Genomic DNA, 56110 nt, shown 5'->3' on the forward strand with positions numbered 1-56110 from the left:
AAATCCCGTCGCCGTACTCGAAGGTGTGGTGGATGCCGTTGAAATGCTGATCCATATCCATCGCCGGCTTGTCGCTCTCCGGCTTGCCGACGATACGCGCCGGTACGCCCGCCGCGGTGGTGTGCGGCGGCACCGGCTGCAGCACCACTGAGCCTGCGCCGATTTTTGCCCCACGCCCGACTTCAATATTGCCGAGGATCTTCGCCCCGGCGCCAATCATTACGCCTTCGCGAATTTTCGGATGACGGTCGCCGCTGGTTTTACCGGTCCCGCCGAGGGTGACCGACTGCAGAATAGAGACGTCATCTTCAATCACCGCCGTTTCGCCGACCACAATGCCGGTGGCATGGTCGAGCATGATCCCGCGGCCGATTTTCGCCGCCGGGTGGATATCCACCTGGAAAGAGACGGAGACCTGATTTTGCAGGAAAATCGCCAGCGCGCGTCGCCCCTGAGTCCACAGCCAGTGGCCGATACGATAGGCCTGCAGGGCATGGAAACCCTTCAGATAGAGCAACGGCGTGGAGTATTTATCCACCGCCGGGTCGCGCGTGCGCACCGCCTGAATATCGCAGGCGGCGGAGGCGATCATTTCCGGATCGGCGGCGTAGGCCTCTTCCACCACTTCGCGAATGGCGATCGCCGGCATAATCGGGGAAGCCAGCTTGTTGGCCAGCATATAGCTCAGCGCGCTGCCGAGATTTTCATGCTTGAGTAGCGTTGCGTGGTAAAAACTGGCGAGCATCGGCTCACAGTCAGCCAAAGCCCGGGCTTCGGCTTTAATATTATTCCAGACGATATCCAGTTCTTCACACGGCATTGCATACTCCAGGCGATATAGTAATGACCTGCCAGTTCTGCGCTGGCAGGGTCATTCAGGTGACAAAGGAAAGCTAATTGCTGCTGCGCTCGTCCTTGCGGGCGCGACCCAATAAGGTCAATGCTGCCTCGCGCGCAATTTTTCCGCAATACAATACCTGATAAATTTCCTCGGTTATTGGCATTTCGACACCTAAACGCTGTGCCAGAACGCGAACTTCCTTGGTATTGCGGTAGCCTTCAACCACCTGGCCAATCTTGTCCTGGGCGCTCTGCACGTCCATACCCTGGCCGAGCATCATGCCGAAGCGACGGNTACGGGACTGGTTGTCGGTGCAGGTGAGCACCAGGTCACCGAGGCCGGCCATGCCCATAAAGGTTTCCGGATCGGCGCCCAGCGCCGCGCCGAGGCGGGACATTTCCACCAGCCCACGGGTAATCAGCGCCGTACGCGCATTGGCGCCGAAGCCGATGCCGTCCGACATACCTGCCCCGATGGCAATGACGTTTTTCACCGCGCCGCCGAGCTGCACGCCGATAAAGTCCGGGTTGATGTAGACGCGGAAGCTTTTGCCGCAGTGCAGTAGGCGCTGAAGGTCTTCCGCAAACTGCGGATCCGTGGCCGCCAGCGAAATCGCCGTCGGCAGGCCGGCGGCCAGCTCTTTGGCGAAGGTTGGCCCCGAGATCACCGCCAGCGGAATATCATCGCCCAGCGCTTCACGCGCCACGTCCTGCAGCAGACGGCCGGTTTCGGCCTCCAGGCCTTTGGTGGCCCACACCAGCCGCGCGTCGGAACGCATCAGCGGTTTAATCTGGCGTAACACCTGACCGAATACATGGCTCGGCACCACGACAAGGATGTCGCGGCTGGCGGCCAGCGCGGTGGCCAGGTCGCTCTCAAGATGCAGCGTATCCGGGAAAGGCACATCGGGAAGGAACGCGGCGTTGCAGCGATCGTGTTGCAGCGTCGCGATATGTTTCGGGTCATGGCCCCACAGCACAACGTGGTGGCCATTTCTTGCCAGGGTGATGGCAAGAGCGGTGCCGTAAGAGCCGGCACCGATCACAGTCATTGCAGCATTAAGTGCGTTCATCAGGCATCCTGATGTTGTTCAGCACCTTCGCCAGCCTGCTGCTGCAGATAGTTCATGAACAGCGCGTCGAAGTTCACTGGCGCAAGGTTAAGTTGCGGGAAGGTACCGCGGGAAACCAGGCTGGTGATGCACTCGCGCGCGTACGGGAACAGAATGTTCGGGCAGTATGCGCCGAGGCAGTGCGCCATCTGGGTGCCTTCGATGCCGTCGATGGAGAAAATACCGCCCTGCTGTACTTCACAGAGGAACGCGGTTTCTTCGCCCAGCGCAGCGGTCACGGTCACACGCAGCACCACTTCATAAACGCCTTCAGCCAGCTGGGTGGAGGCGGTATCCAGATCAAGTTTAACTTCCGGCTGCCAGTCTTTCTGGAAAACTTGCGGCGCGTTCGGCGCTTCAAAAGAGATATCTTTGGTATAGATACGCTGGATCTGGAAGGTCATTTCGGTGCTGTTTTGTTCTGACATAGTAAAACCCTTTCGTGTTGTCCTTAAATACGCGCTTCCGCCAGGGAAAGCGCGCAAAAATTAGCGCAAGAGGGGATCAAGTCCACCACGTGAATCAAGCGCATACAAGTCGTCACAGCCGCCAATGTGCTGCGCATCAATAAAAATCTGCGGAACCGTCGTCCGTCCGCTGCGCTGGATCATCTCCTCACGCTTCGCGGCATCGCCATCGATCGGCAACTCATGGAACGTTACGCCTTTGCTGTTCAGCAGCGCTTTCGCGCGGATGCAGAACGGGCAGGTCGCTTTGGTGTAGATCTCAATATTGGCCATGACTTCACTCCTGTTGTTACCCTGAGGGTTTTACGCCGCAGCCTGTGTTCCCTTCACGTCAGGCGTGAAGGAGAAAACGCGGCGGCATCACCACGCGAGGTAAGTTATTTGCCGCGTACCAGAGGGAGGTTTTCGCCGCTCCAGCCAGCAATGCCCTCTTTCAGTACAAAGACTTTTTCAAACCCGGCTTTGTTCAGCGCGCTGGCGGGCTCTTGCGCCTGCATGCCGGAACCGTCTACCACAATAATGGGTTGCGATTTGTGTTTTTCCAACTCGCCGACGTTATTGGCTTTGATATCGCTGGGCAGCAGGTTAATAGCGCCGGCAATATGGCCTTTACGGAAATCGTCACGCTGACGCAGGTCGACCACCACCGCATCTTCTTTATTGATAAGACGCGTCGCTTCACCACGGGTGATGACTTTAACTTTCGACATCAGCCCCTTGAAGGTGGTGAACACTACCGCACCCAGCAGCGCGATCCACGCGATGCTCAGGACCGGGTGACGGCCGATGAATTGCATAATTTCTTGCATGGGGGGTTACAACTCCCGACTAAGTGAGAAAAAAACCAGGAAAGGAGTATACCTGTGCCTTGCGGCAATTACAGCCAGTGAGCGCGATGTAATGTATTTTCTGCGGGCGGTGGCGAAAAAAAGCCGCTCTCGCTGACCCGGCGCGGCCCGGCCGCTCCCTTTCTTTGATCTTTCACGGGGATTTAAACGATTCAGCTGTAGTAAAATTACGCAAAATTTCTGTCTTTGAGCATGAGGTTGTCGCAATGTCGGTTTCTAAAAAACCTATGGTACTGGTGATTCTGGATGGCTACGGCTATCGCGAAGACCAACAGGATAACGCCATTTATAGCGCTAAAACGCCGGTAATGGACGCGCTGTGGGCCAAACGTCCACATACCCTGATCGATGCATCCGGCCTCGAAGTCGGCCTGCCGGACCGTCAGATGGGGAACTCCGAAGTAGGCCACGTCAACCTGGGCGCCGGTCGTATCGTCTATCAGGACCTGACCCGTCTCGATGTGGAAATTAAAGAACGCACCTTCTTCGCCAACCCGGTACTGACCGCCGCGGTCGATAAAGCGGTTGCCGCCGGCAAAGCAGTACATATCATGGGCCTGATGTCGCCAGGCGGCGTCCACAGCCACGAAGATCACATCATGGCGATGGTGGAGCTGGCGGCAGAGCGCGGCGCTGAGAAGATCTACCTGCACGCCTTCCTCGACGGCCGTGATACGCCGCCGCGCAGTGCGGAAAAAACGCTGGCGACATTCGAAGCCAAATTTGCCGCGCTGGGCAAAGGTCGCATCGCGTCGCTCATCGGCCGCTATTACGCCATGGACCGCGACAACCGCTGGGATCGCGTGGAACAAGCTTATGATCTGCTGACCCTGGCCAAAGGCGAATTCCAGGCCGATACCGCCGTCGCAGGTCTGCAGGCCGCCTACGCCCGTGACGAAAACGACGAATTCGTGAAAGCGACCGTTATCCGCGCCGCCGGCCAGGCCGATGCCGCGATGGAAGACGGCGACGCGCTGATCTTCATGAACTTCCGTGCCGACCGCGCGCGTGAAATCACCCGCGCCTTCGTCAGCGCCGACTTCGACGGCTTTGCGCGTAAGAAAGTGGTTAATCTCGATTTCGTGATGCTCACCGAATACGCCGCCGACATCAAAGTCGCCTGCGCCTACCCGCCCGCCTCGCTGGCCAATACCTTCGGCGAGTGGATGGCGAAGCACGATAAAACCCAGCTGCGCATCTCCGAAACTGAAAAATACGCTCACGTCACCTTCTTCTTCAACGGCGGCGTAGAAGAGCCGTTTAAAGGCGAAGAGCGGATCCTGATTAACTCGCCGAAAGTGGCGACCTACGATCTGCAGCCGGAAATGAGCTCCGCCGAGCTGACCGAGAAACTGGTCGCCGCCATCAAAGGCGGAAAATACGACACCATCATCTGTAACTACCCTAACGGCGATATGGTTGGCCATACCGGGGTGATGGAAGCAGCCGTAAAAGCGGTTGAAGCGCTGGATCGCTGCATCGACCAGGTGGCTCAGGCGGTGGAATCCGTTGGCGGCCAACTGCTGATCACCGCCGACCACGGCAACGCCGAGCAGATGCGCGACCCGGCCACCGGCCAGGCGCACACCGCCCATACCAATCTGCCGGTTCCGCTGATCTACGTCGGTAATAAAGCGGTCAAAGCGGTCAACGGCGGCAAACTTTCCGACATCGCCCCGACCATGCTGTCGCTGATGGGAATGGAAATCCCGCAAGAGATGACTGGCAAGCCGCTGTTCATCGTGGAATAATCCTTCCCCATGAGGGGAAAGGCGATGTATTCAACTACATGGATCGCAGCGGCAGTTCGATCCGTCCTTTACGCCAGCGCGCTCAGCGCTGGCGTATTGCTGTGCGCGTCATCTGCGCATGCCGACGATCGCGATCAGCTAAAGTCCATCCAGGCCGACATCGCCGCCAGGCAGCGGGCGATTAAGCAACAGCAGCAGCAGCGCGCAAGCCTGCTCGCCCAGCTCAAAGCGCAGGAAGAGGCGATCGCCGCCGCGGCCCGCAAACTGCGCGAAACCCAGGATAGCCTGAACCAGCTCAATAAGCAGATTGACGAGATGAACGCCGCTCTCGCGAAGCTGGAGCGCCAGCGCGCGTCTCAGGAGCGGAACCTCGCCGCGCAGCTCGATGCCGCTTTCCGCCAGGGGCCGCATACCGGCATCCAGATGGTGCTCAGCGGTGAAGAGGGCCAGCGCAATCAGCGGATGCAGGTCTATTTCAGCTATTTCAACCAGGCCCGCCAGGAGACTATCGCGGAACTGAAGAAAACGCGCGAAGAGATGGCGGTGCAAAAGTCGATGCTCGAAGAGAAGCAGAGCCAGCAGCAGACGCTGGTCTACGAGCAAAAAGCTCAGCAGGCGAAGCTGGAGCAGGCGCGTAACGAACGGAAAAAGACCCTTTCCGGACTGGAATCCTCCATTCAGCAAGGTCAGCAACAGTTAAGTGAATTGCGGGCTAACGAATCGCGCCTACGCGGTCGTATCGCCCAGGCGGAGGCTGCCGCCAAAGCCCGAGCCGATCGGGAAGCACGCGATGNGCAGGCGGTGCGCGACCGCCAGCAGGAAGCATCGCGCAAAGGCACCACCTATAAACCAACGGAAAGCGAGCGTTCGCTGATGTCACGCACCGGCGGACTGGGCTCGCCGCGCGGTCAGGCGTTCTGGCCGGTTCGCGGTCCGCTCCTTCATCGATATGGCGAACAGCTGCAAGGTGAACTACGTTGGAAAGGGATGGTTATCGCCGCGTCTGAAGGCACCGAAGTCAGAGCCATTGCCGATGGTCGGGTCATTCTGGCCGACTGGCTGCAGGGCTATGGTCTGGTGGTGGTGGTCGAGCATGGCAAAGGCGACATGAGCCTGTATGGCTATAACCAAAGCGCGCTGGTCAGCGTAGGTACGCAGGTGCGTGCCGGTCAGCCTATCGCGCTCGTAGGCAGCAGCGGCGGTCAGGGCCGTCCGTCGCTCTATTTCGAAATTCGCCGCCAGGGTCAGGCGGTCAATCCACAGCCGTGGTTGGGAAGATAAGTTTTGCTTCAATTTCGCGCAATTGCTCTTGCCGTAGCCGGTTCGCTGGCTCTGGCGGCGCCAGCGTTCGCTGGCAAACTCTCCATCGTTATTGACGATTTTGGCTACCGCCCGCAGACCGAAAATCAGGTGCTGGCGCTGCCGGCAACTATCTCCGTCGCCGTGCTGCCGAACGCGCCGCACGCCCGGGAAATGGCCACGAAAGCGCATAATCTGGGCCATGAAGTGCTCATCCACCTGCCGATGGCGCCGCTCAGCAAACAGCCGCTGGAAAAAGACACCCTGCGTCCCGAAATGAGCAGCGAGGAGATCGAGCGCATCATTCGCGAAGCTTACGGCAAAGTCCCCTACGCCGTCGGGCTGAATAACCATATGGGCAGCGCGATGACCTCCAACCTGTTTGGCATGCAGAAGGTGATGCAGGCCCTGGAGCGCTACAATCTCTATTTTCTCGACAGCGTGACCATCGGCAATACCCAGGCCATGCGCGCCGCGCAGGGCACCGGGGTGAAGGTGATTAAGCGCAAGGTGTTTCTTGACGATACGCAGAATGAAGCCGATATCCGCACCCAGTTCAACCGCGCCATCGCCCTGGCGCGGCGTAACGGTTCGGCGATAGCCATTGGCCATCCGCATCCGACGACGGTGCGGGTGCTGCAGCAGATGGTCTATAATCTGCCGCCGGATATCACGCTGGTGCGCCCGAGCAGCCTGCTCAACGAGCCGCAGGTCGACAATTCGACGCCAAACTACGCTCAGCCGCCCGCGCAACAAACGCAGCAGAAGCCGCGTAATCCGTTCCACGGCGTGAAGTATTGCAAGCCGAAGCGCCCGCTGGAGCCTGTGAACGCCAGCCGCTTCTTCACTATCCTCAGCGATAGCATCAGCCAGAGCGCGCTGGTCCAGTACTATCGCCTCAAATGGCAGGGCTGGGACAATCCCGGCAACTAGACCACTCAGGGGTCCGTTCGCTTTTGCGCGACGGGCGCCTGGTTATCTTCGTGGGCGTACCACGCCTTAAAATATTTCAGAAAGCTGTAAAACGTCGCGTACAGGCCGGTCACCACGCCGACCTTGCCATAGCGCCACGCCCCGCTAAACAGATACCACTTAAAGAAAGCGCCAATGGCGCTGACGATCCCCCGCGTCAGCGAAGGTTTGATCTGCTGGTACTTCACCAGCCGGGTGGTATAGCTGTTCAGCTTATTAAACACTTCATGCAGCGAATAAAAGGTATCGTGGCGAACGAAGCCCGGCAGCCTGACGGAGCTCGCGTGTCCGACCACCTGGTCATCCACCGGCCGATCGTTAAACCGCGCCTGCTGGCGGTTAAAGAGGCGCACCGGATAATCCGGTGAGGAAATGGGGTAGATAGTCCGTACCTGTTTGCCTAGCACAAACCAGTAGCGCGGCAGACGCCAGGCGCAGGTCGGCTCAGGCTCCTCCCCCGCTTTTAGCGCCTGAATGGCCGCCACCACGTCATTATCAAGAATTTCGTCGCTGTCCATGCACAGCACCCAGTCATGGCTGGCCAGTCCGATGGCATAGTTCATCTGCGCGCCGTGGGCTTTATAGGCATGGTGATGGACGGTGAGACCAAACTGCTGGCAAATAGCGACGGTTTCGTCGGTACTGCCGGAGTCGACGACGATACATTCATCGGCCACCTTCAGCAGAGGCGGCAGCACCTCCATCAGCAGGCGCGCAGAGTTACAGGTCAGTAAGCATACGGAGAGTTTAAGCATGATAGTTACAAAGTTAAACTGCGACTAAACACACTGTATAAGCGAATAACCGTAAAATCGATGTAGAAATTGTGCGCTTAATATTAAGCAGGCTAAAAATGTTATCCAAATCTAAATTAAGGCGCCCGCAGGCGCCTTTTTTGCTGATTTTTACGCCAGCATGGGGGGTTAGTCCCAGCTCAAAACCACTTTACCGGACTGGCCGGAGCGCATCGCGTCAAAACCTTTCTGGAAGTCATCAATGCCGAAGCGGTGGGTGATGATCGGTGAGAGATCCAGACCAGACTGGATCAGCGCCGCCATCTTGTACCAGGTTTCGAACATTTCGCGACCATAGATACCTTTGATAAACAGCCCTTTGAAGATGACCTTGGTCCAGTCGATGGACATATCCGACGGCGGGATACCCAGCATCGCGATACGGCCGCCGTGGTTCATGGTATCCAGCATGCTGCGAAACGCCGGCGGCGCGCCGGACATCTCCAGACCCACATCGAAACCTTCGGTCATCCCCAGCTCGGCCATCACGTCATTAAGGTTCTCTTTGGCCACGTTCACCGCGCGGGTAACGCCCATTTTGCGCGCCAGCTCAAGACGGTACTCGTTGACGTCGGTGATCACCACGTTACGCGCGCCGACGTGTTTCGCTACCGCCGCCGCCATCACGCCGATCGGACCGGCGCCGGAAACCAGCACGTCTTCCCCGACCAGATCGAAGGAGAGCGCGGTGTGCACCGCGTTGCCGAACGGGTCGAAGATAGACGCCAGGTCATCAGAGATATTGTCGGGGATTTTAAAGGCGTTAAAGGCCGGGATCACCAGATACTCAGCAAAGCAGCCCGGGCGGTTGACGCCCACGCCGATGGTGTTGCGGCACAGATGGGTGCGGCCCGCGCGGCAGTTACGGCAGTGGCCGCAGGTGATATGCCCTTCGCCGGAGACGCGGTCGCCAATCTTAAAGCCGCGCACTTCCTGACCAATCCCCACCACTTCGCCGACATATTCGTGACCGACCACCATCGGCACCGGAATGGTCTTCTGCGACCACTCATCCCAGTTGTAGATGTGCACGTCGGTCCCGCAAATGGCGGTCTTGCGGATTTTAATCAGCAGATCGTTATGGCCGACTTCCGGTTCCGGTACGTCGGTCATCCAGATGCCTTCTTCCGCTTTCAGTTTGGATAACGCTTTCATCTCATACCCTTATTAGGCGATGACGCCCAGTTGTTTGCCGATGCGGGTAAAGGCTTCCACCGCACGCTCAATTTGTTCAGGGGTATGCGCCGCCGACATCTGGGTGCGAATACGCGCCTGGCCTTTCGGTACCACCGGATAGAAAAAGCCGGTGACATAGATCCCTTCTTTCTGCAGCTCGCGGGCAAAGTTCTGCGCCACCACCGCCTCGCCCAGCATCACCGGAATGATGGCGTGGTCGGCGCCGGCCAGCGTGAAGCCTGCCGCGGTCATTTTTTCGCGGAACAGACGCGCGTTAGCCCACAGGCGATCGCGCAGGTCTGCCCCCTCTTCAACCATCTCCAGCACTTTGATGGAGGCGGCCACGATGGCCGGCGCCAGAGAGTTGGAGAACAGATACGGACGGGAGCGCTGGCGCAGCCACTCAACCACCTCTTTGCGCGCGGCGGTGTAGCCGCCGGAGGCGCCGCCCAGCGCTTTACCCAGCGTGCCGGTGATGATGTCGACGCGCCCCATCACATCGCAGTATTCGTGGGAGCCGCGGCCGTTTTCGCCGACGAAGCCGACGGCGTGGGAGTCATCGACCATCACCAGCGCATCGTATTTATCCGCCAGGTCGCAAACGCCTTGCAGGTTGGCGATCACGCCATCCATCGAGAACACGCCGTCGGTGGCGATCAGCACGTGACGCGCGCCGGCCTCGCGAGCTTCTTTCAGACGCGCCTCCAGCTCTTGCATATCGTTGTTGGCATAGCGGAAGCGATTCGCTTTACACAGACGCACGCCGTCGATGATCGAGGCATGGTTCAGGGCGTCGGAGATAATGGCGTCTTCCGGGCCGAGCAGCGTTTCAAACAGGCCGCCGTTGGCGTCGAAGCAGGAGGAGTAGAGGATCGCATCTTCCATACCGAGGAAATCGGCCAGCTTCTTCTCCAGCTGCTTATGCGTATCCTGGGTGCCGCAGATGAAGCGTACCGAGGCCATCCCGAAACCGTGGCTGTCCATGCCGGATTTCGCCGCGGCAATCAGTTCCGGGTGGTTCGCCAGACCCAGATAGTTATTGGCGCAGAAGTTAATCACGTGGCTGTCGCCGACGGTAATGTCCGCCTGCTGCGCCGAGGTGATGATGCGCTCTTCTTTGAACAACCCTTCGGCCCGAGCGGTCTCCAGATTGCTAGTTAACTGTTTGTAGAAATCACCACGCATTGCAACTCTCCAGATTCGGCAAAATTTGGCACATATTACCCAAAGCTATACGCTGATACGAGATGATGCAGGCCTGAATGAATTATTTGCAGCATAAATCACGTCAGCCCAGCACCTTATTCTGCGAATGGCTGTAGGCTTGCTCATGTGGTGATATGATAAGAGCATTCATGTCCGGATTGTCTCCGGGCTCCCAACTTCAAAGGTACAGTTATGATCATCGTTACCGGCGGCGCAGGCTTTATCGGCAGCAACATCGTTAAAGCGCTGAATGACAAAGGCATCACCGACATTCTGGTTGTCGACAATCTGAAAGACGGCACCAAGTTTGTAAACCTGGTTGACCTGAACATCGCTGACTACATGGATAAAGAAGACTTTCTGATCCAGATTATGGCGGGTGAAGAGTTCGGTGAAATCGAAGCAATCTTCCACGAAGGCGCGTGCTCTTCCACTACCGAGTGGGATGGCAAGTACATGATGGACAACAACTATCAGTACTCCAAAGAGCTGCTGCACTACTGCCTGGAGCGCGAAATCCCGTTCCTGTACGCCTCCTCCGCGGCCACCTATGGCGGACGCACCAGCGACTTCATCGAGTCCCGCGAGTACGAACAGCCGCTGAACGTTTACGGCTACTCCAAATTCCTGTTCGACGAATACGTCCGCCAGATCCTGCCGGAAGCCAATTCGCAGATCGTCGGCTTCCGCTACTTTAACGTCTACGGGCCGCGCGAAGGCCACAAAGGCAGCATGGCGAGCGTCGCTTTCCACCTCAATACCCAGCTGAATAATGGCGAAAGCCCGAAACTGTTCGAAGGCAGCGACGGCTTCAAGCGCGACTTCGTCTACGTGGGCGACGTGGCTGACGTCAACCTGTGGTTCTGGGAAAACGGCGTTTCCGGCATCTTCAACCTCGGCACCGGCCGTGCGGAATCCTTCCAGGCGGTTGCCGATGCGACCCTGGCGTACCACAAAAAAGGCAGCATCGAGTACATCCCGTTCCCGGAAAAACTGAAAGGCCGCTACCAGGCGTTCACACAGGCGGATCTGACTAACCTGCGCAAAGCGGGCTATGACAAACCGTTCAAAACCGTTGCCGAAGGCGTAACGGAATATATGGCCTGGCTAAACCGCGACGCGTAAGAAACAAGCATGAAAATATTGGTGGTAGGCCCGTCTTGGGTGGGCGACATGATGATGTCGCAAAGTCTTTATCGTACGCTCAGGGCGCGCTATCCCCAGGCGATTATCGACGTGATGGCTCCAGCCTGGTGCCGTCCGTTGCTTTCGCGCATGCCGGAAGTGAACGAAGCGATCCCGATGCCGCTGGGTCACGGCGCGCTGGCTATCGGCGAACGCCGTAAGCTCGGCCACAGCCTGCGCGAACGTCGCTACGATCGCGCTTACGTGCTGCCGAACTCGTTTAAATCGGCATTAGTCCCTTTCTTTGCCAATATCCCGCTGCGCACCGGCTGGCGCGGCGAGATGCGCTACGGACTGCTCAACGACGCCCGGGTGCTGGACAAAGACGCCTGGCCGCTGATGGTGGAACGCTACGTGGCGCTGGCCTACGACAACGGCGTGATGCGCTGCGCCAAAGATCTGCCGCAGCCGCTGCTGTGGCCGCAGCTGCAGGTCAACGAAGGGGAAAAGTCGCAGGCCTGCAGCGCTTTTAACCTGTCCTACGATCGGCCGATCGTCGGCTTCTGCCCCGGCGCGGAGTTCGGCCCGGCCAAACGCTGGCCGCACTATCACTATGCTGCGCTGGCGAAAAAGCTTATCGACGATGGCTATCAGATTGCGCTTTTCGGCTCGGCGAAAGATAACGAGGCCGGCAAAGAGATCATCGCCGCCCTCAGCAGCGAGCAGCAGGCCTGGTGCCGTAATCTGGCGGGTGAAACCCAGCTGGAGCAGGCGGTCATTCTGATCGCCGCCTGTAAAGCTGTAGTGACTAACGATTCGGGGCTGATGCACGTCGCCGCGGCGCTGGACCGCCCGCTGGTGGCGCTGTATGGCCCGAGCAGTCCGGACTTTACCCCGCCGCTGTCGCATAAAGCGCGGGTTATCCGTCTGATTACCGGCTACCACAAGGTGCGCAAAGGCGATGCCGCCGAAGGCTATCATCAGAGCCTGATCGACATCACCCCAGAACGCGTCCTGCAAGAGCTAAACGAACTGTTAGCGGAAAAAACCGAGCACGAGGAAGCGTAACGGATGCGGGTATTGATCGTTAAAACCTCCTCCATGGGCGACGTGCTGCACACGCTGCCCGCGCTAACCGATGCCGCGCAGGCTATCCCCGGCATCCGCTTCGACTGGGTGGTTGAAGAGGGTTTCGCGCAGATCCCCTCCTGGCATGAAAGCGTCGAGCGGGTGATCCCGGTGGCGATCCGCCGCTGGCGCAAAGCCTGGTTCTCCGCGCCGATCAAAGCCGAGCGTCAAGCCTTTCGCGAGGCCGTTCAGGCGGTAAAGTATGACGCCATCATCGACGCCCAGGGGCTGGTGAAAAGCGCCGCGCTGGTTACTCGCCTGGCGCACGGCGTCAAGCACGGTATTGACTGGCAAACGGCCCGCGAGCCGCTGGCGAGCCTGTTTTACAACCGCCGCCACCATATCGCGAAACAGCAGCACGCGGTGGAGCGTACCCGTGAGCTGTTCGCCAAAAGCCTTGGCTACGCGAAACCCCAGACCCAGGGGGATTACGCCATTGCGCGCCATTTCCTGCAGCACGAGGCTAGCGCTGCCGCGCCCTATCTGGTGTTTCTGCACGCCACCACCCGCGACGATAAGCACTGGCCGGAAACCCGCTGGCAGGAGCTTCTCGATCTGCTGGCCGACAGCGGCGTCCACATTAAGCTGCCGTGGGGGGCCCCGCACGAAGAGGCGCGGGCGAAGCGGCTGGCGGAAGGCCGGGAGTATGTTGAAGTGCTGCCGCGCATGAGCCTTGAGCAGGTGGCGCAGGTTCTGGCCGGCGCCCGGGCCGTCGTCTCGGTCGATACCGGGCTGAGCCATCTGACCGCCGCGCTGGATAAACCGAACTTTACGCTCTACGGCCCGACCGACCCGGGGCTGATTGGCGGATACGGTAAAAACCAGCATATCGTGCGGCCGGAAAACAGCGCCAGCACCGGCGATATTGCGGCCAGCCGGATTCATCTTCTCCTGCAAAATCAGGGGCTGCTCTGATGGGATCCCTGTTTAAGCAGATCTACCGCTATACGCGCCCTCGCGCGTATCGCCACAATGAAAATCTGTGGCCTTTTACCCGTATTGCGCGTGCGCCAAGCGGCGAAATCAGCGCGTTACGCTATAAAGGGAAAACGGTGCCGCTGGTCAGCCTGAGCGCGCTGAAAAACAGTATGCAGGGCGAAGTCCTGCTGACCGCCACCGGCCCCTCAACCCGCAATATCGATTTTTCCCTGTTGTCGAAAACGATCCCGGTGATGGGCGTCAATGGCGCCTGGCATCTTGCCGACCGGCTGCACTTTTCGCTCTATACCATCGTCGACATGGAATTTTTCGATAAGAAGCCGGACATTATCCGCGCCATTGTCAGCCAGCCGGATATTTTGCTGTTCACCACCATGCACGGGATCGCCAAAATCGTCGATCGCTATGGGGACGCGCTGCGCTGCCGTTTGGCGTTGATTGAGGACGGTTGCTATAAGATTTACCAGCCGAAAGTCGCCAGCGAAGCGATAAAGCGCACTTACCAGCAGAATGCGGCGATGTGCTTTCATCCTCAGCGCCCGGATATCTGTTTTAGCACCGATATTCGCCAGGGCATCTTTGATGCCGGCACGGTGGTCTACTGGGCGCTGCAAATTCTCGCCTGGCTGGGCTTCAATACTATCCTGGTGAGCGGCCTGGATATGACCAACTTTAACCAGCCGCGATTCTACGAAACACAACAAGAAAAATTGCCTTCTTACCTGGCAACAAAAGTGGATACCCTCGTCATGCCCTCCTTTGCGCATGCCGCGCAGGTACTGCAGCAACGCCAGATTCGGGTGATTAATTTTTCCCCAGAAAGCGCTGTGCCGGATACTATCTTCGAAAAGGTTGCGTTTAATGAGTACTTTAAAAGTGAGTAACTTCGCCAGACAGGGTTACTCGATTGTCTTTCCTTTGTTTTTATTTTTCAGCGCGATTTTTTGCATGTCCACCCGGACCAATAATCTGCTGCATTTATCGATCCTGCTGCTATTGCTGTCGCTGGTACGCCAGGAAAACCGCCAGGCGCTGGCCGGGGTGTTACGCGAGCAGTGGCAGACCTGGACGCTGCTGGCGGCTTTCTTTATCTATTACGCCCTCAGTAATGTGTGGGGCCATACGCCGCAGCATATTGACTCGCCGATCACCCACGGCGTGTATCTGACCGGGTATCTGTTGCTGATGACGATGCTGCTCAGGGACGGACGAACCCGCCGACTGGCGATGCTGGCGGTGGTCGGCGGGATCACCGTGCTCTCCCTGTGGACGCTGATTATCGACCATACGCTGGTTCTCACCGAACGAGCGGTCTCCCCCGAGAACCCCGGACCAACGAACGTTATCGACCTTGCCGGTTACTGCGGCATCGGCATTTTAATTTGCGGCATGCTACTGAAAGAAAAAGCCAGCCACTGGCTCTATCTGCCGGTGGTCATCATGCTGGTGATGCTGCTGCTCACCCAAAGCCGCGGGCCGATCATCGCCCTGGTGCTGGCGGTCGGCTGTACGCTGCACCTGCACGTCTTCACCCGCCGCAACCTGCTGATCGCCGCGGCGCTGGCCGTGCTGGTAGCGCTGCTTTTGGTCATGACGCCGGTGGGCGACATGCTGCTCGCCCGTTTCGAGGAGCTGGGCACCCAAAGCGGGCTGCGCCTGAGCATCTGGCACCATACGCTGTCGGAGATGGCCAGCCAGCCGTGGCTGGGACGCGGTTTCAGCTATGAACTGGATTTCATCAACTACAGCGGCGAGCACATCACCACCACCCACAGTGTGTATATGGGCGCCCTGCTGAAAGGCGGCATCGTGGGGTTACTGCTGCTGTTGGCGATCATTGCCTGCGGGCTATGGCAGGCGTGGCGCAAGCGCCATACCGACAGCCGCTACAGTCTGGCGATCCTGTTTTACGCGCTGGTGTTTATGGCCTCGCAGGGGATGTTTATCATCAGCAATCCCCGGGAAACCTGGGTGCTGTTCTGGCTGCCGCTGGGCATTGCGCTCAGCAAAGGGTTGGCGGAAAAACGCTAACAAAAAGGGCCGTCAGCGGCCCTTTTTATATTAACTTTTTAAATTAACTGCGGGCGGCGACCAGCCGGTCGGCCTGCTCTTTAATCACGGGCCACACCGACTCAATCGCCACATCGGCGACATTCGCTTCTTCACAGACTATCTGCTTCGCCTTGTCATAGCCCGGCGCCCAGATGTGATAGCCGGGCAGCCCGGTATTCTTGAGTTTGCGTTTGTTATAGACCGCCACCATCGGCTTATCGAAAGCCCGGGCAATATGCACGATAGAGGTGTCCGGCGTAATGACTAAATCACAGCTGCGGATCACTTCTACGGCGGAGTTGATGGTGCTGTCGGCGATGTACAGCGCCATATCCAGCCCCAGCTGGCGGATTTTTTCACTGCGCCCCACCATCACGATACAGACCCGGTAAGGCAGAGCATGTAGCCGCTCGACCAGGGTCGCCACCTGGTGACGACAGAAGTCTTTATCCTCGGAGGCGGTAAAAGGGTTAATGGCGATACGCAGTTCGACCTCTCCGGCCTGAGAAAGCAAGCGGGCCACTTTCTCCCGCTCATGGCGGCAGCCGGGGAGATGATAGTGATACGGGCGGTCGTCAACGATGCCAAACAGCTTCACCACCTGCTTATAGCGCAGGGAAATATGGCTGTTGCCGTCAAAAAAAGCGATTGAGTGATCGTAAAGTTTATAGGGCTCTTTATTAAAACCAATCACGCTGGTCGCCCGTAAATCGGCGAGTAATTTAAAGCGTTCATAGCTGGTCACGTCATCAAAATCGATAACCGCATCAAAACCCGCCGCCCGCAACGTATTTAAGGACATGCGGGGCCGATATAAATATACTTGCTGAATGAATTCTGAGCCTGCTAATATTTCGCTGCATATTGGTCCGGTTAACACCGAAACCTGATATCCCCGTTCGGCCAGTATTCTGGCGCAACCTGTCGTGACCACCATATCACCGACTTTATCATCCAGACGCAATAGCAGTACGCGGCGCACAGCCGCTGGGTCGAACGCTTTACGCGCCGGCTTATTTCTGTATCGATAGTTAATTAAATTAAATTTAATGCCGCGGAAAAAGGCATTCTTTTTCCGCGTTAATTGTTTAAGGATACGCATACGGTACCTTGAGCTGTGTTAGCGCTGTGTAATTTTCCGCTGGTAATATTCTGCCAACGTCATGCCCTTCACCTGCGGCGCCAGCCAGCTAAAAAAGGCTTCGAGGTCAGCGTATAAACGCTCAATATCCCGTTCATTCTTGAACGTGGGGCTGCCGCCGGGCATATACTCTGAAGAGTGGAGCATATATTCCACGTAGTCATTGCCCTGCGTCAACGTTTGTTCGACGACTTTTTTCATCGTCTCCACATTGCCGCCCATCGGTCGCAGCCAGTGTACGGAGGGGGATCGCACTTTGCCGCGCAGGCGGTCGTAGCCCTGCTTCACGCTGTTCATCCACGCTGAGTGCTTGTACTGGATGCTCATCGGCACTTCCAGCAGCGGCGAGTGACCCTCGCGGCTGATGTCATTTTCATCGAGGAAATAGGCATGCTGCGGAAAGCGGCGATAATCGGTCCCGCCATCGCCCTGCGGCGCCCCCTTGGCGGTCTTCCAGTTCACCCGCGGGGTCACCGAGCAATCCACCTGATACCCGTACTCCACCAGCAGACGCGCATAGCGCTCGTCAAAGGCCCAGCGCCCGGCGCGATGGCTAACCATTTTGGTCTGGAAGGTATCCTCCAGCAGACGCGTCATATAGTCGACCTTCTCACGCATCATAGCGTCGCTGTATTCAATAAGATAAGGCTTATGGCGCCAGTCATCTGCGGTCAGCGGCTCGGTCGGCGGGCTGTTCCACGCATGCAGATGCATGCCGACTTCCGCGGTGCCGCGGGCAATCACGTCTCTGGCGAATTCGATATAAAAGGGGTCGATGGCCATTTCATAGTTGGTCAAATAGACCGGTTTAAAGCCATACTTTTCGCAAAGCTGCTGAAAACGCGGAAGATAACGCGCATTCTCGGTGGTGATGCTGTCATGTTTTTGCCAGAGGTTATCGCCCTCTGTATCAATCGTGATGAGAAATGCGGGATTGTGCACGAAAACGTCCTCAGGCCATACGTATCGGGTCATGGTAGAGCAATACAACGCTTCTCTCAATCTGTCTGATCCCCTAGAATCGGAACCCTTATCCTGGATGAAGAACAGAGTATGACGCCTGAAACCCTCTCCCGCGGCCCGTTGAACCCGGCGCGGATCCTGGTCATTAAGCTGCGCCATCATGGCGACATGCTGCTGATCACGCCGCTTATTCACGCGCTGAAACAGCAGTACCCCGCCGCCAGCGTGGATGTCCTGTTGTATGAAGAGACCCGGGATATGCTCGCAGCCAACCCCGATATCCACCATATTTATGGTCTCGATCGCCGCTGGAAAAAGCAGGGAAAAAGGTATCAGCTGAAGATGCAATGGCAGCTCATTCAGACGCTGCGCCAGCAGCGGTACGATATGGTGCTTAACCTGGCCGACCAGTGGCCGAGCGCGGTTATCAGCAAACTGACCGGCGCCGCGACGCGGATTGGTTTTGATTTTCCGAAGCGCCGCCACCCGGTCTGGCGCTATTGCCACACCGCGCTGGCCTCCACCCAACAGCACAACCAGCTGCATACGGTACAGCAGAATCTCTCTATTCTCGCTCCGCTCGGTCTCCAGTTGAACGATGCGCCGACGCGGATGGGCTACAGCGAAGCAGACTGGGCCGCCAGCCGCGCCCTGCTGCCGGAGGACTTCCGGGAACACTACATCGTCATCCAGCCGACGTCGCGCTGGTTCTTTAAATGCTGGCGCGAAGATCGGATGAGCGCCCTGATCAACGCGCTGTCCGCCGAAGGATACGCGGTGGTGCTCACCTCCGGCCCCGATGCAAGAGAGAAGAAGATGGTGGATACCATCATCGCCGGCTGCCCGCAGGCGCGACTACACTCTTTAGCCGGCCAGTTAACGCTGCGCCAGCTGGCGGCGGTGATCGATCATGCCCGGTTGTTTATCGGCGTCGACTCGGTGCCGATGCATATGGCTGCAGCCCTTGGCACTCCGCTGGTCGCCCTGTTCGGTCCCTCGAAGCTGACCTTCTGGCGTCCGTGGCAGGCGAAAGGCGAGGTGATCTGGGCCGGCGACTTCGGTCCGCTGCCCGATCCGGACGCTATCAACACCAACACCGACGAACGTTATCTTGATTTAATTCCTACCGACGCCGTGATCGCGGCGGCGAAAAAGGTACTGGCATGAGTAAATTCAGGCTGGCTCTGGTGCGGCAGAAGTACCGCCCGGACGGCGGCGCAGAACGGTTTGTCTCCCGCGCGCTGGAAGCCCTCGACAGCAGTCATCTGCAACTGAACGTCATCACCCGCGAATGGCAGGGGCCGGTGAAACCGGACTGGCAGATCCATATCTGTAACCCACGTAAATGGGGGCGCATCAGCCGCGAGCGCGGCTTTGCCAACGCCGCGCGCGCGCTCTGGCAGCGCGAGTCCTTCGACCTGGTGCAGAGCCATGAACGTATTCCCGGCTGCGATCTCTACCGCGCTGGCGATGGCGTTCATCGCCGCTGGCTGCAGCAGCGCTCGCGCATTTTACCGGCCTGGAAAAGCCGCCTGCTGTTCGCCGACCGTTACCACCGCTACGTCATGCAGGCGGAACGCGAGATGTATGAAGACTCACTCCTGCGCGGGGTGATCTGCAACGCCGAGATGATCAAGCGCGAGATTATCGAAGACTTTGGCCTGCCGGCGGAGAAGATCCACGTTATTTACAACGCCATTGACAACCAGCGCTTCCTGCCGCCGGACGAAGACACCTTTGCCGCCTTACGCGCCAAATGGCAGCTACCGCTGCAGGCGACCTGCCTGATCTACGTCGGCTCCGGCTTTGAGCGCAAGGGACTGGCGGCGGCAATCCGCGCCATCGCCCCCACCGATCGCTATCTGCTGGTGGTTGGCAAAGATAAGGATCAGCCGCGCTATCAGGCGCTGGCGAAGAGTCTCGGCTGCGAAGCGCGGGTGCGCTTCTTCGGCATGCAGTCGGAGACGCTGCCCTTCTATCAGATGGCCGATGGTCTGCTGCTGCCCACCCTCTACGATCCGTTCCCCAACGTCATTCTCGAAGCGATGGCCTGCGGTCTGCCGGTGATCACCACCACCGGCTGCGGCGGGGCGGAGTTTATCGTTGACGGCCACAATGGTTACGTCTGCGACGCTCTGGATATCCCGGCGCTACAGCAGGCGGTAATGGCCCTGCCCGCGCGCGCGCTGAGCTCCGCGGAAGGCGGTCACGCCCGCGAGCGCATTATGGCCTGCACCAGCGAGCGACTCTCAACCCAGCTGCTTTCTCTTTATCAGGATCTGGTGAATTAACGATGCGCATCTTATTTGTGATTGACGGTTTACCCGGCGGCGGCGCGGAAAAAGTGGTCCTGACCCTGGCGGCACAGTTCCTGCGCGACGGCGATCGGGTGTCGCTCATTTCGCTGCGCGATGTCTGCGAGTACCCATTGCCCGAGGGGCTCGACTACCAGGTAGTTGCCGATCGCTGCCGTAAACCGTGGCGCAAGCTGACCGAGCTGTCCCGCCGCGCCCGCCAGCTGGATGCCGCAGTCGTGCGGGCCGAACAGCAGGGGCAATTTGACCTTGTGCTCTCCAACCTGCACAAAACCGACCGCATCGTCGCCCGCAGCCGGGCGCTGCGCGAGCGTAACGTCTGGTTCTGTCTGCACGGCGTATTCTCTGCCTCCTATCTCGGGCACCGCACCGGCTTTGACCGCTGGATGAAGCAGCAGAAAATTAAGCGAATTTATCAGGGTCGCAACGTGGTGACGGTTTCCGACGCGGTGGGGCGAGATCTGGTGGAAGAGTTTGCCCTGCGCCCGGCACAGCTGAAAACCATCTACAATCCCTTCGATATCACTGCCCTGCGCGCCGAGGCGGAAGCCGATAGCGAGCGCCCGGACGGTGACTACCTGATTCACGTCGGTCGCTTCCATCCGGGCAAACGCCATGACCGCCTGCTTGAAGCCTATGCGCAGAGCGGCATCGACGCACCGCTGGTGCTGCTAGGCCAGGGAAAACCGGAGCAAGAGCAGCGCCTGCGCCAGCTGGCAAAAACGCTGCACATTGACGATCGGGTGTGGTTCAAAGGCTTTCAGAAAAACCCCTTACCGTGGATCAAAGGCGCACGGATGCTGGTTTTGAGCTCCGATAGCGAAGGATTCGGCAATGTGGTGGTGGAGGCGCTGCTGTTACATACTCCTGTCGCCAGCACCCGCTGCCCCGGCGGCGTCACCGAGATCCTCACCGGCGAACTTGCCCGCGGTCTGGCGGATCTCACCAGTCCGGCGCTGGCTCAGACGATGCAAAGCATTTACCATAACCCGCCGGCCATCGACGATGCCGCGCTGGAAAAATTCAGCGTCGTATCCATTTGTCAGCAGTACCGTCAGCTGCAGCGCACCTGACGCCGTTAGTTAACCAGGATCGAAGATTTATGAGTCAAACGCCTTTATTGAGCATCGTGGCTGCCGTCTACAACGGTGAGAAATTTCTAGCGCAATTCTTTGAGTGCATTGAACAGCAGCAGCTGGACAGCTATGAACTGATCCTGGTGAACGATGGTTCGACAGACAACAGCCTGGCGGTGATCGCCGAATGGCAGGAGCGGCTGCAGAACGTCCAGGTGCTGGAGCAGGAAAACCAGGGCGTCTCGGTCGCGCGCAATACCGGCCTCGCCGCCGCCAGCGGCAAATATCTCGCGTTTCCGGATATCGACGACAAACTCTATCCGGGCATGTATCGCACGCTGCTGGAGATGGCCGAGAAAGAACATCTCGATATCGCCACCTGCAACGGCACCTATGTGTACGAAAAGCGCCGCGAGAGCCACCCGATCTTCCCACTGGATCGCCTGCCCTCGACGGGTGTGCTGCCGGGCCATGTCTGGCTTAAGCAGGCCCTGGACTCGCGGAAGTTTCTGCACGTCACCTGGCTTAATATTTATCGTCACGACTTTATCCGCCAGCATCACTTCCATTTCGAGCCTGGCCTGCGCCATCAGGATATCCCATGGACCACAGAAGCCCTGCTGGCCGCGGAGCGCGTGCAGTACACCAGTCAGCAGTTCTATGATTACTACATTCACTCTGAGTCGGTGTCGCATAAGCCGGACAACGACGACACGCTGATGCGTTCGGCGCGCCACTATATGAAGATTCTGGAGATGCTGGAGGCGATTAACCAGCGCTACCCGGATAAAGTACGCCATATCGCCGCCTGTCGCTGGCAGATCGCCAAAGAAGGCCTGGGGATCATCCATACCTTCGATAGCATGAAAGATGAGTCCAAAAAGCATGTTATTATTAACGAGTTCTTCGACCGCGGTATCTGGCGGTTAATCTGGAAAAACGCCTGTACTTTCCGTTTACGCTGGCGCCTGGGACGCCGTTATCTGCGTATTAAGCGTTATCGCCACGCGGGATAGACCAAAAACCCGCTGTTTCCGCCAAAGAGATAGCTTTACGCGGGCTAAATGCTTAGAATTTGCCCGCCAAAACAGAGAACGGATAAATAGTTTGGAATTGCTTTATACCACCCTACTTTACCTTATTCAGCCGCTGGTGTGGCTGCGGCTGCTGCTGCGCAGTCGTAAGGCTCCTGCCTATCGCAAACGCTGGGCGGAACGCTATGGCTTCTGTCAGAACAAGGTAGAGCCGGATGGCATTCTGCTGCACTCCGTTTCCGTCGGCGAGACCTTAGCCGCCATTCCGCTGGTCCGCGCCCTGCGCCACCGCTACCCTTCTCTGCCGATCACTGTCACCACCATGACGCCGACCGGCTCCGAGCGCGCCATGTCGGCGTTTGGCAAAGATGTTCATCACGTCTATCTGCCCTACGATCTGCCCGGCGCCATGAACCGCTTCCTGAACACCGTTCAGCCGAAGCTGGTGATCGTTATGGAGACCGAGCTGTGGCCGAATATGGTGGCCGCGCTGCATAAGCGTAAGATCCCGCTGGTGATCGCCAACGCGCGCCTGTCCGAACGTTCCGCCAAAGGCTATGCCAAACTGGGCGGCTTTATGCGCCGCCTGTTGAGCCGCATTACGCTTATCGCCGCGCAGAATGAAGAAGATGGTAACCGCTTCCTCTCTCTGGGGCTGAAGCGCAACCAGCTGGCGGTCACCGGCAGCCTGAAATTCGATATCTCCGTAACGCCAGAGCTGGCGGCCCGGGCGGTGACGCTGCGTCGGCAATGGGCACCGCACCGCAAGGTCTGGATTGCCACCAGCACCCACGACGGTGAAGAACAAATCATCCTCCAGGCGCATAAAAAACTGCTGGAGACTTTCCCGAACCTGCTGCTGATCCTTGTTCCCCGCCATCCGGAGCGCTTCCCCGACGCCCGTGAGATGGTACAAAAGGCTGGGATGAGCTTTACTCTGCGCAGCACCGGCGAGATCCCCTCCTCCAGTACCCAGGTAGTCATTGGCGATACCATGGGCGAGCTGATGCTGCTCTACGGCATTGCCGACCTCGCCTTCGTCGGCGGCAGCCTGGTGGAGCGCGGCGGCCATAACCCGCTCGAGCCGGCGGCGCACGCCATTCCGGTGCTGATGGGCCCGCATACCTTCAACTTCAAAGATATCTGCGCCAAGCTGCAGCAGGACGATGGCCTGATCACCGTTACCGATGCCGATTCGCTGGTCAGGGAGGTGTCCACGCTCCTGACCGATGAAGATTACCGTCTGTGGTATGGCCGTCACGCAGTGGAAGTGCTGCACCAGAACCAGGGCGCGCTGTCGCGTCTGCTACAGTTACTGCAACCTTACCTGCCGCAGCGGAGTCATTAATGTCGAACCGGCTTTCCGTGGTGATGATCGCTAAAAACGCCGCCGACCTGCTGCCGGATTGTCTGGGCTCCGTTAGCTGGGCGGATGAAATTATCGTCCTCGACTCCGGCAGCACCGACAACACCGTTGAGCTGGCCCGCCGCCTCGGCGCCCAGGTCTATACCCATACCGACTGGCGAGGCTATGGCATTCAGCGCCAGCGCGCGCAGGATTACGCCACCGGTGACTGGGTGTTGATGATCGATACCGATGAGCGCGTCACGCCAGAACTCAGGCAGGCTATTCTTAAGGTACTGGACGCCCCCCAGCGCGGCGCCATCTACAGCATCGCCCGCCGTAACTATTTTCTCGGACGCTTTATGCGCCACAGCGGTTGGTATCCCGATCGCGTCCTGCGCCTGTACGAACGCGCCCGTTACCGCTATAACGATAATCTGGTCCATGAATCGCTGGATAGCCTGGGCGCCGAGGTTATTCCGCTGACCGGCGATCTCCTGCACCTGACCTGCCGCGACTTCGCTGGCTTCCAGCAAAAACAGCTGGCGTATGCCGCCGCGTGGGCGCTTGAGCGTCACCAGAAGGGCAAGAAGACCTCGATGGCAGGGATTTTCAGCCATACGCTGGGCGCGTTCCTCAAGACGCTGCTGTTGCGCGGTGGGGTGCTGGACGGTAAACAGGGATGGTTACTGGCGATGGTCAACGCGCAGTATACGTTTACGAAATATACCGAGCTGTGGGCGCTGAGCCACGGCTACTCGGAGAAAGAGTCATCATGAGCACAAAAGCGATCTATCCGGGTACCTTCGACCCCATCACCAACGGTCATATCGATATTGTCACCCGCGCGGCAAGTATGTTCGATAAAGTGGTGCTGGCTATCGCCGCCAGCCCGAGTAAAAAGCCGATGTTCAGCCTTGATGAGCGCATTGCGCTGGCAGAGCAGGCGACGGCCCACCTGGTGAACGTGGAGGTTATCGGCTTCAGTGATTTGATGGCCAATTTCGCGCGCGCGCAGCAGGCCAATATCCTGATCCGCGGCCTGCGGGCGGTGGCGGATTTCGAGTATGAGATGCAGCTGGCTCATATGAACCGCCACCTGATGCCCACCCTTGAGAGCGTGTTTCTGATGCCGTGCAAAGAGTGGTCGTTTATCTCTTCCTCACTGGTGAAGGAAGTGGCGCGCCACCAGGGCGACGTTTCTCACTTTCTGCCAGCTAATGTGCATCAGGCGCTGTTGAATAAGTTGAAGTAACGCATCTGCCGGGACATGAGCCATATTGGCTGGCGCAGCACTGCGCCGCTGGGTCATTCACACCGGCTCTGTCCCGGTCTTTGTGCCAGATGGCGCTACGCTGACCTGGACTACAAACGCCCCCGGCCCACCAGATGCGCACCCGCAGGCCCGCTGACCTGGCCGACAAACATTCCTGTTCCTGAGACTATTTCTGGCACTGACGGCAATAAAAGGTCGCCCGCTGGGCATGTTTGGTCCCGACGACCGGCGTGCCGCAGATCCGGCAGGGTTCGCCCTTGCGGCCATAGACCTGTAGCTCCTGGGCGAAGTAGCCCGGCTTGCCATCGCTTTGCAGGAAATCCTTTAACGTGGTGCCGCCCTGCTCTATCGAACGCAGCAGGACCAGCTTAATCACCTTCACCAGCTGCTCACACTCTTCCCGCGACAGCGAGGACGCCAGCCGGTCAGGATGGATCCCGGCGGAGAACAGCGATTCACTGGCGTAGATATTCCCCACGCCCACCACCAGCTTGTTATCCATCAGCCAGGGTTTGATCGCGGTTTTCTTCTTCGCGCATTTTTGCTGGAGATAGTCGGCGTTGAACGCGTCGCTGAGCGGCTCCGGGCCAAGATGGGCCAGTACCGGATGGCCTTCCAGCGTTCTGGTCCACAACCAGGCGCCAAAGCGGCGTGGATCGGTGTAGCGCAACACCTTGCCGTTACTCATGACCAGGTCAACGTGATCGTGTTTTTCAGCAGGCAGCTCTTCGCTCAGGATGCGCAGGCTCCCCGACATCCCAAGATGGACGATGATCCAGCCGTCCGGCAGCTCCAGAAGCAGGTATTTGGCGCGGCGACGCACGCTGAGAACCGGAACGTCGCTCAGGCGATAAATCTCTTCGGAAACCGGCCAGCGCAGCCGTCCGTTGCGCACGACGGCGTGCAGAATGGTTGCGCCAACCAGGTGCGGCTCGATGCCGCGGCGGCTGGTTTCAACCTCTGGTAATTCAGGCATGATTTTCCTCCGTTTACCCGACGTATTGTGCTTCACGGACAGGTGACTGAAAAGGGAGTATGTGAAAGCAATATGGGGGAGTTTTAAAAACAAAAAACCCCGCCGAAGCGGGGTTTTTATACAAGGAGGCTAAAATTATTTGATTTTAGCTTCTTTGTAGATAACGTGCTGACGTACAACCGGATCGTACTTTTTCAGTTCCATTTTTTCCGGTTTGGTACGTTTGTTCTTCGTGGTGGTGTAGAAGTGACCAGTACCAGCGGAAGAAACCAGCTTGATTTTCTCACGAATACCTTTAGCCATGATTTATTTCCTCTAAGTACTTAGTACTTTTCGCCACGGGCACGCAGTTCAGCCAGAACTGTATCGATGCCTTTCTTATCGATTACACGCATACCTTTAGCAGATACGCGCAGGGTGACAAAACGCTTCTCGCTCTCAACCCAGAAACGGTGAGAGTGCAGGTTCGGCAGGAAACGGCGTTTAGTCGCGTTCAGTGCGTGGGAACGGTTGTTACCGGTCACCGGACGCTTGCCAGTAACTTGGCAGACTCGGGACATGTCTATTCTCCAAAAATCAAATTAGCTCGAGCTTCGTATGGGGTATTGGCGCCTCGTCAGGCTTTACAGCCTGGTCATCGCAGTTCAATGTGAACTCTCGACTGCCAGGCCCAAATGCCAAACCCGAGATTCTCAAAGGTGGCGTAGTATACGCTGACTCGGCGATGTGCTCAAGTCCCGAACAGACAAAGATCCCGAAGGATCGCCAGTTCGGGGCTAAATCCAGCCACGTTCGGCAAAAGATACATACGCACCGCGGCCGATAACCAGATGATCAAGCACGCGTATCTCCATGAATCTACAACATTTTATCACCCTTTCGGTAATCAGTCTGTCGGCCTGACTTGGCTCCGGGCTACCGGAGGGATGATTATGCGCAAGGATCACGGCGGCGGCGTTCACTTTGATGGCTTCGCGTACAATTTCTCGCGGATGCACCTCAACGTGGCTAAGAGTACCAGAAAAAAGACGACTATGTTTCAACACCCGGTTCTGATTATCTAAAAAGATCACCATAAAGATCTCGCGCTCCTCTTCCGTCAGCTGGCTTTGTAAAAACTCGCGCGTCATCGAGGGGGTGACCAGCGCGGCCTCCTCGACCAGCTGCGAGCTAAAATAGCGTCGCGCCAGCTCGGCAATGCCCTTCAGTTGCGCATATTTCGCCAGCCCCAGTCCGTCCACAGCAATCAGTTGCGCTTTATCAGCGGAAAGCAGAGCGTAGAGTGAGCCAAAACGCTGCAGTAACGCCTGGGCATAGCTGAGCACATCCTGACGACGCGTGCCGACGCGCAGAAAAAGCGCCAGCAGCTCAACATCCGTTAGCGTTTCGATGCCGTATTGCAGCATCTTCTCCCGTGGCATCAGATTTTCCATTCCGTCCATGCGCCCTCCTGGATGAATCAGCCTATCTTGGCACAGCCTGACGGCGCTGCCGACCCGCCGATTTTCACCCTGCGTAGCCGCTCGCAAAGTGAATGCCCGGCAGAGGCACGACGGCGGCAGGATTGTGATAAGATGCGCGGATTCTGGTCTACGGCAACAGGAAGACATCATGATGACTCTGGCGGGTAAAAAAATCGTCCTGGGCGTCAGCGGCGGCATCGCGGCGTATAAAACCCCGGAACTGGTGCGCCGGCTGCGTGAACGCGGCGCGGAAGTGCGTGTCGCGATGACGGAGGCGGCAAAAGCGTTCATCACCCCACTCAGCCTGCAGGCGGTATCCGGCTATCCGGTTTCCGACAGCCTGCTCGATCCGGCGGCGGAAGCGGCAATGGGCCATATTGAGCTCGGTAAATGGGCCGACCTGGTGATCCTCGCCCCAGCGACCGCCGATTTAATCGCTCGCGTGGCGGCCGGCATGGCCAACGATCTGGTGTCGACGATCTGTCTTGCCACCCCATCCCCGGTTGCCGTGGTGCCCGCCATGAACCAGCAGATGTATCGCGCGCAGGCCACCCAGCATAATCTGCAGACGCTCGCTACCCGCGGGCTGCTGCTATGGGGACCAGACAGCGGTAGCCAGGCCTGCGGCGACGTCGGCCCGGGGAGAATGCTCGATCCGTTAACTATCGTAGACATGGCCGCGCAGCATTTCGCCCCCCCTGTCAAAGATTTGCAACATCTCAACCTCATGATTACCGCGGGCCCGACCCGTGAGCCATTGGATCCGGTGCGTTATATCACCAACCACAGCTCTGGCAAGATGGGCTTCGCGATTGCCGCCGCCGCAGCGCAGCGGGGCGCGAACGTGACCTTGATCAGCGGGCCGGTATCGCTACCGACCCCGCCGTTTGTGCAGCGCATTGATGTCACTACCGCGCTGGAGATGGAAGCGGCCGTCCAGGCTGGCGCCCAGCAGCAGCACATTTTTATTGGCTGCGCCGCGGTAGCGGATTACCGCGCCGCCGTCATCGCCGAAGATAAAATAAAAAAACAAGGTGATGAATTAACAATAAAAATGGTTAAAAACCCGGATATCGTGGCCGGGGTCGCGGCGCTAAAATCACATCGCCCCTACGTCGTTGGGTTTGCCGCCGAAACGAATAATGTGGAAGAATATGCGCGGCAAAAACGTGCCCGCAAGAACCTCGACCTGATTTGCGCCAACGATGTTTCCCAGCCTAATCAGGGCTTTAACAGCGACAGCAACGCACTACACCTTTTCTGGCAGGATGGGGAAAAGCGCTTACCACTTGAGCGCAAGGAACTCCTGGGCCAATTATTACTCGACGAGATCGTGACCCGTTATGATGAAAAAAATCGACGTTAAGATTCTGGACCCGCGTGTCGGCCAGCAATTTCCGCTGCCGACCTATGCCACCTCCGGCTCCGCCGGACTTGACCTGCGAGCCTGTCTCGACGACGCCGTAGAGCTGGCGCCGAGCGCAACCACGCTGTTGCCGACCGGCCTTGCGATTCATATCGCCGATCCCTCTCTGGCGGCGGTGATCCTGCCGCGCTCCGGCCTGGGTCATAAGCATGGCGTAGTCCTGGGCAACCTGGTGGGCCTTATCGACTCCGATTACCAGGGGCAGCTGATGGTGTCCGTCTGGAACCGCGGTCAGCAGAGCTTTATTATCGAGCCGGGCGAACGTATCGCACAGATGGTCTTTGTGCCGGTCGTTCAGGCGGAATTTAACCTGGTGGAATCCTTCGATGCCACCGACCGCGGCGAAGGCGGCTTCGGTCACTCAGGGCGTAAATAAGCCCAGCAACACGGAATCTGCATCCCAACGCGCATAACGCAATAACATTACCGCAAGCCCTGGTTTGCGGTCGCGTTGTGGATGTCTGCCTGACAAGTGCTTATTTTCAGGGGTATTTTAAAACATGGCAGAAAAGCAAACTGCGAAACGGAATCGTCGCGAAGAAATACTTCAATCTCTGGCGCTGATGCTGGAATCCAGAGATGGTAGTCAGCGTATTACCACCGCGAAACTGGCGGCTTCCGTCGGCGTCTCTGAAGCCGCGCTGTATCGCCATTTTCCCAGCAAAACCCGCATGTTTGACAGCCTGATCGAGTTCATTGAAGACAGTCTGATTACGCGCATCAATTTGATTTTGAAAGATGAAAAGGACACCACCGCGCGCCTGCGCCTGATCGTTCTGTTGATTCTTGGCTTTGGCGAGCGTAATCCTGGGCTGACGCGTATCCTCACCGGGCACGCGCTGATGTTCGAACAGGACCGGCTTCAGGGTCGCATCAACCAGCTTTTTGAGCGCATCGAAGCGCAGCTACGCCAGGTAATGCGCGAGAAAAAAATGCGCGAAGGCGAAGGCTACACCCTCGACGAAACCCTGCTGGCCAGCCAGCTGCTGGCTTTCTGCGAGGGCATGCTGTCGCGCTTTGTGCGCAGCGAGTTCAAATATCGTCCGACGGATGATTTCGACGCCCGCTGGCCGCTGGTCGCCGCACAGCTGCAGTAAATCCTCACATGCAGCCGCCAGGCTGCATGATTCTCCTCGCAATCTGCGTAAGTTTGTCGCAAATCCCAGGGCCATTGGTTGAATTGCCCAATGCGCGTTTCCGCTTTCCTTTCCTACTATCCAGCTTGCTGAACATTTCACCCTCCCCCAACACCACCCGACAAGGAGAGATTTGATGGCGACGTCACGGCGGGATTTACTGAAGATAGGCGGGTTGGCAACCGCATCGCTACTGGTCAGTCAAAAAAGCTTCGCAGCATGGGCCCCCTCTGAACGCTATCCGGACCCACGCATCGTGGCCGTCGATGATAGCTTTCGTCGCTATATGCTTGCCAGCGCAAAGGTCGAACGCATCGCCAGCGGCTTCCGCTGGGCGGAAGGCCCGGTCTGGTTCGGCGACATGCGAATGCTGCTGTGGAGCGACATTCCGAATAACGCCATCATGCGCTGGGATGAAGTCAGCGGAGAAACCAGCGTCTTTCGCTACCCGGCCAATTATAGCAATGGTCACGCCCGCGACAGACAGGGGCGCTTAATCAGTTGCGAGCACGACACCCGCCGCATTACGCGTACCGAATACGATGGGTCTGTTACCGTACTGGCCGATAGCTACCAGGGTCATCGCCTCAATTCTCCAAACGATATCGTTGTGAAGTCAGACGGCACCATCTGGTTTACCGATCCGCCATTTGGCATCAGTGGTTTTTACGAAGGCCACAAAGCAACATCAGAATTGCCGCAAAACGTCTATTGTCTGGAGCCGGAAAGCCGCAAACTGAGCGTGGTACTGGGCGACGTAAAAGGGCCAAATGGTTTGTGTTTCTCGCCGGACGAAAAGACCTTATACGTGGTGGAAAGCCGGGCGACACCGAACCGCTTAATTCTGGCGTGGGATGTGGAAGGCAATACGCTGAAAAATAAACGGGTATATCTCGACTGTGGGAACGGTACCGCCGATGGGATCGCCTGCGACGCAGACGGCAATCTGTGGTGCGGATGGGGAAGCGGAAACGAAGAACTCGACGGCGTGCGGATCTTCAATCCACAGGGTAAGCATATCGGCACCATTAAACTGCCAGAGCGCTGCGCGAACTTGTGCTTTGGCGGCGAACAGCGCAATCGTCTGTTTATGGCGTCCAGCACGTCAATCTATTCGCTGTACGTCAATGCGCAGGGCGCTAAGCTGATATAGCGGAAATCCGGCAGCCGAGGCTGCCGGGCGCATCATCAGACGCCGTAGGCTTCACGATAGGCGCGAACTGACGCCAGGTGTTCCGCCATCTCCGGCTTTTCTTCCAGGTAAGCGATCAGCTCTTTCAGAGTGATGATTGAGATAACCTGGCAGCCGTAATCCCGCTCCACTTCCTGAATGGCGGAGATCTCGCCGCGGCCGCGTTCCTGACGATCCAGGGAGATCAGAACGCCCGCCAGCTGCGCGCCCTGGGCCTGGATAATCTCCATGGATTCGCGAATCGCCGTACCGGCGGTGATCACATCATCCACCAGCATTACCCGGCCCTGCAGCGGGCTACCGACCAGATTGCCGCCTTCGCCATGGGTTTTTGCCTCTTTGCGGTTAAAGCAGTAAGGCAGATCGCGGTCATGATGCTCGGCTAACGCCACCGCGGTGGTGGTGGCGATTGGGATTCCTTTGTAGGCCGGGCCAAACAGCAGGTCAAACTCAATTCCGGAATCCACCAGCGCCTCGGCATAAAAACGGCCCAGCAGAGCCAGATCGCGCCCGGTGTTAAACAGGCCGGCGTTGAAGAAATAGGGGCTCTTGCGCCCGGATTTCAGCGTGAATTCGCCAAACTTAAGAACCTGCTTGCTAAGCGCAAACTCAATAAACTGGCGCTGATACGGCTTCATGGATTCGCTCCTTTGGTACTTTTCATCATTGTCAGACTGCGCGCTCCCCTTCGCAGGTGTGATGAAGGATAAAGCGCAAAAAAAAGGCGACTTCTCAGTCGCCTTAATCATTAATTTTCTAACGCCGCCTTCTGCGTCGTGATAATGGACTCGATCCCCCCTCGGGCTAACGCCAGGAGAGTGAGGAGTTCTTCATGGGTAAACGGCTCACCTTCCGCAGTGCCCTGCACCTCAATAATACGGCCATCTTCGGTCATCACCACGTTCATGTCGGTCTCCGCGGCGGAGTCTTCGATGTACTCCAGATCGCAGATGGCTTCGCCATTTACGATACCGACGGAGACCGCGGCCACCATCCCTTTCATCGGATTGGTTTTCAGCTTGCCGGCGGCGACCAGCTTATTCAGCGCATCGGCCAGCGCCACGCAGGCACCGGTAATGGAGGCAGTGCGGGTGCCGCCGTCGGCCTGCAGTACATCGCAGTCGAGAGTAATCGTGAATTCGCCCAGCGCTTTCAGGTCAACCGCTGCGCGCAGCGCACGGGCAATCAGGCGCTGAATTTCCATCGTCCGGCCGCCCTGCTTGCCTTTTGCCGCTTCACGCGCGTTACGCGTGTGCGTAGAACGCGGCAGCATGCCGTATTCAGCGGTGATCCAGCCCTGGCCCTGGCCTTTCAGGAAACGCGGAACGCCTTCGTCAATAGAGGCAGTGCACAGCACTTTGGTATCACCGAATTCGACCAGCACGGAGCCTTCAGCGTGTTTTGTGTAATTACGGGTCAGGGTGACGGGACGCACCTGATTAGCGCTACGGCCTGCTGGACGCATGATAGAAATCTCCGGCTTGAAACGAATGTGAGGGCGCATTATACGAATTTCATGGCAAAAAGCCTATGCCCACTCCAGCCGGACGCGCCGATAATGTCAGTCCAGCGTTTTACGATAAGATTTCAACCCCACACCAATGACAATCACCGCCAGGCCTATCAGCGGCAAGAGGTCAGGCAACAATGCCGTTGCTGAATAGCCTTTCAGCATAATGCCCTTAACCAGGCGGATGAAGTAGGTCAACGGTAAACAGGAGCCAATGGCTTTCGCCCAGTCTGGCATACTAATAAAGGGGCTGACAAATCCGGACAGCATAAGTGAAGGGATGAAATAAAATGACGACATTTGCAGCGCCTGCAGCTGGTTTTGTGCTAAGCCAGAAATACCGATACCAATTGACAGACAAAGAAAGACATAAATTAACAGCACAAAAAATAGTAGGAAGACGCTACCGTGAAGGGGGATATCGAACAACAAAACGGCGACAATCAGGATTAACGTCGCCTGAAACAGACCAATGATAACAAAAGGCGTTATTTTCCCAATAATGACCTCAAGCCCGGACAACGGAGAGACCAGTAAATTTTCTAACGCCCCGTTTTCTCGCTCGCGGGTAATAGACAGGGCGGTCATCAGGATTAACGTTGTACTGAGTATAGACCCCATAATACCGGGAATAGTATTAAACTGGGTTATCCCCTCAGGGTTAAACATGCGATGAATGATAAGCTCGAAATCATCCTCTTTTTGCACCACACGCATGTCGCCCGGCAAATCGTGCTGAAACATCGACTTCACCACCTGCACAAGGGCGCTGAGCGCATTCCCCGTGGTGATCGGATCGATGGCATCCCCCTGAATTAATAGTTGTGGCTTTTCTCCACGCAGTAACTTGCGCGTAAACCCCTCAGGGATCGTCACGATAAAAGTGACATCCCCCCGCACAAAGGCTTTCTGCGCCGCCTCTTCTGAATCGACAGGAATCATCGAAAAATACCCGGTATTTTGCGCTTCCGTCACAAAGATTTGACTCATGCGTTCGGTATCATAATTTAGTAAGGCGGTCGGAAGATTATGCGGATCCATATTGATGGCATAGCCAAGAATGATCAGCTGAAAAAGAGGTGTCAGGAGCACCATACTGATGCTGACTTTATCACGGCGTAGCTCGTGAATTTCCTTAATAACCACGCCAATCCACCGCGTAATGGAGAAGCTAAAATTAATTTTTTTCACAATTATTTTTCATCAAGTAGGTAAATGCATCTTCCAGATTGGTATCCACCTTACAGAACTCATAACCCTGTTGCGTAAAGGCAAAAAGCGCGGATTTTAACTTCGCTTCATCTCTGGATGTAATATAAAGCTGATTGCCAAAAATGACCGTTTGCTCAATATCCGGCAAGCGCTGTAGCTGGCTTTCAAGCAGCGTCAGACCGGCGCCGCTGGTTCGCATGGTGATCAAATTCTGGGAGGCGATAATCGACGCAATAGTGCCATTCGCCAGCAGCCGACCATAAGATAGATAGGCAACCTTATGGCAGCGCTCAGCCTCATCCATATAATGCGTGCTCACCAGTATCGAGATCCCCCGGTCAGAGAGCTGGTGCAGCATTTGCCAGAACTCTCGCCGCGCCTTGGGATCCACGCCAGCAGTCGGCTCATCCAGAAATAGCAAAACAGGTTCATGCAACATACAGGCGGCGAGGGCCATTCTTTGCTTCCAGCCCCCAGAAAGCTCCTTAGCCAGCTGGTGCTGTCGGGCAGTGAGGCCTAACTCAGAAAGCGCACGTTCAACCCGCTCTCTACGCCGATCGAGGCTATATAACCGCGCAATAAAAAGTAAGTTTTCCCGAATAGTTAAATTTCCCCACATTGAGAAATACTGGGTCATGTAGCCTATCTTTTTTTTTATTTTTTCCCGCTGCGTAAAGATATCCATACCCAGACAAGTACCTTCACCGGAATCCGGCGTAATCAAACCACACATCATTCGAATCGATGTCGTTTTTCCGCTACCGTTCGGACCGAGAAAACCATAGATCTCGCCTTTTGCTACCTGTAAAGAGAAATCCTTTACGACGTGATGCTCGCCAAAATGTTTATTGAGATTTTTTACATCAATACAAAGATTATTCATCGCCAATAATCTCCACATCAAACGGTTGGCCGATTTTCATCCNCCCTGCCTGCTGCAGCGCAGGGATAGCCTCCGCCATAAAAATGAGCTTCTCACGACGTTTCGTACTATAAATAACTGGAGGCGTAAACTCGGCCTCAGGGCTGATATAGTTAATAACGCCAGCAATGGGCTCAGCGCAACCATCGCATATAAGTTTTACCTTAGATCCGATTTTAAATTTACCGAGCTTCGCCTCGGGTATAAAGAAGCGTACTTTTATATTCTCAGGAGGTAACAGACTGATTATTGGTTTACCAGCAGAAGGGCGCTCCCCGGCACGATAAATAATATCGAAGACTTTAGCATTGACCGGAGAAACAATCGTCGTTTGCTGGACATCCCACAGCGCCTTATCCCGTTCGAGTTTTGCCGCGGCCACCATTGAGCGCTGCTTGCTAATCTCATCCTGCCGGGCAGGGAGTTGCCGTGCTTTGAGTTGATTAATTAACTCTTCAACCTGTGCGCCTTTTTGAGTTAATTCATCCCGGATATCCTCCCATTCCGCAAGCGATATGGCATGATTGGCGTAAAGATTACGATATCGCCCAAGCTGCCGCTTTACCTGGGATTCTGCCGATTGTGCTTTTTTAATCTGCGAACGTATAATATCCAGCTCTTCAGGCCGTTCTCCAGATTCCAGATTTCGTAATAGAGCGCTCTCTGCTGATAGTTTTTCCTCAGCGCGCAGGAAAATATTTTGCGCATCGAAGGACTCAATCTTCACTAACTCCTGTCCTGCGGCGACGTTATCTCCTTTATTGATCAAGATCCGTTCTATTTTTTCATTACCAGAATATGAAAGGTATACAAATTCTCCATGTGAATAACCGGATAACATGTTATCTGATTTGTTATCACATCCGGTGAGTATCAGCACCGATATCAATATAATAAATATATTTATTGGCTTTCGCATTAAAACGCATCCATACGTATATCATTTCCCTTATCATTACGGTCTGGATTAAGGCACGCTCGCTCCAGGACCGTACAGCCATCGTCAGTTTAATCTTTTAAATAATGCTTAACGTAGCTTTCATTCAATTTATCTATAGAGCTCAGATTTAACCCAGCTATCGAATTAAAAGAATCATCTTTTGTGAATGCAAGAATCGACGATCCGCCCGGGGAGAACCATTTAGCACTCTGTTTAAAAGGCCAGGGAAGTTCATAACCTTCTTCTCTCAGCAGGTGATTGAGCATGCTCCAGTCTGCTCTAAAATCTTCGCCACAAAATGGAGTATCATCCTGTACATTTTCGGCAGTGAACAATGCTATCGGCGAACAAAAATCAGCTGTCGAGGAAAAGTATATATTATAGAAACTGATGATGAGTTTCTGTACTTTTTCAGGAAAAGTTCCAGGAATGGTCAGCACACCCAGCAAGTATTTATAGTCCGGATATCTTTTTATAAAGTCAAATATCCCTTGCCATAAATAATCAAGCACCTTACTTTTTTGATAAGGTTTCTGAATAAAGCCGCGGCCAATTTCCACACACTTCTCTAAACAGGAATAGGCATTATCATGGTATTTAAACAAGCTGTTGCTATAGAGGCCTGTTACACCATGTTGGGCCAGCTGCTCGCCAACGGGCATAACACGATATGCTCCCAGGATTTCCACATCAGAAGGATCCCACAAAATGATATGATAATAACTTTCATCAAAAACATCGTTATCTCGGTCGTTACCAGTTCCGGCACCAATATCGCGATAACAGCGTTCGCGTAAGCGCCCTAACTCATCAATAATAGGTGAGGTTCGGTTAGTATTACAGCGATATATCACTAGTTTTCTACCGTCTTCAAACTGCCTTAATATTTCGCACTCCTCTATTGCGCTAATTAGCTCCTTTTTACCTGGTTCTAATTCTTGCGGCGCAATCGTATCTAACATAGCCGGGCCATTCTTCGCTATACTCTGGAGGTGCGTCAAACATACATTTGCCGCGGCAGAAAGATCTTTATTGTATTCTTTAAACGAGGATAAGGCTATTTGCTGTCCTATATTGATTTTCATGGTCTTGCCATGATGGCGGAGAGCTTCACGAATAACCATCATGTTCGACAGTTGCCGCCAGAATGTTGCAGTAAGATAATAAATCTTACTGTTTGCTCCCGTAATATGAATTGGTACCAATGCTGCATTATTTCTCATAGCAAGCTGTAAAAAACCGGGGTTCCACTTATGCTCCTGTAACCCGGAAAGAGACCAGTTAGCCAGCTTACCCGCAGGACATATAATCAATACGCCTCCTTTTCGCAGGTGATCGTTCATCTCGCGGAATTTTTTATGGCTCATCTTACCGGCCATATTCTCAATTCCAATGGTAAGTTCCGATACCTGGGGGAATATAATTGGCAAAACGTGATTAGCTATTATTTTTATATCACTCCTGACTCGGGAGACCGTATGTATTAAGCTAAGTCCATCGATAACCGTCGGATGATTTGAAATAACAACCGTAGCCCCATGCCCAGGTATGTTGTTAAGTTGGTGGTGTTCGCTTTCACATTTCAACTCAAGGAGTTCAACAACTGCATTAACCCACTCGACCCCATTTTTATTAACGAGTCGCTCGTTATATATTAAGCGAGAAAATACCTTATTGCCAAATGCCGTCCTGAACAGCCATTTTTTCCAAAAAGGTATGGTTGTATTTGGAAAAAATTCCCTTACGACTCTGTCAAAGATAGCGTCCATATTAAAATCCTTTTTATAGAACTCATCTTAAACGACTATACTAGCGTTCTTTCAGTCGGACAATACCGCATAAAACTTAAAAAGGCCAAAACAAAACAATTAGATATAATTAATACAACAGTATTCTCACCATAAATACAATCACCAAAGTTTTAATAAATTTATAGTAATCAATGCAAAAAAAACATACATAATGCTTAAAGGTAATACCCTATCTCATTTCTGGTGGTTATACTTCCTAAAACTCACAGAATAGCTTGTCTGGCGGTATATGCATTTGTACAAAGGCATCCGAATTCCATGCCCGCATCTAATATCAGAAAATATTAACTACGGATTCCCATAATATATAACCCCACCTACAGCCCCTGGCGAAAATAACTTTGCGGCGATATCCCTTAAAACAATCGTCCTTGAAGTATTTCATCACTATTCCTGTTAAGTCACCGCCCGCACGGCTATAATCCTTGCATTCATTATTACGAAAACAGGAACGCCTATGATCCGCAGTATGACCGCCTATGCCCGCCGTGAAATCAAGGGTGACTGGGGTAGCGCCGCATGGGAGCTGCGCTCGGTAAACCAGCGCTATCTGGAAACGTACTTCCGCCTGCCGGAGCAGTTCCGTAGTCTGGAGCCCGTGGTACGCGAGCGCATTCGCGCCCGCCTGACTCGCGGTAAAGTCGAATGCACCTTGCGTTTTGAACAAGATCCCAGCGCTCAGGGTGAACTCATCCTCAACGAAAAGCTGGCTAAACAGCTGGTAAACGCTGCCAACTGGGTGAAAATGCAGAGCGATGAAGGGGAAATCAACCCGGTTGATATCCTGCGCTGGCCGGGCGTGATGGCCGCCAAAGAGCAGGATCTCGACGCCATCGCCGCCGACATTCTGGCCGCTCTTGACGGCGCGCTGGACGACTTCATCGTCGCCCGCGAAACGGAAGGCCAGGCCCTGAAAGCGCTTATCGAGCAGCGGCTTGAAGGCGTGAGCGGCGAAGTAGCGAAAGTTCGCGCTCATATGCCGGAAATTCTCCAGTGGCAGCGCGAGCGTCTGGTCGCCAAGCTGGAAGATGCGGAAGTGCAGCTGGAAAATAACCGCCTTGAGCAAGAGCTGGTGCTGATGGCGCAGCGTATCGACGTTGCCGAAGAACTGGACCGTCTCGAAGCGCACGTTAAAGAGACCTATAACATTCTGAAGAAGAAAGAAGCTGTGGGTCGCCGTCTCGACTTTATGATGCAGGAGTTCAACCGTGAATCGAACACCCTGGCGTCAAAATCGATTAACGCCGAGGTGACCAACTCCGCGATTGAGCTGAAGGTACTCATCGAGCAAATGCGCGAGCAAATCCAGAATATCGAGTAACGCTTTCTCGTTTGTTAATGTATTTCGGTATCCAGGGCCATGATAAATCATGGCCTTTTTATTTATCTCTCTCACGGGCGAATGATAAGAATCTACTTATAAAAAATAGTCGTCCAGTTTTCGGTTGTGGCAAATAAGCACAACGCGGCACAGTCAGGAAAACACTACCGCGAGAGAAAAGAATGGACTTTAATGCGCTTCACCAGCAAAACCAACCTTTGTTGCTTGCCAATGTCTGGGATGCCAGCAGCGCTCAGGCTGCTCAGCAGGCTGGTTATCAGGCGCTGGGATCCTCCAGCGCTGCTATCGCCGCAATGTTAGGGTATGAAGATGGCGAAGAGATGAGTTTTGACGAGCTGTTTTATGTCGTCTCACGCATCAAAACCGTTAGCGAACTGCCGTTAAGCGTCGATTTAGAGGCGGGCTACGGCGCGACAACCAGCCACATCATTGACAATATCCGGCGTCTGGCGCATCTCGGCGTGAGTGGAATAAATCTCGAGGATAGTCATGTGGTGGATAGTACGCGTCGTCTTGACGATGCGGAGCGCTTTGCCGTCAAACTGCAGGAAATCACCCGCGCCTGTCCCGGTCTGTTTGTTAATGTCCGCACCGATACCTTTCTTCTCAACGTACAAGATGCGCTGGTTCAAACGCTCTATCGCGGTCAACTCTACGCCAAACACGGCGCATGCGGTTTTTTTGTGCCTTGCGTCACCCGCGCGGAGGATATTACCGCCATCGTTCACCACGTGCCTTTACCCTTAAACGTAATGTGTATGCCTGAGCTGGCTGACTTCAGCACCTTATCGACACTGGGCGTAAAACGAATTTCGATGGGCAATTTTATTTATGCTGCGACGCAGGCCAGACTGAAAGACTTATTATGTCAGGTGCAAACCCAACACTCTTTCTCAGGTGTTTTTTGACCATGAAAATTACCGACAGCATGCAGTGCGATATCTGGTATCAGGCGCTGCTTGAACGCGCGGTGGAATTCACCGGCGTTTTTTTCGTCGGCGTGAAAACCACCGGCGTATTTTGTATCTCGGTCTGTCGGGCGCGAAAACCCCGGCGGGAAAACGTCGAATTTTATAATGACTTTAAATCCGCGCTGGATGCCGGCTTCCGGCCATGCAAAGTCTGTCGCCCGACGGAGAATGCCCGGACGGCCCCCGCCTTTGTTGAACAAGCGCTCCGCCTGCTGCGAGAAGCTCCAAAGGTCCGCCTCAGCGATAGCGAGCTACGTCAGCACGATATTAGCCCGGAACGCGTTCGCCGCTGGTTCCTGCAAAACCACGGGATCACCTTTCAGGCTTTTCAACGGATGCAGCGTTTGAATATGGCGCTTCAGGAATTAAAAGCAGGCCGCTCAACTACCGATGTCGCTTTCGATAGCGGTTACGAGTCCTTAAGCGGCTTCGGCTATACCTGCAAAAAATTGACCGGTTTCGCACCCAGCGCGCAACGCCAGGTTGTTTTAATTCATCGTTTTACCACCCCGTTAGGGCCAATGTTTGTTTGTGCAACGCAACGGGGAATTTGTCTGCTGGAGTTTGTCGACAGACGAGCGCTGGAGTCAGAATTCAGCGACCTGCAGCGGCGGTTCAACGCCAGCATCATCGCAGGTGAAAATGCCCACACCAGGCAGGCGCAACAGGAAATAACGGAGTATTTCGCCGGACAGCGTCAATCGTTCGAGGTGGCGCTTGATACCCCAGGCAGCGAATTCCAGCGAGCGGTCTGGCGCCGTTTACAGCACGTTAGCTTCGGTGAGACGACGCATTATCAATCGATTGCGATGGAGATAGGTAAACCAACGGCCACGCGCGCGGTGGCTGCTGCAAACGGCGCTAACCGCGTCGCGATTATCATCCCGTGCCATCGAATTATCGGCAAAGATGGTTCGATGACCGGTTACGGCGGCGGCATTGCACGAAAAATATGGCTTATTAACCATGAGGCAACCATCAGGGAAAAACGCGGCTGATTTTACTTTCAGGATCAACGGGCCCCTCCCTGACTTTCACCGCGGCTCGGTAAGCCTATTTTTTATCCAGCGCCCGGCAGGTTAAAAACGCCCCTGCCGCGCACAGCAGCGCCGGAGCCAGATAGCTGTGATCCATGTGGGTAAACTCCATCACCAGCGCCACCGCGGTCAGCGGCATCTGCATGGAGGCGGCGAGAAACGCGGCCGCCCCCACCACAGCGAAGCTGCTTTTATCACCGCCAGGGAAGCCGAGCTGCCAGAGCGCGCAGAGCAGCAGGCTGACCAATCCGCCCACCGCCAGCCCTGGGGTTAACAATCCACCCTCCGCGCCGCCGCGCAGCACCGCCAGAATCACCACCATCTTCAATACTAACAGGACAGCGACCATGGAGAGAGGCAGCCCGTCGCTGAGCGCCAGCTGCATTGGACCCTTGCCATTGCCCGGAAGCTCGGGGAAATAAAGACTCAGGATGGCAAGAAGAGAAAACCCCAGCAGACAGAACACCGGCATCTGCCAGTTACTTCGCGCGCGTGAACGCGCCGCGCTGGTCGCTTTGCGAAAGAGCCAGGCGCCGGTGCCAAGAATCGGGCCCGCCAGAATCGCCCACCAGAGAAAGGTGTGCGGAAGCGCGCTGGAAACAAAATGGTATTGCGATTCATCCCCTAACCCCAGGGTGGCCGTCCAGGCGGCAATCGCCGAGGTCATTATCGCCGCTAGCGTTTTTTCCCAGCTAAACGACAGCAGCATGACCTCAAGGCTGAACAACGCCCCGGCCAGCGGGACGTTATAGACCGCCGCCAGACCCGCGCCCGCCCCACAGGCAATCAGCGTGCGGGTTTCATCTTCCAGCAGGCGCAGCTTACGCGCCACCATCCCCGCCCCCAGCGCGCCCATTTCCCGGGGCGCCACTTCGCGGCCAAGCGGGGAGCCCAGCGCTACGGTGACGATCTGCAGCAGCGCGTGGATCGTCGTGGTGCCCGCGGGCATGGGTACGCAGGGGTTGGCCACCGCCGCCGCAATGGAAACCCGCCTCTGCCCATAGCGACCAAGCAGCCACCAGCCAAATCCGGCGACGGCGCCGCCGGCCACGATTGCCACGATGCGGCGTGGCCAGGACGACTCCGTGACGCCCTGTAAAAATGACACCGAACCGACGATCTGCCCATAACTGTAACCAAAAGCCAGGTGCTGAATCGCGTGTAAAATTAGTGCCAAAACCATGCCGGACAGACCGGCCAGAATCCCGGTTAATACCACGGCTATCAGGCGGATCAGATGATTTTTATTCCCGGCGGCGACGCTCATTTTCTCTGGCCTTGAAAAGGAAAAATAAAAGAATAAAGGACGAGACTTAAACATTGCGTAATCATAGTGTTTTCGATAGTGATACCCATCGCTTCACTTAGCATTACTTTTTCTAATCAATAAAAATCCCTAAAAAATCAATAAACCTTTAAATCAAGCCATCACAGATACTATTTCCATTAATTTTTCCTGGCGTAAATGATTCGCTTTAGAAAATCTCAATCGTGATCCTGCGCACANATCGTTAACCTGCCCGCCATTACCTGGGGGGATCTATGCTGCTTCATGTTCTGTATTTAATCGGTATCACCGCGGAAGCCATGACCGGCGCACTGGCTGCCGGGCGCCGGCGGATGGATACGTTTGGCGTCATCATTATCGCCACTGCGACCGCGCTGGGCGGGGGTTCCGTTCGCGATATCCTGCTGGGGCACTATCCTCTTGGTTGGGTGAAGCATCCCGAATATGTCATCATTGTCGCCGTCGCCGCCGTCCTCACGACCATTGCCGCTCCGGTGATGCCGCACCTTCGTCGGCTGTTTCTGGTGCTGGACGCGCTGGGGCTGATCGTGTTTTCCATCATCGGCGCGCAGATCGCCCTGGACATGGGCGAAGGCCCGGTTATCGCCTCTATTGCCGCCGTGATCACCGGTGTCTTCGGCGGCGTACTGCGCGATATGTTCTGCAAACGCATTCCGCTGGTCTTCCAGAAAGAGCTGTATGCCGGGATCTCCTTTGCCGCAGCCGTACTCTATATTGCTCTGCAACATTACGTCAGCAGCCACGATGTGGTGGTGCTGGCTACACTGCTGTTCGGCTTTACCGCCCGCATGCTGGCGCTACGCTGGAAACTGGGGCTACCGGTCTTCCACTACACCCATGACGCCCACTAACCGCCTTAAAATCCGGGGATGCGCTGCCCGCTAAGCCATTGCGCCAGCGCCACCACGTCCGGATGGTGCAGGAAAGCCACCAGCTGGCGGGCTCTGATCTCCCCCACGCCCGGCAGCGTGCGCCATTGCGCTTCACTTTTTGCCGCCAGCAAATGCCAGTTCTCGCTTTCGAGCTGCGCCAGCGCCCCCTGCGGCACCGGGATCCCCATCGCCAGCACCCAGCGGATAAAAGGTCGTTTGCGAACGAGATCAAACTGATGCCAGAGGTGCTGCCCGCGGGCGGCGGAAATCCCTGGCACCGCCTGCAGCTGCTCAACGGTAAGCGCCAGCCAGGAAAAAATATGCGTCATCGGGTTTTGCTGCTGAATGACGCGCCATAAATTTTCCCCCACGCCATCGACATTCAGGGCGGACTTTGATGACAACCAGATCAGCCTGGAAAGAAACTGTTCGCTGCACTCAGGGGTGGCGAAATAGCAGGTTAGCGCATTAAATTTCGCCGGCGGCGGCGTCGGTTTATGGCGCTCGGCCGTCCGCCAGACGACGGCGTCGACCCGAGGAATACCCTGCCCTGCCAGACTGATCTGCAGCTGATCGCCAACCCCAATATCCAGCATCTGCCAGCGGGACACAGAGCCAACGTTAACCCGCTGCACGCGTTTATCATCCAGCCGCTGGGGCTCAAGCTCGGCCACCACGTTGAGTCTGCCGCTGCGGCCGGTACTGAAACGGATCGCCCGTACCTGCATCACCCGCGATGCCGGAGGATATTTCCAGGCTGCCAGCCACTCGCCCTTTCCGGGCGACCAGACTCGTCCCGGCGGCTCGCGTCCTTCGCGCACAATCACACCGTCGCTGACGAAGGGCTGCGGCGAGCGATACCAGCGCTGGCGCCACTGCGCCACCTGCTCGATGCGCGACACCGGATGGGTATATTGTCCGCTGTACTTAAACCCCGCCTGCGCCAGCAGCTGCTGACGACGGCGCATATCGGACGGACCGTCTGGCCAGGCCCAGATAAAGACGTCCAGTTGGCTGAGCGCCGCCGCCGCGTCGGCTCGCATCATCAACCCGGCGACTTTCGCCCGCGCATTCATCCCCCCGGCCNGCTGCTGGACATGGCCGTCCCGGCGCAGAAACAGTTCCCCCTGCAGTACGCTGTCGGCCAGTTCACCGGTCATCACTTTCGCCAGCGCCGGGATCTGCCGCGCTCGGGCGGTCCATGCCTCACCGCGTAGACCATCGCCGCGGCTAATGGCCTGAACCAGACGCCCCTGGCGATAAACGAGAGTCACCGCCACGCCGTCCACTTTAGGCTGTATCCACAGGTCGGATTTATTTTTCATCCAGCGGGCAACGCTGTCCTCATCCGCCAGCTTGCGCACGCCGGTATGGGCCACCGGATGACGCGCATCGCCGGTGGGCGGAGGCAGATCGTCATCCTCAGGCGTCGCGCCCGGAAAGCATTGTCGCCACTGCGCCAGGCGCAGGGTGAGCTGGTCGTAAACGTCATCGCTCACTCCGCTGGCGCCCTGCCGCCAGTAAGCCTCTTTCCAGGCGACAATTTGCTGATGAAGGCGGGATGTCTCCTGCCTTCCTCTGGCCGGCGGCCAGTCCGGACACGTCGCCAGCGCGCTGGCAGAGAACATCCCTAACGCCAGCCACCACCCTCCTTTACGCATTGCAGTCCCCTCCTCCATCACCTAGCGGAGAGTCTGCTGCAGAATGCCGCGAGCCGCGACGGAAGCTTTTTCGCCTTGCGAAACGCCTTCCAGGATTTACGCCTCATTGCAGCAAAGGCTGGCGAATGCAGGAAAACGGCAGGCAAAATGAAAGAAACAGCGGCAAAAAGTGTGACAATGACTGCGTCACGCCGCGGCGACGTGTATAATAGGCTCGTATGTAGGACCTCTTTCGATAACCACATACAAAAGACACTCATGGCTCAAGGCACGCTTTATATTGTTTCCGCCCCTAGCGGCGCGGGTAAATCCAGCCTGATTCAGGCTTTATTAAAAACCCAACCGTTGTATGACACCCAGGTATCGGTCTCCCATACCACGCGGGCGCCGCGTCCGGGTGAAGTGCACGGCGAACACTATTTCTTCGTGAATCACGACGAATTCCGCTCGATGATTGGCGAAAACGCGTTTCTGGAACATGCAGAGGTCTTTGGCAACTATTACGGCACGTCGCGTAAAGCGATCGAGCAGGTGCTGGCGACCGGCGTCGATGTCTTCCTCGATATCGACTGGCAAGGCGCGCAGCAGATCCGTAAAAGCATGCCCGGCGCGCGCAGTATTTTTATTCTGCCGCCGTCAAAAGATGAACTGGACCGTCGCCTGCGCGGCCGCGGCCAGGACAGCGAAGAGGTGATCGCGAAACGGATGGCCCAGGCCGTTGCGGAAATGAGCCATTACGCGGAATATGATTACCTGATTGTGAACGATGATTTTGACACCGCCCTGAGCGACCTGAAAAATATCATCCGCGCTGAACGTCTGCGCATGAGCCGCCAAAAGCAGCGACATGGCGCTTTAATCACCAAACTATTGGCAGACTGAACCCACATTCAGTATCATGCCCAGTCATTTCTTCACCTGTGGAGCATTTTAAGTATGGCACGCGTAACTGTTCAGGACGCTGTAGAGAAAATTGGTAACCGTTTTGACCTGGTACTGGTCGCCGCGCGTCGCGCTCGTCAGATGCAGGTTGGCGGAAAGGATCCGCTGGTACCGGAAGAAAACGATAAAACCACCGTTATCGCACTGCGCGAAATCGAAGAAGGTCTGATCAACAACCAGATCCTCGACGTACGTGAGCGCCAGGAACAGCAAGAGCAGGAAGCCGCTGAATTACAAGCCGTTACCGCGATTGCTGAAGGTCGTCGTTAATCACACAGCGGGTCGCCCTTGTATCTGTTTGAAAGCCTGAATCAGCTGATTCAAAACTACCTGCCGGAAGACCAGATTAAGCGTCTGCGGCAGGCGTATCTCGTTGCACGTGACGCTCACGAGGGTCAGACACGTTCAAGCGGTGAACCCTATATCACGCACCCGGTCGCGGTAGCCTGCATTCTGGCCGAGATGAAGCTCGACTATGAAACGCTGATGGCCGCGCTGCTGCATGATGTGATTGAAGATACCCCCGCCACCTATCAGGACATGGAACAGCTTTTTGGTAAAAGCGTCGCCGAGCTGGTAGAGGGGGTGTCGAAACTTGATAAGCTCAAGTTCCGCGATAAGAAAGAGGCGCAGGCCGAAAACTTTCGCAAAATGATCATGGCGATGGTGCAGGACATTCGCGTCATCCTCATCAAGCTTGCCGACCGCACCCACAACATGCGTACTCTGGGCTCGCTGCGCCCGGATAAACGCCGCCGCATCGCCCGCGAAACGCTGGAAATTTACAGCCCGCTGGCGCACCGTTTAGGTATCCATCACATCAAAACCGAGCTCGAAGAGCTGGGCTTTGAAGCACTGTACCCTAATCGCTACCGCGTCATTAAAGAGGTGGTCAAAGCGGCGCGCGGCAACCGTAAAGAGATGATCCAAAAAATCCTCTCCGAAATCGAAGGACGGTTGCAGGAAGCGGGGATCCCCTGCCGCGTCAGCGGTCGCGAAAAGCATCTGTACTCCATCTACTGCAAAATGGTGCTTAAAGAGCAGCGTTTTCACTCGATCATGGATATCTACGCCTTCCGCGTTATCGTCCATGATGCCGATATCTGCTATCGCGTGCTCGGCCAGATGCACAGCCTCTACAAACCGCGTCCAGGTCGTTTCAAAGATTACATCGCCATTCCGAAAGCGAACGGCTATCAGTCTTTGCACACCTCGATGATCGGCCCCCACGGCGTCCCGGTCGAGGTACAAATTCGTACCGAAGACATGGACCAGATGGCGGAGATGGGGGTAGCGGCGCACTGGGCTTATAAAGAGCACGGCGGCGAAAGCAGCACCACCGCGCAAATCCGCGCTCAGCGCTGGATGCAAAGCCTGCTGGAGCTGCAGCAGAGCGCCGGTAGCTCGTTTGAATTTATCGAGAGCGTAAAATCCGATCTGTTCCCCGATGAGATTTACGTTTTCACCCCGGAAGGGCGCATTGTCGAACTGCCTGCCGGCGCCACGCCGGTGGACTTCGCCTACGCGGTGCATACCGATATCGGTCATGCCTGCGTCGGCGCGCGCGTCGACCGTCAGCCCTATCCGCTGTCGCAGCCGCTCTCCAGCGGTCAGACTGTCGAAATTATCACCGCGCCGGGCGCTCGCCCGAACGCCGCCTGGCTGAACTTTGTCGTCAGTTCGAAAGCGCGCGCCAAGATCCGTCAGCTGCTGAAAAACCTTAAGCGCGACGATTCGGTCAGCCTTGGCCGTCGTCTGCTCAATCACGCGCTGGGCGGAAGCCGCAAACTCGCCGAGATCCCACCGGAGAATATCCAGCGCGAACTCGATCGCATGAAGCTGGCCTCGCTTGACGATCTGCTGGCGGAAATCGGTCTGGGCAACGCCATGAGCGTCGTGGTGGCAAAAAACCTGCAGCAGGGCGAAGCCGCTGCGGCGCCGGTACCGGCTAACGCGTCGAACCACGGTCATCTGCCAATCAAAGGCGCCGATGGCGTGTTGATCACCTTCGCCAAGTGCTGTCGTCCAATTCCAGGTGACCCGATTATCGCCCACGTCAGCCCGGGTAAAGGGCTGGTTATCCACCATGAATCATGTCGTAACATTCGCGGCTACCAGAAAGAGCCGGAGAAATTTATGGCGGTTGAGTGGGATAAAGAGACCGCTCAGGAGTTCATCACCGAAATCAAGGTGGACATGTTTAACCACCAGGGCGCGCTGGCTAACCTGACGGCGGCGATCAACACCGCGTCTTCCAATATCCAGAGCCTGAATACGGAAGAGAAAGATGGCCGCGTATACAGCGCCTTTATCCGCCTGACCGCGCGCGACCGCGTGCATCTGGCGAATATCATGCGCAAAATCCGCGTCATGCCGGACGTGATTAAAGTCACCCGTAACCGAAACTAGCTTTATGAACTCAAAGCGCTACGAGCGTATCTGCGAGATGCTCGCCAGGCGTCAGCCTGACCTGACGGTCTGCATGGAGCAGGTCCATAAGCCTCATAACGTCTCTGCGGTCATCCGGACCGCAGATGCCGTTGGCGTACACGAAGTGCATGCCGTCTGGCCGAGCAGCCGGATGCGTACCATGGCCTCCGCCGCCGCGGGCAGCAACAGCTGGGTGCAGGTTAAAACCCACCGCACTATCGCAGATGCCGTCGGCCACCTGAAAGGCCAGGGCATGCAAATTCTTGCCACTCACCTTTCCGACAAAGCCATCGATTTTCGTGAAATCGACTATACGCGTCCAACCTGCATCCTGATGGGCCAGGAGAAAACCGGCATCACCCAGGAAGCGCTGGCGCTGGCCGATCAGGACATCATTATCCCGATGATCGGCATGGTGCAGTCGCTGAACGTCTCCGTCGCCTCGGCGCTGATCCTCTACGAGGCGCAGCGCCAGCGGCAGAATGCCGGGATGTACCAACGCGCCAACAGCATGCTGCCGCCACAAGAGCAGCAGCGCCTGCTGTTCGAAGGCGGCTATCCGGTGCTGGCCCGCGTCGCCAGACAAAAAGGTCTGCCTTACCCCCACGTTAACGAGCAGGGCGAAGTGGAAGCCGATGCCGCGTGGTGGGCTACCATGCAGGCTGCGAGGTAAACCCAATGTCAGGCCGCCTGTTAGATGCCGTTCCGCTCAGTTCACTCACCGGTGTGGGCGCTGCGCAGAGCAGCAAACTGGCGAAGATTGGCCTGCATACGGTACAGGATCTGCTGCTGCACCTGCCTTTACGCTACGAAGATCGCACCCATCTTTACCCGATAGCCGAGCTACTTCCCGGAGTTTATGCCACCGTGGAAGGTGAAGTGCTCAACAGCAATATCACCTTCGGCGGCCGGCGGATGATGACCTGCCAGATCAGCGACGGCACCGGCATCCTCACCATGCGCTTTTTCAACTTCAACGCGGCGATGAAAAACAGCCTCGCGACCGGTCGTCGGGTGCTGGCCTACGGTGAAGCCAAACGCGGGAAGTACGGCGCCGAGATGATCCACCCGGAATATCGCGTCCAAGGCGATATGAGTACTCCGGAGCTGCAGGAAACGTTAACCCCAGTCTATCCGACCACCGAAGGCATCAAGCAGGCGACCCTGCGCAAGCTCACCGATCAGGCGCTTGAGCTCCTGGAAACCTGCGCGATTAGCGAACTCCTGCCGCCGGAGCTGGCGCAGGGGATGATGAGCCTGCCGGAGGCGCTGCGTACGCTGCACCGCCCGCCGCCCTCCTTGCAACTTAGCGAGCTGGAAAGCGGCAAGCACCCGGCGCAGCAGCGTCTGATTCTGGAAGAGCTGCTGGCGCATAACCTCAGCATGCTGGCGCTGCGGGCAGGCGCCCAGCGCTATCACGCCCTGCCGCTCGGCGCCAACGATACCCTGAAAAACCAACTGCTGGCCTCCCTGCCCTTTAAGCCCACCGGCGCGCAGGCGCGGGTTACCGCCGAGATTGAACACGATATGGCGCTGGACGTGCCGATGATGCGCCTGGTGCAGGGCGACGTTGGCTCCGGTAAAACGCTGGTCGCTGCCCTGGCCGCCTTGCGCGCTATCGTCCACGGCAAACAGGTGGCGCTGATGGCGCCCACCGAACTGCTTGCCGAGCAGCATGCCAATAACTTCCGCAACTGGTTCGAACCGCTGGGCATAGAAGTCGGCTGGCTGGCGGGCAAACAGAAAGGCAAAGCCCGTCAGGCGCAGCAGGAGGCTATCGCCAGCGGCGAGGTGCAGATGATTGTCGGCACCCACGCCATCTTCCAGGAGCAGGTGCAGTTTAACGGCCTGGCGCTGGTGATTATTGACGAACAGCACCGCTTCGGCGTGCATCAGCGGCTGGCGCTGTGGGAGAAAGGTCAGCAGCAGGGATTCCACCCGCATCAGCTGATCATGACCGCCACGCCGATCCCCCGCACCCTGGCGATGACCGCCTACGCCGATCTGGACACCTCGATTATCGACGAGCTGCCGCCAGGCCGAACTCCGGTGACCACCGTCGCCATCCCCGACACCCGGCGCAGCGATATTATCGACCGTGTGCGCAACGCCTGTACCCATGAAGGTCGCCAGGCCTATTGGGTCTGTACGCTGATTGAAGAGTCCGATCTNCTGGAAGCCCAGGCGGCGGAAGCCACCTGGGAAGAGCTCAAACTGGCGCTGCCGGAGCTCAATATCGGCCTCGTCCACGGGCGGATGAAACCGGCGGAGAAGCAGGCGGTGATGCAGGCCTTCAAGCAGGGCGAGATGCATCTGCTGGTAGCCACCACGGTGATTGAAGTCGGCGTCGACGTGCCTAACTCAAGCCTGATGATTATCGAAAACCCGGAACGTCTGGGTCTGGCGCAGCTGCACCAGCTCAGAGGGCGCGTCGGGCGCGGCGCGGTCGCTTCCCACTGCGTGCTACTCTATAAATCGCCGCTCTCCAAAACGGCGCAGAAACGTCTGCAGGTCCTGCGCGACAGCAACGATGGTTTCGTCATTGCCCAGAAAGACCTCGAAATTCGCGGTCCCGGCGAGCTGCTCGGCACCCGCCAGACCGGCAACGCCGAATTTAAAGTGGCGGACTTACTGCGCGATCAGGCGATGATCCCCGATGTTCAACGCATTGCTCGCCACATTCATGAACGCTATCCGCTGCAGGCCCAGGCGCTTATCGAGCGCTGGATGCCGGAAACCGAACGCTATTCCAACGCGTAGCGCGCTTTTGCCGCGCTGCGGGCAACTTTTCTACACAACGAGTGGATTATGAAACGAGAACTGGCCATCGAATTTTCGCGTGTCACCGAAGCCGCCGCGCTGGCGGGCTATAAATGGCTGGGCCGCGGCGATAAGAATACCGCCGACGGCGCAGCGGTTAACGCCATGCGCATTATGCTTAACCTCGTCAATATCGACGGCACCATCGTCATCGGCGAGGGCGAAATCGATGAAGCGCCGATGCTTTATATCGGCGAAAAAGTGGGTACCGGCAAGGGCGATGCGGTAGATATCGCCGTCGATCCCATCGAAGGCACCCGCATGACGGCGATGGGCCAGGCCAACGCCCTGGCGGTGATGGCGGTCGGCGATAAGGGCTGCTTCCTCAACGCGCCGGATATGTATATGGAAAAGCTGATCGTCGGCCCGGGCGCTAAAGGCGCTATCGATCTCAATCTGCCGCTGGAAGAGAACCTGCACAATATCGCCCGCGCCCTGAACAAGCCGCTGGGCGAGCTGACCGTCACCGTGCTGGCGAAACCGCGCCACGACGCGGTCATTGCCCAGCTGCAGCAGCTGGGCGTGCGCGTGTTCGCTATTCCCGATGGCGACGTCGCGGCCTCTATTCTCACCTGCATGCCGGATAGCGAAGTCGACGTACTGTACGGCATCGGCGGCGCGCCGGAAGGGGTGGTTTCCGCCGCGGTGATCCGCGCCCTCGACGGGGATATGCAGGGGCGCCTGCTGGCTCGCCACCACGTGAAGGGCGATAACGAAGAGAACCGCCGCATCGGTGAAAATGAGCTGGCGCGCTGCAAAACCATGGGCATTGAAGCGGGCAAAGTGCTGCGTCTGGATGAAATGGCGCGCAGCGATAACGTCGTCTTCTCCGCCACCGGGATCACCAAAGGCGATCTGCTGGACGGCATCACCCGCAAGGGCAACATGGCCACCACCGAGACGCTGCTGATCCGCGGCAAGTCGCGCACTATCCGTCGTATCCAGTCGATTCATTACCTCGACCGTAAAGATCCGGACATTCAGCAGCACATCCTGTAATACCGCTTTTTCTCTCCCAGGCAACCGTCCGCAGGCGGTTGCCCTGTTCTTCGTTTATATTTGATCAATAGAGCTTTCTTGCGCCTTCGGGGTGGAAATCTGGCTCGTCTGGACCGAAGATAAGGCATCGCTTGGCAACAGGAGAAGACGATGGCGGACTGGGTTAGCGGCAAAGTGACAAAAGTGGAGTACTGGACGGACGCCTTGTTCAGTTTATACGTGCGGGCGCCTGTTCATCCGTTTACCGCCGGGCAATTTACCAAGCTCGGGCTGGAAATCGACGGCGAACGCGTGCAGCGCGCCTACTCCTACGTCAACGCCCCCGGCAATCCCGACCTCGAGTTCTATTTGGTCACCGTCCCGGAAGGCAAGCTGAGCCCGCGTCTGGCGGCGCTGAAGCCGGGCGATGAAGTCCTGGTGGTGAGTGAAGCGGCAGGTTTCTTCGTCCTCGAGGAAGTACCGGATTGCGATACCCTGTGGATGCTGGCGACCGGCACTGCGCTGGGGCCGTACCTGTCAATTTTGCAGGAAGGCAAGGACCTTGAGCGCTTTAACAACCTGGTGCTGGTCCACGCCGTCCGCTACGCCGCGGACCTGAGCTATCTGCCGCTAATGCGCGAACTGGAGCAGCGCTATGCCGGCAAACTCCGTATTCAGACGGTGGTCAGCCGCGAAACCGTGGAAGGCTCGCTGACCGGCCGGGTGCCGTTTCTGATTGAAACCGGCGCGCTGGAAGAGGCCGTCGGCCTACCGATGACCACTGACACCAGCCATGTGATGCTGTGCGGCAACCCGCAAATGGTGCGCGATACCCAACAGCTGTTAAAAGAGACCCGGCAGATGACCAAACATCTGCGTCGCCGGCCGGGCCATATGACGGCGGAGCACTACTGGTAATCAGGCGTCCGCTTTCCAGCGCACGTCCTGGGTCTCCTTGCCGAACTTATTCTCGCCCTGGGTGCCGACAAACGCCCCCAGGTCGATCAGCATCATGACGATAATCAGCGTCGGCACAAAGCGCCCGACGCCCCACTGCCAGACCTGCGGCAACATCGACCAGTTCCCCGCCAGCAGCATCCACGCCAGAACCATCAGCAGCGCCCACAGCCCGGATTTGCCGCGATCGTGCAGCCGCTTGACCACCACCGCCGCCGTCGGCCACAGCAGGCAGACGATAATAAACGCCGCCGTCTGCAGGTTGAGCAGATTGCTGCCTGCCAGGGTAAACAGGGCGCTCATGGTCACCAGCCAGATGGCAATCCAGATCCAGAAATCGCGGCGGCCAATGCGCCCTTTAATTGAGAATAACCACTGCTGTAGGGTCATGCGTTTTTCCTTATCATCATCGTCTGCGTAGTTTACCCTGGCGTCGTGACTTTTTGACAAGCGCCGCGCTTCCCGATTTAATCGTCAGCAGGCAAAAAAAGGAACGACGGGCATGAAGAAGTGGACAATTTTGTGGTTAAGTGGGCTGATGGGCCTTGCCGTCGGCCCGCACGCGTTGTCCGCAGAGAGCGAATCGACGACCGCGGCAGCGCCCTACCTGCTCGCCGGCGCGCCGAGCTTTGACCAGTCGATCAGTCAGTTCCGCGAGAAATTCAACGCCGATAACCCAAAGCTGCCTCTGAACGAATTCCGTTCCATCGCCACCAGTCGCGATCGGGCTAACCTGACCCGCGCCGCCAGCAAAATTAACGAAAATCTCTATGCCTCCACCGCGCTGGAGCGCGGCACGCTGAAGATCAAATCCATGCAGATCACCTGGCTGCCGATCCAGGGGCCGGAGCAAAAGGCGGCCAGGACCAAAGCGCTGGAGTATATGAGCGCCATGATCCGCGCCTTCGTGCCGACTTTTAGCCAGGCGCAAAGCCAGCAAAAACTGCAGAAACTGCTGGCCGCCGGCAAGGGCAAGCGCTACTTCGCCGATACCGAAGGCGCCGTGCGCTATGTGGTGGCAGATCATGGGGAAAAGGGCCTGACCTTCGCCATTGAACCGATTAAGCTGGCGCTATCTGAAACGCTGGAAGGTAACAATAAATGACAAAAAGCAAAGCCTTTCCAGTGACGAGTCTCTATACTGTTTCACAGACCATGCTGCCCTCTGGGGCGGCTATATTCCTTAATTCGCTTAAGTAGCGTGGAGAATTAAAATGCGACATCCTTTAGTGATGGGTAACTGGAAACTGAACGGCAGCCGCCACATGGTAAACGAACTGGTTGCGAACCTGCGTACCGAGCTGGCTGGCGTAAGCGGCTGTGCAGTTGCCATCGCCCCGCCGGAAATGTATCTGGACCTGGCTAAGCGCGCGGCAGAAGGCAGCCACATTCACCTGGGCGCGCAGAACGTTGACGTGAACCTGTCCGGCGCATTCACCGGTGAAACCTCCGCCGAAATGCTGAAAGATATCGGCGCGCAGTACATCATCATCGGCCACTCCGAGCGTCGTACCTACCACAAAGAATCCGACGAGCTGATCGCGAAGAAATTCGCGGTGCTGAAAGAGCAGGGTCTGACCCCGGTTCTGTGCATCGGTGAAACCGAAGCCGAAAACGAAGCGGGCAAAACGGAAGAAGTTTGCGCGCGTCAGATCGACGCCGTGCTGAAAACCCAGGGCGCTGCCGCTTTCGAAGGCGTGGTTATCGCTTACGAACCAGTATGGGCTATCGGTACCGGCAAATCAGCGACCCCGGCTCAGGCGCAGGCGGTGCACAAATTCATCCGTGACCACATTGCTAAAGCTGACGCCAAAATCGCTGAGCAAGTGATCATCCAGTACGGCGGTTCCGTTAACGCTGGCAACGCCGCAGAGCTGTTCACCCAGCCGGACATCGACGGCGCGCTGGTTGGCGGCGCCTCCCTGAAAGCTGACGCTTTCGCGGTGATCGTTAAAGCAGCAGAAGCAGCGAAAAAAGCGTAATTCGCTTTTCCCGGTGGCGACACGCGACCGGGTTGACTGACAAAACGTGGGAGCCCGGCCTAGCACAGCGCAAGCCGGGCTTTCTTTTGCCGTTACAGTTTCCCCAACAGCTGATACCAGGCGTAGTCCAGCGGCAGTAAAATCAGATAACTCACCGCCGCCAGCGCCAGACACAGTTGCATCCCCGCCCTCGCCGGGACCTTGCCTAACCCCATCGCCACCACGATCGGCGACGCCTGATAGGGCAGCAGCGGCGTGGAATAGCCCAGCACCTGAATCATAATCACGCTTAGCAGCGGAAAACCGGTGGCGTCGGCAAAGCTCTGGGCAAAGGTGGTATACAGCGCCGGCACGCCGTTGGCGGTCATAATAAAGTTCAGCGCGCTGGTTATCCCGGTCAGGGCGAGAAAGCTGGTGAAAGGATTGTCTTTATCCAGGGGCATCACCTGCAGCAGCGCATTGCCCACTGCGCCGCCAATCCCGGTTTGGGTGACGGCGATCGCTAGCCCCAGAATCCCGGCGACGTAAATGCAGGTGCGCATATTCACCCCGCTGGCAAACTCCTCGCCGTTAATAAAGCCCACCCGCGGCAGCAGCGTGATCACAGCCGCCGCCAGGCCGGTCCACGCCGGGCCGACGCCGTGCCAGCTCTCGGTCACCCATAGCGAGAGGACCACCGCCAGCAGCCACGCCAGACGTTTCTCGTCGCGGCTCATCGGCGGCAGCGGCGCCAGGTCGCGCGGTGGATGCGGCTTGCCGGGAAACAGCCAGCAAATCAGCGCCACCAGCACCGCCCCTTTCAGCCAGCCAAGCACCGGCGTATGCAGCAGTAAATAGGGAACATAATTCAGATGGATACCGTACGAGCCTTCCGCCGCGCCACTCATCACCAGATTCGGCACGTTGGCGGGCAAAATCGTTGCCGACAGCTGAAAGGTGCCGAACCCCACCGCCAGCGCCAGGCCGAACCAGCCGCGGCTGCCGTCGGCAATGCCCGCGCGGCGGGCCATCGCCGCCACGATCGGCATCAGCAGCGCGATGCGCCCCATGTTGGAGGGCATCACGAACGCCAGGGCGTAGCTCAGGAGTACCACGCTGGCGACCATCCGCGGCCAGGAGTCGGTGAGCCTGGCCGACAGCGCCTGCGCCGCCCGGTCCGCCAGTCCGGTTTTACGGATGGCGATGCCGAGCACAAAGCCGCTGAACACCAGCCAGAACGCCGAAGAGGCAAAGCCGCCGAAGATCACCTCCGGCGGAGCGATTTTCGCCATCATTGCCGCTGAGAAGAACAGCAGCGCGGTGATAAATTCCGGCAGCAGCGACGTCGCCCAGAGCACGATGGTGACGCCGACAATCAATGAA

Annotated in this window: 57 protein-coding genes (1 of these 57 cut by a window edge); 33 read left to right on the forward strand and 24 right to left on the reverse strand. The window is 56.9% G+C overall.

All coding sequences use genetic code 11. The features are described 5' to 3' along the window. The 5 genes from cysE to VZP09_RS19840 form a co-directional block, all read right to left on the reverse strand. On the reverse strand, positions 1 to 820 hold an 820-nt coding region (cysE, locus tag VZP09_RS19820), incomplete at its 3' end, for a serine O-acetyltransferase (protein ID WP_002922426.1). Between the two features lie 73 nt (positions 821 to 893). Continuing rightward, the gene (gene gpsA / locus VZP09_RS19825; protein ID WP_328795362.1) at positions 894 to 1913 is read right to left on the reverse strand and encodes an NAD(P)H-dependent glycerol-3-phosphate dehydrogenase; all 1020 of its coding nucleotides are present in this window, start codon (positions 1911 to 1913) and stop codon (positions 894 to 896) included. After that, positions 1913 to 2380, reverse strand: a complete 468-nt coding sequence (gene secB / locus VZP09_RS19830; RefSeq protein WP_002922428.1) for a protein-export chaperone SecB — start codon at positions 2378 to 2380, stop codon at positions 1913 to 1915. The genes gpsA and secB overlap by 1 nt, the downstream gene beginning before the upstream one ends. Positions 2381 to 2440: 60 nt before the next feature. Further along, positions 2441 to 2692, reverse strand: coding sequence for a glutaredoxin 3 (grxC, locus tag VZP09_RS19835; protein WP_002922429.1), 252 nt, complete (start codon positions 2690 to 2692; stop codon positions 2441 to 2443). A gap of 104 nt (positions 2693 to 2796) precedes the next feature. After that, positions 2797 to 3228: a rhodanese-like domain-containing protein gene (locus tag VZP09_RS19840; protein ID WP_002922436.1), complete on the reverse strand. Its 432-nt coding sequence runs from the start codon at positions 3226 to 3228 to the stop codon at positions 2797 to 2799. A 245-nt stretch (positions 3229 to 3473) separates the two neighbouring features. Here VZP09_RS19840 and gpmM point away from each other — a divergent pair, with 245 nt between their 5' ends. The 3 genes from gpmM to VZP09_RS19855 all read left to right on the forward strand — a co-directional run bounded on the left by gpmM (position 3474) and on the right by VZP09_RS19855 (position 7250). Beyond that, positions 3474 to 5018 (forward strand): 2,3-bisphosphoglycerate-independent phosphoglycerate mutase, encoded by a 1545-nt coding sequence (gene gpmM, locus VZP09_RS19845; RefSeq protein ID WP_023283067.1) that lies wholly within the window; start codon positions 3474 to 3476, stop codon positions 5016 to 5018. A 9-nt stretch (positions 5019 to 5027) separates the two neighbouring features. Next, a complete protein-coding gene (gene envC / locus VZP09_RS19850) occupies positions 5028 to 6299 on the forward strand; it encodes a murein hydrolase activator EnvC (protein WP_328795363.1) in 1272 nt (423 codons plus the stop codon). Between the two features lie 3 nt (positions 6300 to 6302). Next, on the forward strand, positions 6303 to 7250 hold the full coding sequence (locus VZP09_RS19855; protein ID WP_218784658.1) for a divergent polysaccharide deacetylase family protein: 948 nt from the start codon (positions 6303 to 6305) through the stop codon (positions 7248 to 7250). 5 nt (positions 7251 to 7255) lie between these two features. Here the strand turns inward: VZP09_RS19855 and VZP09_RS19860 are convergent, their stop codons facing one another. From VZP09_RS19860 to kbl, 3 genes are all read right to left on the reverse strand, one after another. Then, positions 7256 to 8044 (reverse strand): glycosyltransferase family 2 protein, encoded by a 789-nt coding sequence (locus tag VZP09_RS19860; RefSeq protein WP_004186125.1) that lies wholly within the window; start codon positions 8042 to 8044, stop codon positions 7256 to 7258. A gap of 168 nt (positions 8045 to 8212) precedes the next feature. Continuing rightward, entirely contained in the window at positions 8213 to 9238 is a 1026-nt protein-coding gene (tdh, locus tag VZP09_RS19865) for an L-threonine 3-dehydrogenase (RefSeq protein ID WP_002922461.1), read from the reverse strand. A gap of 12 nt (positions 9239 to 9250) precedes the next feature. Next, complete coding sequence (kbl, locus tag VZP09_RS19870; RefSeq protein ID WP_046042184.1) at positions 9251 to 10444, reverse strand: glycine C-acetyltransferase; 1194 nt, start codon at positions 10442 to 10444, stop codon at positions 9251 to 9253. Between the two features lie 213 nt (positions 10445 to 10657). Here kbl and rfaD point away from each other — a divergent pair, with 213 nt between their 5' ends. Genes rfaD through VZP09_RS19895 form a run of 5 tightly spaced genes read left to right on the forward strand, consistent with a single transcriptional unit; the run spans position 10658 to position 15688 of the window. After that, complete coding sequence (rfaD, locus tag VZP09_RS19875) at positions 10658 to 11590, forward strand: ADP-glyceromanno-heptose 6-epimerase (RefSeq protein ID WP_004210780.1); 933 nt, start codon at positions 10658 to 10660, stop codon at positions 11588 to 11590. A gap of 9 nt (positions 11591 to 11599) precedes the next feature. Beyond that, on the forward strand, positions 11600 to 12658 hold the full coding sequence (gene rfaF / locus VZP09_RS19880; protein WP_004196077.1) for an ADP-heptose--LPS heptosyltransferase RfaF: 1059 nt from the start codon (positions 11600 to 11602) through the stop codon (positions 12656 to 12658). A gap of 3 nt (positions 12659 to 12661) precedes the next feature. Further along, positions 12662 to 13633, forward strand: a complete 972-nt coding sequence (gene rfaC / locus VZP09_RS19885; RefSeq protein ID WP_328795365.1) for a lipopolysaccharide heptosyltransferase RfaC — start codon at positions 12662 to 12664, stop codon at positions 13631 to 13633. Continuing rightward, entirely contained in the window at positions 13633 to 14541 is a 909-nt protein-coding gene (locus VZP09_RS19890) for a sugar glycosyltransferase (protein WP_004181525.1), read from the forward strand. The genes rfaC and VZP09_RS19890 overlap by 1 nt, the downstream gene beginning before the upstream one ends. Next, positions 14519 to 15688, forward strand: a complete 1170-nt coding sequence (locus VZP09_RS19895; protein WP_004164973.1) for an O-antigen ligase family protein — start codon at positions 14519 to 14521, stop codon at positions 15686 to 15688. The genes VZP09_RS19890 and VZP09_RS19895 overlap by 23 nt, the downstream gene beginning before the upstream one ends. Before the next feature lie 43 nt (positions 15689 to 15731). Here VZP09_RS19895 and VZP09_RS19900 read toward each other — a convergent pair whose 3' ends face one another. Then, complete coding sequence (locus VZP09_RS19900; RefSeq protein ID WP_002922472.1) at positions 15732 to 16811, reverse strand: glycosyltransferase family 9 protein; 1080 nt, start codon at positions 16809 to 16811, stop codon at positions 15732 to 15734. Between the two features lie 18 nt (positions 16812 to 16829). After that, complete coding sequence (locus VZP09_RS19905; protein WP_004186133.1) at positions 16830 to 17792, reverse strand: polysaccharide deacetylase family protein; 963 nt, start codon at positions 17790 to 17792, stop codon at positions 16830 to 16832. A 111-nt stretch (positions 17793 to 17903) separates the two neighbouring features. On the opposite strand from VZP09_RS19905, the gene rfaQ reads away from it, so the two are divergent. From rfaQ to coaD, 7 genes are all read left to right on the forward strand, one after another. Continuing rightward, entirely contained in the window at positions 17904 to 18980 is a 1077-nt protein-coding gene (rfaQ, locus tag VZP09_RS19910; RefSeq protein ID WP_032415808.1) for a putative lipopolysaccharide heptosyltransferase III, read from the forward strand. After that, positions 18977 to 20104, forward strand: coding sequence for a glycosyltransferase family 4 protein (locus VZP09_RS19915; protein ID WP_032415809.1), 1128 nt, complete (start codon positions 18977 to 18979; stop codon positions 20102 to 20104). The genes rfaQ and VZP09_RS19915 overlap by 4 nt, the downstream gene beginning before the upstream one ends. 2 nt (positions 20105 to 20106) lie before the next feature. Continuing rightward, positions 20107 to 21201, forward strand: coding sequence for a glycosyltransferase (locus VZP09_RS19920; protein ID WP_004145262.1), 1095 nt, complete (start codon positions 20107 to 20109; stop codon positions 21199 to 21201). 29 nt (positions 21202 to 21230) lie between these two features. After that, positions 21231 to 22220, forward strand: a complete 990-nt coding sequence (locus VZP09_RS19925; protein ID WP_002922498.1) for a glycosyltransferase — start codon at positions 21231 to 21233, stop codon at positions 22218 to 22220. A gap of 91 nt (positions 22221 to 22311) precedes the next feature. Then, complete coding sequence (gene waaA / locus VZP09_RS19930; RefSeq protein WP_004145263.1) at positions 22312 to 23586, forward strand: lipid IV(A) 3-deoxy-D-manno-octulosonic acid transferase; 1275 nt, start codon at positions 22312 to 22314, stop codon at positions 23584 to 23586. Continuing rightward, on the forward strand, positions 23586 to 24362 hold the full coding sequence (locus VZP09_RS19935; RefSeq protein WP_004145264.1) for a glycosyltransferase family 2 protein: 777 nt from the start codon (positions 23586 to 23588) through the stop codon (positions 24360 to 24362). The genes waaA and VZP09_RS19935 overlap by 1 nt, the downstream gene beginning before the upstream one ends. Next, the gene (gene coaD, locus VZP09_RS19940) at positions 24359 to 24838 is read left to right on the forward strand and encodes a pantetheine-phosphate adenylyltransferase (protein WP_002922501.1); all 480 of its coding nucleotides are present in this window, start codon (positions 24359 to 24361) and stop codon (positions 24836 to 24838) included. The genes VZP09_RS19935 and coaD overlap by 4 nt, the downstream gene beginning before the upstream one ends. Positions 24839 to 25025: 187 nt before the next feature. Here the strand turns inward: coaD and mutM are convergent, their stop codons facing one another. From mutM to radC, 4 genes are all read right to left on the reverse strand, one after another. Next, positions 25026 to 25835, reverse strand: coding sequence for a bifunctional DNA-formamidopyrimidine glycosylase/DNA-(apurinic or apyrimidinic site) lyase (gene mutM / locus VZP09_RS19945; RefSeq protein ID WP_004173907.1), 810 nt, complete (start codon positions 25833 to 25835; stop codon positions 25026 to 25028). A 135-nt stretch (positions 25836 to 25970) separates the two neighbouring features. Then, a complete protein-coding gene (gene rpmG / locus VZP09_RS19950) occupies positions 25971 to 26138 on the reverse strand; it encodes a 50S ribosomal protein L33 (protein ID WP_002922510.1) in 168 nt (55 codons plus the stop codon). Positions 26139 to 26158: 20 nt separating this feature from the next. Further along, the gene (rpmB, locus tag VZP09_RS19955; RefSeq protein WP_000091955.1) at positions 26159 to 26395 is read right to left on the reverse strand and encodes a 50S ribosomal protein L28; all 237 of its coding nucleotides are present in this window, start codon (positions 26393 to 26395) and stop codon (positions 26159 to 26161) included. 216 nt (positions 26396 to 26611) lie between these two features. Beyond that, positions 26612 to 27277: a RadC family protein gene (gene radC / locus VZP09_RS19960; RefSeq protein ID WP_002922589.1), complete on the reverse strand. Its 666-nt coding sequence runs from the start codon at positions 27275 to 27277 to the stop codon at positions 26612 to 26614. A gap of 172 nt (positions 27278 to 27449) precedes the next feature. Here radC and coaBC point away from each other — a divergent pair, with 172 nt between their 5' ends. The 4 genes from coaBC (at position 27450) to VZP09_RS19980 (ending at position 31013) form a co-directional block, all read left to right on the forward strand. Beyond that, the gene (coaBC, locus tag VZP09_RS19965; RefSeq protein WP_064153064.1) at positions 27450 to 28664 is read left to right on the forward strand and encodes a bifunctional phosphopantothenoylcysteine decarboxylase/phosphopantothenate--cysteine ligase CoaBC; all 1215 of its coding nucleotides are present in this window, start codon (positions 27450 to 27452) and stop codon (positions 28662 to 28664) included. Continuing rightward, the gene (gene dut / locus VZP09_RS19970; protein ID WP_032415811.1) at positions 28642 to 29100 is read left to right on the forward strand and encodes a dUTP diphosphatase; all 459 of its coding nucleotides are present in this window, start codon (positions 28642 to 28644) and stop codon (positions 29098 to 29100) included. Before coaBC ends, dut begins: the two co-directional genes overlap by 23 nt. A 124-nt stretch (positions 29101 to 29224) precedes the next feature. Continuing rightward, positions 29225 to 29821, forward strand: coding sequence for a nucleoid occlusion factor SlmA (gene slmA, locus VZP09_RS19975; RefSeq protein WP_328795366.1), 597 nt, complete (start codon positions 29225 to 29227; stop codon positions 29819 to 29821). 175 nt (positions 29822 to 29996) lie between these two features. After that, positions 29997 to 31013 carry an SMP-30/gluconolactonase/LRE family protein gene (locus tag VZP09_RS19980; RefSeq protein ID WP_004150200.1) on the forward strand — a complete coding sequence of 339 codons (1017 nt, stop codon included), beginning with the start codon at positions 29997 to 29999 and terminating at the stop codon, positions 31011 to 31013. A 35-nt stretch (positions 31014 to 31048) separates the two neighbouring features. Here the strand turns inward: VZP09_RS19980 and pyrE are convergent, their stop codons facing one another. The 5 genes from pyrE to VZP09_RS20005 form a co-directional block, all read right to left on the reverse strand. Then, positions 31049 to 31690: an orotate phosphoribosyltransferase gene (pyrE, locus tag VZP09_RS19985; protein WP_004173904.1), complete on the reverse strand. Its 642-nt coding sequence runs from the start codon at positions 31688 to 31690 to the stop codon at positions 31049 to 31051. Between the two features lie 110 nt (positions 31691 to 31800). Beyond that, a complete protein-coding gene (gene rph, locus VZP09_RS19990) occupies positions 31801 to 32517 on the reverse strand; it encodes a ribonuclease PH (protein ID WP_002922602.1) in 717 nt (238 codons plus the stop codon). Between the two features lie 96 nt (positions 32518 to 32613). Continuing rightward, positions 32614 to 33753, reverse strand: coding sequence for an ABC transporter permease (locus VZP09_RS19995; protein ID WP_032415812.1), 1140 nt, complete (start codon positions 33751 to 33753; stop codon positions 32614 to 32616). Next, the gene (locus tag VZP09_RS20000) at positions 33740 to 34657 is read right to left on the reverse strand and encodes an ABC transporter ATP-binding protein (RefSeq protein WP_004181533.1); all 918 of its coding nucleotides are present in this window, start codon (positions 34655 to 34657) and stop codon (positions 33740 to 33742) included. The genes VZP09_RS19995 and VZP09_RS20000 overlap by 14 nt, the downstream gene beginning before the upstream one ends. Further along, positions 34650 to 35576: an HlyD family secretion protein gene (locus VZP09_RS20005; RefSeq protein ID WP_328795367.1), complete on the reverse strand. Its 927-nt coding sequence runs from the start codon at positions 35574 to 35576 to the stop codon at positions 34650 to 34652. Before VZP09_RS20005 ends, VZP09_RS20000 begins: the two co-directional genes overlap by 8 nt. Here VZP09_RS20005 and VZP09_RS20010 point away from each other — a divergent pair. Next, on the forward strand, positions 35536 to 35667 hold the full coding sequence (locus tag VZP09_RS20010) for a hypothetical protein (RefSeq protein ID WP_050486007.1): 132 nt from the start codon (positions 35536 to 35538) through the stop codon (positions 35665 to 35667). The two genes, VZP09_RS20005 and VZP09_RS20010, sit on opposite strands and share 41 nt — an antisense overlap. A 37-nt stretch (positions 35668 to 35704) precedes the next feature. Here the strand turns inward: VZP09_RS20010 and VZP09_RS20015 are convergent, their stop codons facing one another. Then, positions 35705 to 37405, reverse strand: coding sequence for a lysophospholipid acyltransferase family protein (locus VZP09_RS20015; protein WP_032415813.1), 1701 nt, complete (start codon positions 37403 to 37405; stop codon positions 35705 to 35707). A 499-nt stretch (positions 37406 to 37904) separates the two neighbouring features. Between VZP09_RS20015 and VZP09_RS20020 the strand changes: the two genes are divergently transcribed. The 3 genes from VZP09_RS20020 (at position 37905) to VZP09_RS20030 (ending at position 40758) form a co-directional block, all read left to right on the forward strand. Continuing rightward, complete coding sequence (locus VZP09_RS20020) at positions 37905 to 38768, forward strand: YicC/YloC family endoribonuclease (protein WP_002922636.1); 864 nt, start codon at positions 37905 to 37907, stop codon at positions 38766 to 38768. Between the two features lie 182 nt (positions 38769 to 38950). Further along, a complete protein-coding gene (locus tag VZP09_RS20025) occupies positions 38951 to 39697 on the forward strand; it encodes an isocitrate lyase/PEP mutase family protein (RefSeq protein ID WP_004181536.1) in 747 nt (248 codons plus the stop codon). 2 nt (positions 39698 to 39699) lie between these two features. Beyond that, positions 39700 to 40758, forward strand: coding sequence for a bifunctional transcriptional activator/DNA repair enzyme AdaA (locus VZP09_RS20030; RefSeq protein WP_004151500.1), 1059 nt, complete (start codon positions 39700 to 39702; stop codon positions 40756 to 40758). Positions 40759 to 40813: 55 nt separating this feature from the next. On the opposite strand, the gene VZP09_RS20035 is transcribed toward VZP09_RS20030, so the two are convergent. Continuing rightward, a complete protein-coding gene (locus tag VZP09_RS20035) occupies positions 40814 to 42064 on the reverse strand; it encodes a chloride channel protein (protein ID WP_004188107.1) in 1251 nt (416 codons plus the stop codon). A gap of 275 nt (positions 42065 to 42339) precedes the next feature. On the opposite strand from VZP09_RS20035, the gene VZP09_RS20040 reads away from it, so the two are divergent. After that, entirely contained in the window at positions 42340 to 42957 is a 618-nt protein-coding gene (locus VZP09_RS20040) for a trimeric intracellular cation channel family protein (protein ID WP_002922654.1), read from the forward strand. Positions 42958 to 42962: 5 nt separating this feature from the next. Here the strand turns inward: VZP09_RS20040 and ligB are convergent, their stop codons facing one another. Further along, a complete protein-coding gene (ligB, locus tag VZP09_RS20045) occupies positions 42963 to 44639 on the reverse strand; it encodes an NAD-dependent DNA ligase LigB (protein WP_328795369.1) in 1677 nt (558 codons plus the stop codon). 258 nt (positions 44640 to 44897) lie between these two features. Here ligB and gmk point away from each other — a divergent pair, with 258 nt between their 5' ends. From gmk to fpr, 7 genes are all read left to right on the forward strand, one after another. Beyond that, positions 44898 to 45521, forward strand: coding sequence for a guanylate kinase (gene gmk / locus VZP09_RS20050; RefSeq protein WP_002922664.1), 624 nt, complete (start codon positions 44898 to 44900; stop codon positions 45519 to 45521). 54 nt (positions 45522 to 45575) lie between these two features. Continuing rightward, on the forward strand, positions 45576 to 45851 hold the full coding sequence (gene rpoZ, locus VZP09_RS20055) for a DNA-directed RNA polymerase subunit omega (RefSeq protein WP_000135058.1): 276 nt from the start codon (positions 45576 to 45578) through the stop codon (positions 45849 to 45851). Between the two features lie 18 nt (positions 45852 to 45869). Continuing rightward, complete coding sequence (gene spoT, locus VZP09_RS20060; protein ID WP_004150214.1) at positions 45870 to 47990, forward strand: bifunctional GTP diphosphokinase/guanosine-3',5'-bis pyrophosphate 3'-pyrophosphohydrolase; 2121 nt, start codon at positions 45870 to 45872, stop codon at positions 47988 to 47990. A gap of 4 nt (positions 47991 to 47994) precedes the next feature. Then, positions 47995 to 48684, forward strand: a complete 690-nt coding sequence (gene trmH / locus VZP09_RS20065; RefSeq protein ID WP_004181538.1) for a tRNA (guanosine(18)-2'-O)-methyltransferase TrmH — start codon at positions 47995 to 47997, stop codon at positions 48682 to 48684. A gap of 5 nt (positions 48685 to 48689) precedes the next feature. Continuing rightward, positions 48690 to 50771, forward strand: a complete 2082-nt coding sequence (recG, locus tag VZP09_RS20070; protein ID WP_004151504.1) for an ATP-dependent DNA helicase RecG — start codon at positions 48690 to 48692, stop codon at positions 50769 to 50771. 48 nt (positions 50772 to 50819) lie between these two features. Further along, the gene (gene glpX, locus VZP09_RS20075; RefSeq protein ID WP_002922903.1) at positions 50820 to 51830 is read left to right on the forward strand and encodes a class II fructose-bisphosphatase; all 1011 of its coding nucleotides are present in this window, start codon (positions 50820 to 50822) and stop codon (positions 51828 to 51830) included. A 150-nt stretch (positions 51831 to 51980) separates the two neighbouring features. Continuing rightward, positions 51981 to 52727: a ferredoxin--NADP(+) reductase gene (gene fpr, locus VZP09_RS20080; protein ID WP_004173895.1), complete on the forward strand. Its 747-nt coding sequence runs from the start codon at positions 51981 to 51983 to the stop codon at positions 52725 to 52727. Here fpr and VZP09_RS20085 read toward each other — a convergent pair whose 3' ends face one another. Next, positions 52728 to 53156: a DUF805 domain-containing protein gene (locus VZP09_RS20085; RefSeq protein WP_004901418.1), complete on the reverse strand. Its 429-nt coding sequence runs from the start codon at positions 53154 to 53156 to the stop codon at positions 52728 to 52730. It lies immediately after the preceding gene. Positions 53157 to 53268: 112 nt separating this feature from the next. On the opposite strand from VZP09_RS20085, the gene VZP09_RS20090 reads away from it, so the two are divergent. Both VZP09_RS20090 and tpiA read left to right on the forward strand, forming a co-directional pair. After that, positions 53269 to 53871: a YiiQ family protein gene (locus tag VZP09_RS20090; protein WP_002922908.1), complete on the forward strand. Its 603-nt coding sequence runs from the start codon at positions 53269 to 53271 to the stop codon at positions 53869 to 53871. Positions 53872 to 53980: 109 nt separating this feature from the next. Further along, a complete protein-coding gene (gene tpiA / locus VZP09_RS20095) occupies positions 53981 to 54748 on the forward strand; it encodes a triose-phosphate isomerase (protein WP_002922909.1) in 768 nt (255 codons plus the stop codon). Positions 54749 to 54840: 92 nt separating this feature from the next. Here tpiA and VZP09_RS20100 read toward each other — a convergent pair whose 3' ends face one another. Beyond that, positions 54841 to 56110 carry the 3' portion of an SLC13 family permease gene (locus VZP09_RS20100; RefSeq protein ID WP_032439048.1) on the reverse strand. It continues 35 nt past the right edge of the window, so 1270 of the gene's 1305 nt are visible here — the last part of the coding sequence; the start codon falls outside the window, past its right edge; its stop codon occupies positions 54841 to 54843.

It is taken from the genome of Klebsiella sp. EMBS2024, assembly GCF_036233805.1.
In the GTDB taxonomy this organism is placed as follows: domain Bacteria; phylum Pseudomonadota; class Gammaproteobacteria; order Enterobacterales; family Enterobacteriaceae; genus Klebsiella; species Klebsiella pneumoniae.

What these genes read in the sequence shown, in the direction of transcription:
- secB (WP_002922428.1), bottom strand. Translation starts at nt 2,380, where the DNA reads ATGTCAGAACAAAACAGCACCGAAATGACCTTCCAGATCCAGCGTATC.
- grxC (WP_002922429.1), bottom strand. Translation starts at nt 2,692, where the DNA reads ATGGCCAATATTGAGATCTACACCAAAGCGACCTGCCCGTTCTGCATC.
- VZP09_RS19840 (WP_002922436.1), bottom strand. Translation starts at nt 3,228, where the DNA reads ATGCAAGAAATTATGCAATTCATCGGCCGTCACCCGGTCCTGAGCATC.
- gpmM (WP_023283067.1), top strand. Translation starts at nt 3,474, where the DNA reads ATGTCGGTTTCTAAAAAACCTATGGTACTGGTGATTCTGGATGGCTAC.
- VZP09_RS19860 (WP_004186125.1), bottom strand. Translation starts at nt 8,044, where the DNA reads ATGCTTAAACTCTCCGTATGCTTACTGACCTGTAACTCTGCGCGCCTG.
- tdh (WP_002922461.1), bottom strand. Translation starts at nt 9,238, where the DNA reads ATGAAAGCGTTATCCAAACTGAAAGCGGAAGAAGGCATCTGGATGACC.
- kbl (WP_046042184.1), bottom strand. Translation starts at nt 10,444, where the DNA reads ATGCGTGGTGATTTCTACAAACAGTTAACTAGCAATCTGGAGACCGCT.
- rfaD (WP_004210780.1), top strand. Translation starts at nt 10,658, where the DNA reads ATGATCATCGTTACCGGCGGCGCAGGCTTTATCGGCAGCAACATCGTT.
- rfaF (WP_004196077.1), top strand. Translation starts at nt 11,600, where the DNA reads ATGAAAATATTGGTGGTAGGCCCGTCTTGGGTGGGCGACATGATGATG.
- rfaC (WP_328795365.1), top strand. Translation starts at nt 12,662, where the DNA reads ATGCGGGTATTGATCGTTAAAACCTCCTCCATGGGCGACGTGCTGCAC.
- VZP09_RS19890 (WP_004181525.1), top strand. Translation starts at nt 13,633, where the DNA reads ATGGGATCCCTGTTTAAGCAGATCTACCGCTATACGCGCCCTCGCGCG.
- VZP09_RS19895 (WP_004164973.1), top strand. Translation starts at nt 14,519, where the DNA reads ATGAGTACTTTAAAAGTGAGTAACTTCGCCAGACAGGGTTACTCGATT.
- VZP09_RS19900 (WP_002922472.1), bottom strand. Translation starts at nt 16,811, where the DNA reads ATGCGTATCCTTAAACAATTAACGCGGAAAAAGAATGCCTTTTTCCGC.
- rfaQ (WP_032415808.1), top strand. Translation starts at nt 17,904, where the DNA reads ATGACGCCTGAAACCCTCTCCCGCGGCCCGTTGAACCCGGCGCGGATC.
- VZP09_RS19915 (WP_032415809.1), top strand. Translation starts at nt 18,977, where the DNA reads ATGAGTAAATTCAGGCTGGCTCTGGTGCGGCAGAAGTACCGCCCGGAC.
- VZP09_RS19920 (WP_004145262.1), top strand. Translation starts at nt 20,107, where the DNA reads ATGCGCATCTTATTTGTGATTGACGGTTTACCCGGCGGCGGCGCGGAA.
- VZP09_RS19925 (WP_002922498.1), top strand. Translation starts at nt 21,231, where the DNA reads ATGAGTCAAACGCCTTTATTGAGCATCGTGGCTGCCGTCTACAACGGT.
- VZP09_RS19935 (WP_004145264.1), top strand. Translation starts at nt 23,586, where the DNA reads ATGTCGAACCGGCTTTCCGTGGTGATGATCGCTAAAAACGCCGCCGAC.
- coaD (WP_002922501.1), top strand. Translation starts at nt 24,359, where the DNA reads ATGAGCACAAAAGCGATCTATCCGGGTACCTTCGACCCCATCACCAAC.
- mutM (WP_004173907.1), bottom strand. Translation starts at nt 25,835, where the DNA reads ATGCCTGAATTACCAGAGGTTGAAACCAGCCGCCGCGGCATCGAGCCG.
- rpmG (WP_002922510.1), bottom strand. Translation starts at nt 26,138, where the DNA reads ATGGCTAAAGGTATTCGTGAGAAAATCAAGCTGGTTTCTTCCGCTGGT.
- rpmB (WP_000091955.1), bottom strand. Translation starts at nt 26,395, where the DNA reads ATGTCCCGAGTCTGCCAAGTTACTGGCAAGCGTCCGGTGACCGGTAAC.
- radC (WP_002922589.1), bottom strand. Translation starts at nt 27,277, where the DNA reads ATGGACGGAATGGAAAATCTGATGCCACGGGAGAAGATGCTGCAATAC.
- coaBC (WP_064153064.1), top strand. Translation starts at nt 27,450, where the DNA reads ATGACTCTGGCGGGTAAAAAAATCGTCCTGGGCGTCAGCGGCGGCATC.
- dut (WP_032415811.1), top strand. Translation starts at nt 28,642, where the DNA reads ATGATGAAAAAAATCGACGTTAAGATTCTGGACCCGCGTGTCGGCCAG.
- slmA (WP_328795366.1), top strand. Translation starts at nt 29,225, where the DNA reads ATGGCAGAAAAGCAAACTGCGAAACGGAATCGTCGCGAAGAAATACTT.
- VZP09_RS19980 (WP_004150200.1), top strand. Translation starts at nt 29,997, where the DNA reads ATGGCGACGTCACGGCGGGATTTACTGAAGATAGGCGGGTTGGCAACC.
- pyrE (WP_004173904.1), bottom strand. Translation starts at nt 31,690, where the DNA reads ATGAAGCCGTATCAGCGCCAGTTTATTGAGTTTGCGCTTAGCAAGCAG.
- rph (WP_002922602.1), bottom strand. Translation starts at nt 32,517, where the DNA reads ATGCGTCCAGCAGGCCGTAGCGCTAATCAGGTGCGTCCCGTCACCCTG.
- VZP09_RS20000 (WP_004181533.1), bottom strand. Translation starts at nt 34,657, where the DNA reads ATGAATAATCTTTGTATTGATGTAAAAAATCTCAATAAACATTTTGGC.
- VZP09_RS20010 (WP_050486007.1), top strand. Translation starts at nt 35,536, where the DNA reads ATGTTATCTGATTTGTTATCACATCCGGTGAGTATCAGCACCGATATC.
- VZP09_RS20015 (WP_032415813.1), bottom strand. Translation starts at nt 37,405, where the DNA reads ATGGACGCTATCTTTGACAGAGTCGTAAGGGAATTTTTTCCAAATACA.
- VZP09_RS20020 (WP_002922636.1), top strand. Translation starts at nt 37,905, where the DNA reads ATGATCCGCAGTATGACCGCCTATGCCCGCCGTGAAATCAAGGGTGAC.
- VZP09_RS20025 (WP_004181536.1), top strand. Translation starts at nt 38,951, where the DNA reads ATGGACTTTAATGCGCTTCACCAGCAAAACCAACCTTTGTTGCTTGCC.
- VZP09_RS20030 (WP_004151500.1), top strand. Translation starts at nt 39,700, where the DNA reads ATGAAAATTACCGACAGCATGCAGTGCGATATCTGGTATCAGGCGCTG.
- VZP09_RS20035 (WP_004188107.1), bottom strand. Translation starts at nt 42,064, where the DNA reads ATGAGCGTCGCCGCCGGGAATAAAAATCATCTGATCCGCCTGATAGCC.
- VZP09_RS20040 (WP_002922654.1), top strand. Translation starts at nt 42,340, where the DNA reads ATGCTGCTTCATGTTCTGTATTTAATCGGTATCACCGCGGAAGCCATG.
- gmk (WP_002922664.1), top strand. Translation starts at nt 44,898, where the DNA reads ATGGCTCAAGGCACGCTTTATATTGTTTCCGCCCCTAGCGGCGCGGGT.
- rpoZ (WP_000135058.1), top strand. Translation starts at nt 45,576, where the DNA reads ATGGCACGCGTAACTGTTCAGGACGCTGTAGAGAAAATTGGTAACCGT.
- trmH (WP_004181538.1), top strand. Translation starts at nt 47,995, where the DNA reads ATGAACTCAAAGCGCTACGAGCGTATCTGCGAGATGCTCGCCAGGCGT.
- glpX (WP_002922903.1), top strand. Translation starts at nt 50,820, where the DNA reads ATGAAACGAGAACTGGCCATCGAATTTTCGCGTGTCACCGAAGCCGCC.
- fpr (WP_004173895.1), top strand. Translation starts at nt 51,981, where the DNA reads ATGGCGGACTGGGTTAGCGGCAAAGTGACAAAAGTGGAGTACTGGACG.
- VZP09_RS20085 (WP_004901418.1), bottom strand. Translation starts at nt 53,156, where the DNA reads ATGACCCTACAGCAGTGGTTATTCTCAATTAAAGGGCGCATTGGCCGC.
- VZP09_RS20090 (WP_002922908.1), top strand. Translation starts at nt 53,269, where the DNA reads ATGAAGAAGTGGACAATTTTGTGGTTAAGTGGGCTGATGGGCCTTGCC.
- tpiA (WP_002922909.1), top strand. Translation starts at nt 53,981, where the DNA reads ATGCGACATCCTTTAGTGATGGGTAACTGGAAACTGAACGGCAGCCGC.